Raw genomic sequence first — 51,371 nt, 5'->3', positions numbered from 1 at the left:
CGTGTTTTCGGAGCCACACTAATACTGTAGAACAACCTTGTATGCCGTACTTCTCTTGAGCCTGTTTATAAGTCAGTTCACCTCTTTCAACTTGGTCAACGACATCCAATTTAAAAGCGAGTGAATAGTCACGTTGGGTTCGTCTAGCTGCTGATTTCATAACACTCTCCAATTTTCTGATTGGGTTGTGTCAACCTTATTTAGGACGGGTCATTGAATTGTGTTAAGGCTCCTCATTGATAGGAGCCTTTTTATTTGCCCTTGAATAGAGATGAGTGCGCGTTCATACTCGCGCTATTAGCCACTTATCTAACGAAAATTGAGTGAAATATGTCGATAGAAATCCAACAAAAACTCGAACACCTGCGTGAAACACTGCATTACCACGCCGTGCGCTATTACGTTGAAGACAGCCCAGAAATCCCAGATGTTGAGTATGATCGCTTGATGCGCGAACTGTTGGCACTAGAAGAGCAACACCCTGATCTAGTGACGATCGACTCACCAAGCCAGCGAGTTGGCGGAAAGCCTCTTGACGGTTTTGCAACCGTGCAGCACGAAATTCCAATGCTTTCACTTGATAACGCGTTTGACGATAGCGAGCTAACCAGTTTTCATAAACGAATGGTTGATCGCTTGCCTGGAGCAAAGTTCGATCTGTTTTGTTGTGAACCAAAACTTGATGGCTTGGCGGTTAGCCTTCTCTACGTTGATGGCGTTTTAGTGCAAGCAGCGACTCGCGGTGATGGTACAACAGGTGAAAACATCACTGAAAACGTACGTACAATCGCGGCAATTCCGTTAAAACTGCGTGGTGAAGGTTGGCCACAGCGTATTGAGGTTCGTGGCGAAGTCTTTATGCCTAAAGCCGGTTTTGACAAACTTAACGAGCTGGCGCTGAAAAAAGGTGAGAAGACGTTTGTTAACCCGCGTAATGCCGCAGCGGGCAGTTTGCGTCAACTCGATTCACGTATTACTGCAACTCGTCCACTCAGTTTTTATGCTTACAGCGTTGGCGTGGTCGAAGGCGCTGAGCTTTCAAATAGTCATTATGAGCGATTCTTACAACTGAAAGGTTGGGGATTGCCTATGTGTCCAGAAACAAAGCGCGTTGGTTCATTGGCAGAGGTGAGAGACTACTACCAAGCTATTTTACAGCGTCGCGATGCGCTCGCTTATGAAATCGATGGTGTGGTGATTAAAGTTGATGATATTGCCCTGCAAGAACGTTTAGGTTTTGTGGCTCGAGCACCGCGTTGGGCGATAGCGTATAAGTTTCCTGCGCAAGAAGAGATCACGGTACTTAACGACGTTGAGTTCCAAGTTGGACGCACTGGAGCGATTACACCTGTTGCCAAGTTGGAACCGATTTTTGTTGGTGGTGTTACGGTAAGCAATGCTACGTTGCACAACGCTGACGAAATTGCCCGACTACAAGTTAAAATTGGCGATAGCGTGATCATCCGCCGCGCAGGCGATGTGATCCCTCAAGTTGTCTCTGTGGTTGCCGACCGTCGCCCGGAAAATGCACGAGATATTATCTTCCCTGATCAGTGTCCAGTTTGTCGTTCAGCTGTCGAAAGAGTTGAAGGTGAAGCAGTTGCGCGTTGTACTGGTGGCTTAGTCTGTCAGGCGCAACGTAAAGAAGCGTTAAAACACTTTGTTTCACGTAAAGCACTTGATGTTGATGGCTTAGGTGAAAAGGTAATTGAGCAGTTGGTTGACCGTGAAATGGTAGAGACTCCAGCTGACTTATTTAAGTTAAGTGCTGGTGTACTGACTGTTTTAGAGCGTATGGGACCGAAGTCGGCACAAAATGTTGTAAATGCACTTGAAGTATCAAAGCAAACCACACTGCCACGCTTTTTATATTCATTGGGTATTCGAGAAGTGGGCGAAGCCACTGCGGCAAACTTAGCGGCGCACTTTAAATCGCTTGAGCTTGTTATGAACGCTACTCACGAGCAGTTAGTTGAGGTTCAGGATATTGGTGGTATTGTTGCGAGTCATATCACGTCATTTTTTGCGCAAGATAAAAACAAACAAGTCATAACTGAGTTGCTCGAGCAAGGTATTAACTGGCCGGTAATTGAAGAGCGAGATGAAAATATCCCTCAGCCTCTAGCGGGTAAAGTTGTGGTTTTGACTGGTTCATTATCACAACTATCACGCTCAGATGCGAAAGCAGCGCTAGAAGCCTTAGGGGCAAAAGTAACCGGAAGTGTTTCTAAAAAAACCGATATTCTTTTTGTGGGTGAAAGCGCAGGGTCAAAATTAGCCAAAGCACAAGAGTTAGGCATTGAAGTTCAGACTGAGCAAGATTTGATTAATTTGATGTAACTGTTCTATTAAAGAAGAGCTTGCGTTGGAGCTAGGTTCTTTGGTTTTAGGTAGGTAAAAAGCTAAAACACTTATCCTTAGGGTAAGTGTTTTTTTTTGAGAAAAATAAACCTTAACTTTCTTATGCAAATTTGGCAGTTTTTGAAAAGTGATGGCGATCTAAATTCACACAGTGATCTAACTAACACTCTATTTTTGCGATGCACTTCAATTATGCGTTCAGGGGTTTTCTTCTATGTAACTGAAATTTAAAGGTTTAACTTTAGTTCCCAAAGTTCAAATTCATTTTGCGATCTAGATCATTAGTTTAGAAAAAGTATGTCTTAGCTCATATTTTTTTATAAAGAAATTAAGTTCTCATTGATGTTTTTTACTGCGAAGTTAGTCTAGTACCCATGGATACACGAGGTGTATGCAGTCACTTTAAAATCGAAAATATCATTGAAGGCTATTGAGATTTTACGAGTAATTTCTTTTCCCTTCGGCGGCCAACTTAAGGGAAGAGGCAATAAAACAGCTATATCCATTTTTAGGAGTTTTTTCCATGGACAAATTTTTCAAACGCACTCTAGTGTGTGCGGCAGTGGCATCTGCAGCGGCAGTTGGTTCAGCAAATGCAGCAGTACAAGTTGTTGGTGATGCAGTTACATTTTACGGCCAAGCGGCTGGTTCTGTAATCTATGACATCAAAGATAACCAAGATAACAGCATGATTGCTGATATTGAGTCTCGTATCGGTTTCCGTGGCGTAGTTGAATTTGAAGATCTAGCACCAAACTTTATTTGGCAGATGGAAGGTGGTAACGCAAACAACGGTACTAACTCTGGTGGCCTTGGTGTTCGTGATACTTACCTAGGTTTTGATTGGGAAGGTTTCGGTAACATCAAGTTTGGTCGTCAACTAGTTGCAGCATACAACCTAGTCGATGCTCACACTAACCCAGGTACTGGCGGCGTGTTTGATTCAGCAACTGATATTGGTGTTGCATATGAAGGTCGTGCTGACCACGTAATTCGCTACGATTCAGCAAACTGGAATGGCTTTACTCTATCCGCAACTCTAAGTGGTACTGCTGAAACGTTTGATGCAAAAACAGTAAGTTTTGCAGGTGCATACCAAAACGACAACATGCTTCTACACGCGGGTTACTATGACCGTGGTGAAACAGAAGAGAAAGATGTATTCATTAATACTACTAAACTTACAACGCTTGAGCTTGACGGCAGTGACTACTGGATTGTTGGTGCATACTTCTTCCTAGGCGATTTCACTGTAAACGCAGCTTACCGTGATGCATCTGTTGATTATGCCGCAGGTGGTAGCAACAGCCAAGAAAGCTACTCTGCAGCTATTCAATACACTATCGATGAAAACTGGTTTGTTAAAGCTGGCTACGCACATCAAGGTGAATCAAGCAAATCTGCAGACTTTAACGGTGTAGATGACTCTGATACTGCAATCACTGCTCGCGTGGCTTACACGCTGCCAAGCGCTATCTTGTACTTCGATGTACGTGATTACGATATGGACGGTGAAGCAACTTCAGGTGATAAAACTCGCCTAATGTTTGGTACTGAATACTACTGGTAATCTATCTGTTGCTAGTTAGTCTAACTGCTTATTTTACGAGCACTCCGCGAGAGTGCTCGTTTTTTTCAGGAGAAAAAAGATGAAGGTAATGAAAACCTTAACAGCTATATGTATTGCAACTGCTTCCTTTGCTCCGCAGGCCGAAGTTGGACTAAGTTTTAATGATAATTTAACCCCACTTGTGGTCGATAACGAAGCTTCCGGACTTTGGGCATTCGCTAAACCAAAATTTAAACTGCCAGATGGGACTAATCAGGTGGTATTTCGTGTATCAAAATTGGTTGATAACAATTTTGGTGAAAAAGAAAAATTTAATTCAGAAGCCTTTGTTGTTACCTTTGATGCTGCAGATGTACAGTTAACATTAGCACCCGATACGCAAATCACTCGTCTTTTGCATGTTGAGCAATTCAATAAAAATCCGAAAATGAAGCTCACGGATGAGAACGGCAATAATATTGATTTTACTATTGAAGAGTTGCCATACATTTTAGGCTTAGGGCGTGACTACGAAAAAGAACTAAGAGAGTACAACGTTGCAAAAGGAATTGTGCCCGCATCTGCGCCTTCAGAAGTTGCTATTCCATCGAATGTACAAGTTGTACAAGTAGGTCAGTTGTCTGGTGGTGATGCTAGCCAAATGGTTTCGTACTGGAGTAAGAAAGCTACGCCACAAGAGCGAGAACAGTTTACTAACTGGGTATTTGAAAATAGACAATCGCAGCAATTATCAGAGCTAGAAGGCTCTAAAGCATTGGAAATGATGAGCTACTGGTATATTGAAGCGACAGCTGTAGAGAGAAAATCTATTCTGGCGTGGTTAGTTTCACAATAAGAATTTTCGAAAAGCCCTTGTCAGTAATTTGACAAGGGCTTTTTCAATTTTTAGTGGGAGATAGTGTCACTAGTAAAAGTACCACCGTTTGAGCGACATACCCCACTTGGGATGTAGTCTTTTGAGCCATCTGGCATTACACAGTTGACCCATTCGCCGCGTGCAGTTTGGTTACTGTTAGAATTGTTTGCTGGTTGTGATGCAAATACAGAAAATGAAACAAGCGCAGTACAAGCTAGAGCAATAATCTTTTTCATAATAAATCCCCTTTGTTTTTGTGAGCTATCTCAAATATCTGAGATAGTTTTAGTATGAAACAAGACTGATAAAGATCAAAAAAAAATGATATTTTTATGTAATAAATAACCTATCTTTATGTTTCTTTAGGAAGTTATTGCGAAAAATTTATTGTTTTTTTGTTTGATGAGATTGTGAACAAAAAAAACGCCTGAAAGCGGTAGTTTTCAGGCGCTTTTTCTACGCTAATGCTTTACTTTTTTTCTTGTATGAATAATACAATACCCTTGATATCAGTGACTTCAACTAACATTCCTGATAATAGGGGGAGTTCAGAATAAGCTGACCAAGTGGTGTCAGCTATTTTTATACGCGATTTACCGGCTGGTAGGTCTTGATCTAGGCGTAACGTGTAACCAATCAATTGCTTATGTTTTTGATTGAGATCGCGCTTAGAATCGCTTTTTTGATCGCTACTTAGCTGTCTTCGCCACCATAACCATGTCGTAGTTAAAGAAAAAACGGCAAAGGAAACCCACTGTAGTTGCCAGCCAATCGGTAGCCAAGTGAGGATTACTCCCACGATTAGAGCCGATATTCCTAGCCATAGTAGGTATCCGGCTGCGCCTAATAGTTCAGCTGCCAGCAGCGCAAGCCCCAAGCCGATCCAATGCCAGTGGTTAATACTATTGAGAAACTCGATCACAATGACCTCGATTGTTTGTCATGCTTAAACATTTCGGCAATACCTGCCACTGAGCCCATTAAGCCAGATGCTTCAAGTGGCAACATAATGATTTTGCCATTTTCGGCTTGCCCTATGGTTTTTAGCGCATCGGTATAGCCTTGTGCAATAAAGTAATTAACGGCTTGCATATCACCTTTTGCTATCGCTTCAGAGACCATTTCGGTAGCGCGAGCTTCAGCTTCTGCTGCGCGTTCACGTGCTTCTGCTTGTAAAATGGCAGCTTGCTTTTCACCTTCTGCTTTGAGGATTTCTGATTGCTTTTGGCCTTCTGCGCGTAAGATCTCAGCTTGGCGAACCCCTTCGGCTTCTAAGATTTCAGCGCGCTTATTACGCTCTGCTTTCATTTGGGCATTCATCGCTGCGGTTAGATCAGAGGGCGGCTGTACATCTTTGATTTCAATACGAGTGACTTTTACTCCCCATGGATTGGTCGCTTCATCGACGATCGCTAATAACTTAACGTTGATCATATCGCGCTGGCTGAGCATTTCATCAAGCTCCATTGAGCCGAGCACGGTGCGGATATTGGTTAAGGTGAGGTTGCGAATAGCATGTTCCAGATCATTTACCTCATATGCAGCTCGCGCAGCATCAATAACCTGCACAAAACAAACCGCATCAATGGTGACATTGGCATTATCGCGAGAGATAACTTCTTGTGCTGGAATATCGAGCACTCGCTCCATCATATTGATCTTATGACCAATTCGGTCGATAAAAGGAATAATGAAGTTAAGTCCTGGTTTAAGAGTATGGGTATAGCGACCAAAACGCTCAACTGTCCAGTGGTTTCCTTGCGGTACCGTTTTGACACCGGCAAAAACAAAAGCGATGGCAGCAATGACGAAAATGGCGGTAGTGATGATTGAATCTATAGGGAGTGAAGTATCAATAGGCATGAAGATCTCCTTTTCAAGTTGTCTTCATTGTTGCCTAAACTTTGTACAAGCTCAAATGGTGTAGTGAGACTTGCTCCGCTAAATGGCAGAGTTAAAGGTCGATTATTTCGACCTTTAACTGCGTATTTTCTTGTTAATAAAGGATTGAGTAAAGTTGACGACGATATTTTGCTGCGACAGTGTTACCTTGTCCAAGCGCGCTTAAGATATCCATAAATGATTTTTTCATATCACCGTCTAAGCAATTGAGGTCTTGGCTAATAAATTGCCACATCAGTGCTAAAGCTTCGTCATCTCGGTTCACTTGGTGGTAGTTCAACGCGAGTTCTTGAGCCAGTTTGGCGTTATTTGGTTCAGAGGCACGTTGCTGTTCCAGCGATTGTATCTCAGGGCTATTTGCTGCTTGATGGTGGATCTCTAGCTTGGCAATTAAGCCTTTGTAGTAATTATCTTGATACTCAAGTGGAATTGCTTGCAGGAGGGCTTCTGCTTGCTCAAAGTTTTGCGCTTCTAAATAGCAGTCAGCCAGTGCTAGCTTAACATCGCCTCGGTTGGCTAGTTCTGCAGAAAGCGCAGTCAATAGAGGCATGGCTTGCGCATGTTGACCGGATGCAACCAACTCGAGTGCTTTACTTAGGTTAATTTCTTCTTGGCTTGGTAGATGTTTTGCTAACATTTGCTCAATCATTTCGATTGGCTGAGGGCCACCTAATCCATCAACTGGCTGACCATTAACAAAAAGAGCAATGGTTGGTAGGGCTTGAACACCAAATTGGGCGGCAATTGACTGCTCTTGCTCACAGTTGAGCAGTGCAAGAGTCATAGCACCGTTGTAGTTTTGCGCCAGCTGTTGAAGCTGCGGAATGATTTCACTGCTCTCTTGGCTGACAGGTGCCCAGAAATGAATCAGCAGCGGTGTTTGTCTTGACGTTTCCAGAACCTGCATAAAGTTCTGCTGGTTTAATTCAGTGATGAACGGTGATTGCATGCGACATATCCTTAGCCAATGTCTTTATCTATTCACTAAGTATGGTCGACAAATGGAAAATTCAAGTTCACAAACAAAAACACCACGTATTAACGTGGTGTTTTCATTGGCAAAAGTGCAAGCGAAGGTGTTTAGAGTACGATAAACAATGTTAGCACGACACTCACACATAGCCAGTTTAACTGGTTCAACGACATGTACGGGTACCGAAAGTGACGCTTGAAAGTCAGCGTGATATTTCTTTACCCTTTCATCTTGCCTATTGATTGTGACGTTAATATTACGCTATGCGGCTTTTAGCAAAATTTTATCTAGCCACGCAGTTGGAAGAATGCGTTTGAGAATGGCAAAGACTTTGGTTGGTTTGGTAATGCGATAGCGTATTTTCGGTTTCTTAGCTTCTAAAGCGTGGAGCACCGGAGCGATGCATGACTCGGCAGGTAACACGAAGGCATTGTTAGAAGATTCTTTCTCTAAGCGGGCAATCTGTTGCTGATACGCGTCTTTGTGTACGCTGGTATCAATCTCTATCCATTGATGGAAAGCTTGTAATGCATTGGCGCGAAAGCGTGTTTCAATCGGACCGGGCTCGATCAAACTGATATGAATATTGCTACCCGTCAGTTCTAGCCTTAGCGTATCAGTCCAACCTTCCAAGGCAAATTTGGAGGCATTATAAGCACCGCGATATTTCATTGCCGCAAAGCCGAGTACTGAGCTGTTTTGTACAATTCGCCCTTCATCTTGTTGGCGCATTAAAGGCAATACTTTACAGACTAGATGATGCCAGCCAAAAAAGTTTGTTTCAAATTGCGCTTTTAGCCCCTCAACGGGAAGATCTTCTAACGCGCCGGGCTGCCCGTAAGCGCCATTATTGAATAGTGCGTAGAGTTTACCATCAGTCAAGGCGATGGTTTTCTCGACCGCGGCATCAATACTTTCTACTGAACTCAGATCAAGCTGAATACTGGTTAGCCCTTCCTGTTGCAGGCGAAGTACATCTTGCTCACTGCGGCATGATGCAATGACATGATAGCCACGCTGATGCAAAGCATGCGCAGTGACATAACCAATACCAGATGAACAACCCGTAATAAGTATGGCTTTGCTCATAAAAATCCTTCTTTTAAATTGGGCTTAATCGCTATTCAAACAGAAGGTTAGAGTAATGGATTATTCGCGGTGTTGTAATAGGTTTTTTAAGGCAGGCTCGAGTCGTGAGTAGCTAAAGCGAAAACCAAGTTCAGTTAACTTCTTGGGTTTGGCTCGAATACTATCGAATAGTAAAACCGAGCTTTCGCCCATCAGAATTTTTATGGTCCATTTAGGGGTAAAGAGGAAGTGAGGTCGTTTTAGCGTGCGCGCCAAAGTGCGGCTAAAGTGGCGATTCATCACAGGGTGCGGCGCACACAGGTTAAAATCTCCATGCGCGTGCTCTGTTTCAAGCAGATAGATAATACCCCGGACCATATCAAGCTTGTGAATCCATGGCATATATTGGTTGCCATGACCTATCGGGCCGCCAACGCCCATTTTGTATGGTAGTAACATCTTCGCCAGCGCTCCGCCATCGCAACCAAGAACAACGCCTGTGCGTAGAATGCAAACGCGAGTTTGTTCAGAACGTGCGCGATTGGCAATTTCTTCCCATTTAGCACAGACATGGTGGGGAAAATTGTTGGTATGAACATGCAAACTTTCATCAAAGGGATGGGCTTGTTGATCGCCGTAGTAGCCAACAGCAGAGCCACTAATAAATACATTTGGTGGTGTAGTGCTAGCGTGAATTAGTTCGACTAACTGTTCGGTAAGTTTCCAGCGACTATCGCATATCTGCTGCTTCTGCTCGGCGCTCCAACGTTTGTCTGCGATTGGTTCACCAGCAAGGTTAATAACAGCATCAAAATCATTGAGATCATGAAAGTCATTAAGATGGGAAATGTAGGTAACGTTGCCAAGATCGGCGTGATTCAGCAGTTGTTTTGCTTTTTCCGGCGAACGAGTCAGCAGCACCACATCGTAAGTAGTCAAATGCTTGATAAGTTCTCGACCGATAAATCCAGTGCCACCTGTTAACAATACTTTCATTTTACTCTCCTTGTATGGAGTAATTATAGCGATAAGCGTCTTAAACGGATCAGTCTATTTCTATCATGATGATATCGTTGTGATTGGCATTACCAGCAAGGAAGCGGTATGCCGTGGTTGCACATCACATAACACACATTTTGTTACACTTTGCTGTTCGGATGCAGCTAGTGTCACATATTAGCAAGCAAGGCTTTGGCAAGATAGCGGTAACTCTAAAGGAATGGAGTGAACAATGTCGAGCGCCGTTTTTGCGTTGCTACAAGCAATGCTCACCAGTCTACGAGACTTATTGCCGATAATTCTCGTCATTGCGTTTTTTCAGCTTGTTGTGCTGCAAGAACCGCTACCTAATTTAATCTCTATTGCTCTAGGTTTGTTCCTAGTCGTTGCCGGGCTGACTTTTTTTATCTTCGGTTTGGAAATGGGGCTATTTCCGATTGGTGAAACCATGGCGCAAGCTTTTGCGCAAAAAGGCAGTCTTTTTTGGTTGCTGATCTTTTCATTTTGTTTGGGGTTTGGCACCACAATAGCGGAACCAGCGCTAACCGCTGTGGCGGCAGAAGCTGCTGAAGTTGCGAGTGAAGGGGGGATGATCACCAACACTGAATCAAGCCGAGATAAATATGCCAGCGGGTTACGTTTTACCGTCGCACTCTCGGTTGGATGTGCAATTGTATTAGGTGTACTGAGGATCCTTAAAGGTTGGTCAATTCAAACTATGATTATCGGTGGCAATGTTGGCGTGGTGGTTCTGACTGGATTTGCTCCCCCAAGTATTATCGGCATTGCTTATGATTCGGGAGGCGTGACGACCTCGACCATCACCGTACCTTTAGTGACCGCACTCGGTGTTGGTCTTGCATCATCGATAAAAGGGCGTAATCCAATGACGGATGGTTTTGGCTTAATAGCCTTTGCCTCTCTTCTGCCTATGATGTTCGTTATGGTTTACGGCATGGTGATGACATGATGTTGAGCGCTTTGTTTACCACTTTGTTAGCGACTATTGGCGATGTCATCCCTATCGTGACCATCATCTTTGGTTTTCAGTTTGCCGTCCTGAAACGTCCAGTGACTAACCTGCCTAAGGTATTGCTAGGCTTTGTTTATGTCGTGATTGGTCTGACTCTATTTCTATTAGGACTAGAGATGGCGCTTTTTCCTCTTGGTGATGCGATGGCGAAGCAACTCACAGCGCCAGATTTTATCGCACAATTTCGTTTAAGCGATGGCATCGTTTTGGGTTGGCTTGATTACTATTGGGTGTACCTATTTGCTTTTTGTATTGGCTTTAGTACCACCATTGCAGAGCCTTCGCTGATTGCGGTTGCGATTAAAGCCAACCAAGTTTCAGGGGGCAGTATTGGCGTCAATGGATTGCGGATTGCCGTGGCACTTGGTGTTGCATTTGGTATCGCTTTGGGAAGCTATCGTATCGTGGTTGGCGATCCTATTCACTACTACATCATTGCTGGTTACATCATAGTCGTTGTTCAGACCTTTTTTGCTCCCCAGCTTATTATTCCACTGGCTTATGATTCCGGGGGAGTGACGACTTCGACAGTGACAGTGCCGTTGGTTGCTGCGTTAGGCTTGGGACTTGCCTCCACTGTACCGGGAAGAAACCCGATGATTGACGGTTTTGGGTTGATTGCGTTTGCGAGCTTATTTCCCATCATCTCTGTGATGGGGTATGCGCAAATAACGCAATGGCTAAACAAAGAACCACCACATGAGGATGGAAAAAATGCGCTTTAAGTTGTTATTAGCCTTTGTTGAAGATAGTAAAACAGAGCAAGTGCTCGATGCTGCTCGTCAAGCTGGAGCGACGGGTGCAACGGTTATTAATAATGCCAGAGGTGAAGGTTTAAATCAGAAGCGGACGTTCTTTGGCTTAACGCTTGAGGTGCAAAAAGATGTCTTGCTGTTTGTGGTAGAAGAGCACCTTGCGCGGCACATCCTTGAAACAATCAGTGAAGTCGGCGAGTTCGATCAAGAATCAGGGCAAGGTATCGCGATTCAAATTGATATTGAAGATGCGGTGGGCGTTGCGCACCAAGTTGAGAAATTGACTAAGGTCGTTGGGGAGGAGTTATGAGTAAACAATCAATAGTTCGCGTGCGTGATGTGATGGCGGCGACGTACGTTATGATTGATGGTTTAAGTACCGTACAAGAGGCGATTCGAATAGCTCGAGAGCATCAAGTCAAAGCGCTGGTGGTTAACAAGCGCGATGCTGACGATGAGTTTGGTATTGTATTGATGAACGATATTGCCAAGAAAGTGCTGGCGAAAAATCGCTCGCCAGAGCGAACCAACATTTATGAGATCATGACTAAGCCTGCACTGGGAGTTGCGCCTGAACTGCAAGTCAAATACTGCGCACGTTTGTTTGAGCGATTTGGTATAAGTCGAGCACCGGTAATCGAAAGTGGCAAGGTAATTGGCATGGTGAGTTACAACAATATCGTGCTAAATGGCATGGCTCGGGATGACGCAATCGAGTCGTTTGAGTAGAATGACCTCAATAATATTGAGGAGTATTTGTTGTGAAGCTATTTTTTGCCTCTGATCTACATGGTAGCTTGCCGGCGACTGAGCGTGTGATTGAAGAGTTTGAGCGCTCTGGTGTTGAAACCTTAGTGCTGCTTGGCGATGTGCTTAACCACGGACCACGCAACCCGGTGCCTGAGGGGTACAACCCGCCAGCGGTTGCCGAATTACTTAACCAATATGCTGAGCGTATCATTGCGGTGCGCGGCAACTGCGACAGCGAAGTAGATCAAATGTTACTCGCTTTTCCAATGATGAGTGATTACGCTTGGGTAATGCTGCCAAACGGTCAGAGATTGTTTTTGACTCATGGTCATTTGTACAACAGCGAAAAACGTCCGGCGCTTAGAGAGGGCGACGTGATTGTTCACGGTCATACCCATATCCCACTGGCGGAAAGAAATGGCGCTCAGTTTATCTTTAATCCTGGCTCTATCACCTTTCCACGCAATGGTTTTGTCGCAAGCTACGGTTTGTACGCGGACAACATGATCAAAGTGATGAGTTTTGACGGTGCTACATTGCTTGAGAAAGCGATCGCCTAACTCGGTGCGATAATTTATTTGATAAAGGCACGTTAGGTGCCTTTTTAGCGTTTATCTGAATGACCTAAATCGCGCTCTGGATCGATAATATCGCGAACACGCTGTTTTAGCACTTTAGCTTCCGGAAAACCGCCATCGCGTTTGCGTTCCCAAATTAAGTTGCCGTTGCAGTGTATTTCAAATCGCCCTCCGGTATCTGGGTGCAGGGAAACGGTTTCAATTTCCTCACTAAAAGTATGCAGCAGCTCTTGAGTTAACCAACTGGAACGTAGCATCCAATTACATTGGCGACAGTAGTAGATATCAATCATTGCTTTTTGCATTTTTCTCTTCCTTATGCATTTATATCAGTAACTTGAACCCGACCAATAAGGTCAGAATTTCAAAGCACTGTTTAATGATTTTGTTGCTAAACCGCGTTGATAGATAGGCGCCAGCCGCGCCACCTAAAAATGAACCCGCGAGTAAAATCGGCAGCCATGGCCAATAGATAGAGGCGCCGGCGTGAACCACTGCGATGCCACCAATGCCATTCCAAAATAGCCCAACACAAATCATGGTGAGTGCGACCGCTTGTTTATAGCTATAGCCAAACCATCTGACGAGAAAGAGTGTCACCAGTAGCCCAGAGCCTGCGGTGAGTGAGCCATTGATCATGCCAATAAAGATTAAGCCAAGCGAACCCAATGTCCAACCGAGCCAGTGTCGGTTGATAGGCTGTGCCTGTTGCCCAAGTTGTTTTTTGACGTAGGAATAGATGCCAAGCGCTAAGATCATGGCACCCAATAACCTTTCCGCAATAGCCGCTGGAACGTAAAGGATCAGGTTCGCGCCAATTACAACGCCAACTGAGCCAATAAAGGTGACATAAAGCGCCTCTTGCAAGGTAAAGCTTTTCTGTTTGATATGTGTGGCTGCCGCGCCCAGCCCTAAAGCTACACTGGCAACTTTATGGGTGGCTAGTGCGACCGAAAAGGGCAAACCGAAAAATAGCAGTAGAGGAAATTGCAGTAGCCCAGCACCGCCGCCAGACAGAGATGCCAGAGTATTGGCAAATAGGGAGCCAAGCAGTAGCCCCAAAGCGTTTATCCATTCCATGGTTAAACAAGATCCATTAAAAAGGGGAGCGTTGTGCTCCCCATGACGATATTGAAACAACTAGTTAGAGAAAAGTACCGTAGAACCGTGACTTAAGCTAGTCAGAAGCAAGGTTTTTTCATTAACAATGTCAATACGGCGGCTTTGCTGGGCATCCATTTTGAATAGCTGTTTAATCAACTGCAGCTGGGTCTCCGAGAAATCGGCACTGTTTGGCGATGAGACATCTTTAAACTCGGTTGGTGAAATGAGCAGGTAGTTATCGCTGATTTCCCAATGACCACTTTCGGAGATATTAATCACGCTGTCACTTTGTTCACTGTTGGCAAATAAACGCACGGTTGCCACGCGAATGTAGGTTCCATTTGGCAAGTACTTAACGTTTGAGACCACATCCACTTTACGCAGTGGTCCAACCGATTCCTCACGCATGCCTTCCGTGATCACTGTGACCATTTTTGATTGCCACTCTTTGGAGGTAATGGCTTTCTCTACTTGAATGTCGCTACCCCAATACACCCAAGCACTGAAACTTGCTGACAGTGCCAATAGTAGCAAGGCTATTTTTTGATTCATCGTCAGGCTCCTATTGGCAAATGTGGTCAAAGTTGTCTTGGTCGGAGAAAATACGCACTGTAATGTTCTCACCCGAGTGCGTTAATTGGTGGATATAGTTCAGTACCAATTGATTGTTTTGTCCGCCTGTCGCAATCACTTCAACAGGTGATTTATCACCGGTATGACTGTTTTTGTAGCGCGTGACACATTGCTCGATAGCGGGTAACCAATGGGTTAAATCAGGGTGATTTTCTGGAGTTTTCACCAATACACCGGAAAATGCCGCTAGCTGACGAAACTGCGAAGTGGTTGGTTTATTGATCGTTAAGGCAAGTAGAGGCAGTAGAATAGCCATGCCCAAGAAGAGCTTGGTTAGCCATTGCCCTTTAGTGGCTGGACGTGAAGTTTCTGTATCAAGGCTAGGCGTTGATTCAACCTCGACTTCTCTTTCAATCTCTTGTGCAAGGTTGATTTCAGGCTCAACGGCAGTCGGCTCTTCCACGCTTTCAGTTGCTTGAAAAGAAACCAAGTTCTCACCGCTATTTAATGGCGCGGTCCGCTCAACGCTACAGATAAGTTGATAGCCGCGTTTAGGAACCGTCTTAACAAATTCAGGTGATTTTGTTGAGTCGTTGAGTAGCTTACGCAAAGTGGAAATCGCTTGGGTCAAGCTGGAATCGTCGACTTCAAACCCTTGTTCGCGCCAGACAAAGTCATACAACTCATGTCGACTGACAACTTGATTGGGTTTTTCAGACAGGAACAACAAAATACGACTCTCATTGCTGCCGAGTCGAATCACTTCATGGTTGTTGAGAATATCAACCAGAGAGTTGGTGTTGGGATCAAATGTAAATTTATTAGCAAGGTTAAATTTGGTACCTATGTTACTCATGCAATTGGCCTTCGGTTAAATAGGTCTCAGACATCACAGATGCGATGATTTAGGTCGTTTTTGCCATTTTTATAAAATGGCTCGCCTTATTGATTTATTCTGTGGGCAGGATAGACAATCTAAAATCAAAAAAACACTGTTTTTATAATTCTTGACCTTGATTTTACATTTGTCACCCTCATGTTATTTAGCAGTTATTCTACAAGCCGCTTCATTCAATATGAGAACGGTTTGATAAGTATAGATGTTATGGAGTAAACATGAGCGAAACTGCCACTCACAATAAAGAAACTCGCGGCTTTCAGTCCGAAGTCAAACAGCTGCTTCACTTAATGATCCACTCACTGTACTCGAACAAAGAGATTTTCCTACGTGAGCTGATTTCTAATGCTTCGGATGCGTCAGACAAACTGCGTTTCCAAGCTCTTTCAAATCCTGACCTGTACCAAGGTGATGCAGAGTTAGGAGTTAAACTGTCTTTCGACGAAGCGGCAAACACGCTAACTATTTCAGATAACGGCATTGGTATGAGCCGTGAAGATGTGATTGAACATCTGGGTACCATTGCTAAATCTGGCACAGCTGAATTTTTCTCAAAATTATCTGAAGACCAAAGTAAAGACTCTCAACTGATTGGTCAGTTTGGTGTTGGCTTCTACTCAGCATTTATTGTCGCGGACGCAGTTACAGTACGTACACGTGCGGCTGGCTTGAATGCAGATCAAGCGGTGCAATGGCACTCGGCGGGTGAGGGTGAATACACCATCGAAGATATCCGCAAAGAATCACGTGGTACCGATATCGTGCTGCATATGCGCGAAGAAGGTAAAGAGTTCCTCAACGAATGGCGTCTGCGTGATGTGATCAGTAAATACTCTGACCATATTGGAATCCCTGTGTCGATTCAAACCGCTGAGCGTGATGAAGAAGGCAAAGAAACGGGTAACAAGAAGTGGGAGCAAATCAACAAAGCTCAAGCACTTTGGACGCGTAATAAGTCAGACATCAGTGACGAAGAATACCAAGAGTTCTACAAACACGTATCACACGACTTTGCTGATCCACTGGTGTGGAGTCACAACCGAGTTGAAGGTAAGAACGATTACACGAGCTTGCTATACATTCCTGCAAAAGCGCCGTGGGATATGTTCAACCGTGACCATAAATCAGGTCTAAAACTTTACGTGCAGCGCGTATTTATTATGGATGACGCAGAACAGTTTATGCCGTCATACCTGCGCTTTGTACGTGGTTTAATTGACTCAAATGATTTGCCACTCAACGTATCGCGCGAAATTCTACAAGATAATAAAGTGACTCAATCGCTGCGTAATGCTTGCACTAAACGTGTGCTGACAATGCTTGAGCGCATGGCGAAAAATGATGAAGAGAAATACCAATCATTCTGGAAAGAGTTTGGCTTGGTGCTAAAAGAAGGTCCGGCGGAAGACCACGCGAACAAAGAGAAAGTAGCGGGACTACTGCGCTTTGCTTCGACAGAAGTAGACTCTTCAGAGCAGACCATCAGCCTGGCGTCTTACGTTGAACGTATGAAAGAAGGTCAAGATAAGATCTACTACTTGACGGCAGATAGCTACGCGGCAGCGAAAAACAGCCCACACTTGGAGCAGTTCAAAGCAAAAGGCATTGAAGTGGTGCTGATGTTTGATCGCATCGATGAGTGGCTGATGAACTACTTAACCGAGTTTGATGGCAAGCAATTCCAATCGATCACTAAAGCGGGTCTGGATCTAAGCAAGTTTGAAGACGAAGCTGAGAAAGAGAAGCAAAAAGAGACCGAAGAAGAGTTCAAATCTGTGGTTGAGCGCACTAAAGAGTACTTGGGTGACCGAGTGAAAGAGGTGCGCACTACCTTCAAGCTTGCAACCACTCCAGCGGTTGTGGTGACCGATGACTTTGAAATGGGCACTCAAATGGCGAAGCTTTTGGAAGCGGCCGGTCAAGCGGTACCAGAAGTGAAATACATCTTAGAAATTAACCCAGAGCACGAGCTAGTGAAACGTATGGCTGATGAAGCTGACGAAGTGGCATTTGGTCGCTGGGTTGAAGTGCTACTTGGCCAAGCAATGTTAGCTGAGCGCGGTTCACTACAAGATCCATCTCAATTCTTGGGCGCAATTAACACCCTTTTGACTAAGGGCTAATGCGTTAAAATCGGTGAAAAGCTCGCATCATGCGGGCTTTTTATTTGAAAGCTAAATAAAACATCAAGATTTAGCTAATTATGCAATACGTGACTTATGCCGGTTATGCAAATCGCATTCTTTAGTCTTATTTGAGTCGTAGATACGACAATTTATGTTAGAATCTGCAACTTGTTATTGTGAATAGCCAATCTATTTACGATCCCCAAAATCTGATGGTGATATACCGAAACTTACCGTTTGCAATGACATAGTCGTCGGATTGTGAGCTTCGGTATAAATTTCTAATCTTAAAGAGGATAAATCATGCGCATCATTCTTCTAGGTGCTCCAGGTGCAGGTAAAGGCACGCAAGCAAACTTCATCATGGAAAAATACGGTATTCCACAAATCTCTACTGGTGACATGCTACGTGCAGCTATCAAAGCGGGTACAGAACTTGGCAAACAAGCTAAAGCTGTAATCGACGCTGGTCAGCTAGTATCGGATGAAATCATCCTTGGTCTAATCAAAGAGCGTATCGCTCAAGATGACTGTGAGAAAGGTTTCCTACTAGATGGTTTCCCACGCACAATTCCTCAGGCTGATGGTCTAAAAGAGATGGGCGTAAACGTAGACTACGTTATCGAGTTTGATGTAGCGGACAGCGTAATCGTTGAGCGTATGGCTGGTCGTCGTGCTCACCTTCCTTCAGGTCGTACTTACCACGTTGTGTACAACCCACCTAAAGTTGAAGGTAAAGACGACGTAACAGGTGAAGACCTAGTAGTTCGTGATGACGACAAAGAAGAGACAGTACGTGCTCGTCTAGGCGTTTACCATGAGCAAACTGCACCACTTATCTCTTACTACGGTAAAGAAGCAGAAGCAGGCAATACTAAGTACCTTAAATTCGACGGTACTAAGCAAGTTGCTGAAGTAAGTGCAGACATCGAGAAAGCACTAGCTTAATTCTCTCGCTGAGAAAAAATTGCTATAGTAGAAGCGACCTTAGGGTCGCTTTTTCTTTTCTGCTCAAGTAAAAAAGTCATGCCAATACTGAACTAAAATTTTCGGTATTGCGTAAACAACAGCTTGGCCAACTAAATTGATGGGATGCAATGAACAAAAATAAAAAACAAGGCGTATTGCTGGTCAACCTAGGTACACCTGATGAGCCGACTGCTCCAGCAGTTAAGCGCTTTTTAAGCCAATTTCTTCATGACAAACGTGTGGTGGACACAACGCGTTGGCTTTGGTGTCCTGTCTTACATGGCATTATTTTACCTATCCGTGCGCCTAAGGTGGCAAAACTCTATCAATCGGTGTGGATGGATGAGGGTTCGCCATTGATGGTCTATTCACAAAGACAAGCCGCTAAACTTGCCGAGCAACTCGACATTCCAGTGGCACTAGGTATGACTTATGGCAATCCAAGTGTGTTATCTGGGGTAACTCGTCTGGTGGAGCAAGGTGTTGAAGAGGTGATTGTGTTGCCGCTTTATCCACAATATTCAGCCACGACCACCGCCGCAGTGTCAGATGCACTGACGCTAGCTTTTAAGCAAATGGCTGAGATCCCAGCGTATCGCTTTATTCGTGATTACCACGATCACCCTTTGTATATTAAAGCACTAGCAGATAGCGTGCGTCGCTCTTGGCAAGAGAAAGGGCAGTCTGAGTATTTGGTCTGTTCGTATCACGGCATTCCGAAGCGTTATGCTGACAATGGGGATGTTTATCCTCAGCACTGCGAGCAAACCACGAAATTATTACAGCAAGAACTTGGGCTGAGCGACGATCAAATTAGCATGACCTACCAATCGCGTTTTGGTCGAGAAGAGTGGCTACAGCCTTATACCGATAAGACGATTGAAGCGTTGCCGGGTAAAGGCATCAAATCGCTCGACATTATGACACCCGCGTTCGCCGCTGACTGTTTAGAGACGCTAGAAGAGATCTCTGGCGAAGTGCAGGAATTGTTCAAAGAACATGGAGGCGAGAGCTTTAACTTTATTCCATGCTTAAATGAGGACCAGCTCCACATCGAAATGATGGTTGAGTTAGTCAATCAGCATCGCTAGTAAGCGGCAAGATTACAGAGATAAAAAAGCCTCGCAATTGCGAGGCTTGATTTTATTAGCGGTTGCCTTGGTAGTGGCGGTATTCAAATACCTGACCGCGCTCATTGTAGGCGTAGACTGAGTATGAGTCTTTCTCGTTGCCATATTCCATACCTGGTGAGCCCATTGGCATCCCTGGTACTGCAAGACCTTTCGCATTCTTTGGCGGATTGGCTAGGAAGGCTTTGATATCGTCTGCAGGGATATGACCTTCAAATACAAAGCCACCAATTTCTGCGGTGTGGCAAGATGCTAGTTTAAGATCTAAACCTAGCTTCTGTTTTACTGCATTCATATCATCATGCAGCTTCTCTTCTACTGTGAACCCTGCATCTTGCATATGCTTAGTCCACTCAGTACAGCAACCACAGTAAGGGGATTTGTGGTTGATGACATCTGCAGCCCAAGCGCTTGCTGTTGTACCCATCAGTAGAGCAAAAGTAATAGTTTTAAGAGTCATAGATACCTCTAGGAACGATGCGTCGTTTCAAATAATCGTAGTCGGTTTGCATTGCTCACCACAGTAATTGATGAGAGCGCCATTGCTGCTCCCGCCACTACCGGGCTGAGTAAAAAGCCAAATGCTGGATATAAAACACCGGCAGCAATTGGAATGCCTAGAGAATTATAAATAAACGCTCCAAACAAATTCTGTTTCATGTTTTTCACGGTCGCTTTAGACAGCTCGATAGCTTTTACGACCGCCAGTGGTGACGAGTTCAATAGTGTCATTTGCGCACTCTCGATGGCGACGTCACTGCCGCTACCCATCGCGATACCAATATCGGCAAGCGCCAAAGCTGGCGCATCATTTACCCCGTCGCCAATCATGGCGACGGTTAATCCTTGCGCTTTGAGCTTTTGAATATGGTTCGCTTTTTCATCAGGCAGGACCTGAGCGATAACCTGCTCAATACCGAGCTGCGCAGCTATCGCGTCGGCAACAGTTTGGTTATCACCTGTTAACATCACAGGTGTGATGCCCATTGATTTGAGTGCTGAAATTGCGGCGGCGGCATCATATTTAATTGGGTCAGCAATAGCAATCACACCTTGTGCAATGTCACCTTTAGTTACAATAACGGTTGTCCAAGCATTGTTTTGGCATTGTTGCAGCTCTGTAGCAAATGGTTTGAGGTCAATACCAATGCTTTGTGCATACGGTAATGAGATGACAGAAATTTGTTGCCCCTGCCATTCGGCTTGTACGCCGCGACCGCGCATGTTGTCGAAATTATCGACGCTAACTAGCGATGCACCTTGAAGTTTGGCTTGCTCGACAATCGCTTTCGCCAGTGGGTGTTCGGAGTGTTGCTCTAAGCTGGCTGCTAGAGATAATAAGCCGAGTTGATCATCATTAACGGCAAAGACTTGCTCGACACTCGGAGAGCCTTGCGTCAGCGTGCCTGTTTTATCAAACACCACACAATCCAGTTTACTCGCCGATTGCAGCACATCTGCATCTCGGATCAAGATACCCATTTCAGCCGCTTTACCCACCCCAACAGTGACAGAGAGTGGCGTTGCTAAGCCTAAAGCACAAGGACAAGCGATGATGAGTACCGTGGTTGCTACGACCAACATGTAACTTGCTTTTGGATCAGGACCGACGGCATACCAAACTAATGCGGCGACAATCGCAATTGCCACGACGACGGGGACAAAGACCGCTGAAATTTGGTCGGCAAGTTTGGCGATAGCCGGTTTGCTGCTCTGTGCTTGGCGTACCAAACTGATAATGCGCGCCAACATTGTATCGTGCCCGACGCTGGTGGCTTGAATCACTAAGCTGCCGTCTTGGTTAAGCGTGCCGGCAGAGACTTCGCTATCGACTTGCTTATCGACGGGCATTGGCTCACCAGTGAGCATCGACTCATCAATGTACGAGTGCCCGGCGATGACGAGACCATCAACAGGTACTTTTTCACCCGGTTTAATGCGCAAATGCATCCCTTGTTCAATCAGTTCTACCGCAATCTCTTGGTCGCCACTGTCGGTGACTAATGTTGCTGATTTTGGCTGTAGGTCGATCAGCGCTTGTAATGAGCGAGTGGTGTTGGCTTTGGCTTTCGCCTCAATATAGTGACCCAGCGAGATCAAACCGATGATCATGGCGCTGGCTTCAAAATAAACATGACGTGACGCGACAGGGAACCAATTTGGTAGTAGCACGATCAGCATTGAAAACAGCCATGCCGAGCCTGTGCCTAATGCAACGAGCGTGTCCATGGTGGCGCGTCCGTGTTTTAGTGCGAGCCAAGCGTTGGTGAAAAAGCTGCGACCAGCCGTTGCCAGCAGCCATAAGCAAATCACACCAATTACCCCCCAAAGCCATTGATCGCTGCTATTGCGGATCATCATATTACCGCCGAGCACGCCCCATGCCATCAAAGGTCCGCCCACAGCGAGTCCAATCCAGGCGCTGCGTTTGTGGTGAGCTTGAATTTGTTGCTGTTGTTCTAGCTGCTTTTGCTGCTGAGTTTTCGGATCATCAATGATTTGTGCGCTATAGCCAGCTTTCGCCACTGCCTGGAGCAGCGCTTGTGAACTAAGTTCGGCGTCAGTGGTAAACACAATCGCACTTTGCTCGGCAAGGTTGACTTGTGCTTTGCTGACACCGTCAACCGCAAGTAACGTTTTTTCTACCGATGAGACGCAACTGGCACAAGTCATACCGCTGATGAGCAAATTGATGCTGCTAACGGCAGTTGCAGTGGCATCGTTGTCCGCTAAGCTATGATTGTCTTGCGCGATTTCAGGCGTCGCGGATTGTTCAAGTTCACTATCCACGAGCTCAAGTGAGGCTTGATAGCCAACTTCAGCAACCAACTCGATGATGCGCTGATCAGAGAGTAAGGTGTAAAGTGAAAGCTCGGTTTTGCTCACAGATAGATTGCTTATCGCATCGTTGTTGGCAAGGTGGTCGGTGAGTTTCTTGACGCACTTACCACAGTTGAGCCCGCTCAGCGTAAACTGTTTATGTACACCTGCGTGATAACCTAATGATTCTATTTGCTCAGCAATGGCATGAAAGGAAGCGTCTGATTCTAGACGGATTGAAGTCGGCGAAAGATCTAATATCGTCACGTCAAGGTGGTCATTGAGCTGTTTTTCCACTTTGCGTGCACAGCCCATACAGTTTAAACCCTGTAGTGGTATATCGAATGTGTTCATCGCTAATCCTCAATTTTGACTATGATTGAGGATAAACCTTCCCTCAAGGGTAAGGTCAATAGATAAAATTGGGGAATTTAGCTAGCAGACATAAGGTGAAGAGTATCGTGAGCAAAAAACACCGCGATACCCTAGCACGCAGGCGCACTTGCGTATAAAATAACGCCCAATTTTGGCACTGAAATTCTCTAGTGCAGTCATTTAGACAATCAAGGTATTTTACATGACGGTTAAAACTCGTTTTGCACCAAGCCCAACAGGCTACCTTCACGTAGGTGGTGCTCGTACAGCACTATATTCTTGGCTATATGCTAAACACAACAAAGGTGAATTCGTTCTACGTATCGAAGACACGGATCTTGAGCGTAACTCTCAAGAAGCGGTTGATGCGATCATGGAAGGTATGGAATGGCTAGGTCTTGAGTGGAACGAAGGTCCTTACTTCCAAACTCAACGTTTTGACCGTTACAACGAAATGGTTGATGTGCTACTGGCACAAGACAAAGCTTACAAATGTTACGCATCTAAAGAGCTACTAGACGAAGTCCGCGCGGAGCAAGAGGCGAACAAAGAGATGGCGCGTTACGATGCGAACCATCCAAAGATCAAAGCAGCGAACGAAGCGGCAAAAGATGGCGATCCATGCGTTATCCGTTTCCGTAACCCGAAAGAAGGCAGCGTAGTATTTGAAGACCAAATCCGTGGTCGTATCGAAATCAGCAACACGCAAATGGATGATCTTATCATCCGTCGTACTGATGGCGCGCCAACATACAACTTCTGTGTAGTAGTTGATGACTGGGATATGGGTATCACACACGTAATCCGTGGTGAAGACCATATCAACAACACGCCTCGTCAAATCAACATTTACGAAGCGCTAGGAGCACCAGTACCGACATTTGCTCACTGTGCAATGATCCTTGGCGATGACGGTGCAAAACTGTCTAAACGTCACGGCGCGGTATCTGTAATGCAATACCGTGATATGGGTTACCTACCAGAAGCACTAAATAACTACCTAGTGCGTCTAGGTTGGTCTCATGGCGACCAAGAAATCTTCTCTCAAGAAGAGATGATTGAGTTCTTCAGCCTAAATGCAATCTCTAAATCAGCGTCTGCATTTAACACTGATAAGCTACTTTGGTTGAACAACCACTACATCAAGACCTCTGAGCCTGAGTATGTAGCGAAACACCTACAATGGCACCTTGATCAACAAGGCATCAACAAAGACAACGGCCCAGCGATTACTGAAGTGATCAAGCTTGTCGGCGAGCGTTGTAACACGCTAGTAGAGCTTGCTGAGCAAATCCGTTACTTCTACGAAGACTTCTCTGAGTTTGAAGCTGGCGCAGCGAAGAAGCACCTGCGCGGTGTTGCTAAAGAGCCACTAGAAGCGGCACTGGTAAAAGTAGAAGCAATTACTGAATGGACGACTGAAAACCTTCACCAAATGATCGCTGATGTTTGTGCTGATCTAGAAATCGGTATGGGTAAAATCGGTATGCCACTACGTGTAGCAGTGACTGGCGGTGGTCAATCTCCATCAGTTGACGCTGTAATGCAGCTTGTTGGTCAAGAGCGTTGTGTTGCTCGCATCAAGATGGCACTAGAATTTATCGCAGAGCGCGAAGCAAACGCATAACGTCTATTGCTAATTATAGCTACAAAGACCGCAGCCATTGAGCTGCGGTTTTTTTTACGCTGCGTATTTTTGGCGTTTTACCGTTTCTTGTTCTACGTTTATTCGTGTCACACACAAAGCTGATTGCTGTCGAATTATTCAATTTTTTGTTTTAAATCAGTAAGGTAATGTTATTTTGCAGATATGAAACAGATAAAGTATGCAGTTTCATGGATAATAGCACTGTGATCAAGCTAACACTTTTCATCGCGTTTGGGGTGAAGGCTCAATGGCTAAAGTGGTGAACTTTAGCGATGAGATGTGTGGCAAGGTGAGATCAGTATAGGTTTCACAAATTAAAGACAGTGGATAAAGGAATGTAAAATGAAAAAATTAGCAGTGGCAATTTCAGCAACGTTTGCAATGGCGGCAGGCGCGGCAAACGCAGCCCCTTACTTAGGTGCAAAAGCTGGCTACTCTTGGCTCAATGATGAGTGTGTGGCAAGTCAGCCATGTAGTGACGACGATTCGGCATCTGGTGGTATTTTCGGTGGTTACGAGTTTAACGACTTCCTGGCACTAGAAGCTGGTTGGGATTACCTAGGTAAATTTACTGCGGCTGGTTTGAACGATGACAGCGTGGATGCATTTACTCTAGCTCCAAAACTCACATTTGGCTTGACTGATGCAGTAGATGTATACGGTAAGTTTGGTGGTGCCTACGTCAACTACGGTGATAAGAGTGATGAGTCATTCCTTGGCGCGGTAGGTGTTGAATTTGACGTGATTGAAAACGGTAAAGTACGCGTTGAATACCAAGCACTAACAGACATCAATAACGATGTTACTCGTGCGTTTGCTAACACTGCATCAATTGGTTTTGCTTACAGCTTCGGTGGCAACGATGAGGCTCAGCCAGAGCCAGTGGTTGAAGAAGAAGTGATGGTCGAAGAAGTGGTTGAGACCGTTGTGATGACCAAAACATTTGAAGCGACCCTGCTAGATACAGAAACATTTGCGCTTAACAGCACGCAACTTAAACCAGAAAGTGCGGGCAAATTGGATGAGTTAGTGCAACTGCTAAATGATTACCCTCAAGCGCAAGTGACAATTGTTGGCCATACAGATTCATCTGGCGCGGCAGAATACAACCAAATGCTGTCAGAAAAACGCGCTCAAGCAGTCGCTGATGTGCTTGCTGAGCGTGGTATCGATCCAAGCCGCATGACAGTGAGCGGTGAAGGTGAGAGCAACCCTATTGCGAGCAATGACACTCGCGAAGGTCGTGCACAGAACCGTCGCGTAGATATTTCTGTTCCTGAGTTTGAATACACAGTAGAACAGTAATCCGCATCAAGCCTTGGCATCGCCAAGGCTTTTTCCTTTCTTTTCTTCCGTTTTTGCCTTTTGCTTTCACGCGCTATTTGAGCGCGATACTACTTAACCTGCCCATAAACTCGAGTATTTCGAGGTTCTCTTTATTCGCCTCCAACAAGGCTTTTTTCGTTTTGCTATAGGCACCAAGACGCCCATGTTTATTAATGGAACATACCACGCTCTTATAAATGAGTTTGCCATGCTCATCGTAATTACGCCACGCAGCGATGTAACATTCATCTTTGGCTTTGGGATCGTCTTTGGTCGGGCGAGGTTTGTATATGATTTTGGGTTCGAGAGAGTGGGGCAGGCGAGTCATTAGGTAAGGGTCTTTTAGCAAGCGACGCCAAAATTTTCCCCACATCTCGCTACCGAGTTCATTACGCAGCTTGATTGCTTTTTGCAAACCGCGCTTCTCTCCCAGCTTGATAAAACCGACTGAGCGATGCAGAACGGTATCTTCTGGCGTGTGGATATGTATTTTGTAGGCAGTCTTCGCTTTGGAAATAAACCGGTGTCCGGTATTCGTCGTTAAGTTGCTCTTTGGCATAATTTAATTGATATATTTGTTATTTAATTAAAGAGTAAGCAATTGTTACTAACTTTTAAAGTGCGATTACTCAATAAAGATAGTGCAACCAGCGTTTCTTGCCCAAGAATTCGCATCAATCACATTTTGTAAAAATAACAAAAAGCCGCCGAGTGGCGAGTAAACTTTGAGCTTACTCGTGAAAAAACAAGCGCGTTGGCGAAAACCAAGCAACATTAACAATCGTTAATCCCACCACAAGCCCACGTTAATTTAGCCGTTATTAAAATTTCCCCGATGGCACAGGAAACTAACGTTCGATGCCAAATGTATTGGCGTCACAATAATATTGAGGATTAATAGTGAATATACTCGGATATATGCAAAAAATCGGTAAGGCACTTATGGTGCCAATTGCCGTGCTGCCTGCTGGTGGTTTAATGCTTGGGCTTGGTTATGCGCTTGACCCATCAGGGTGGGGAGCGAACAGCTCATTAGCGACCATTTTGGTCGCTGGGGGCGCGGGGATTATGGATAACCAAGCTTGGCTATTTGCGGTGGGTGTTGCTTACGGTTTAGCAAAAGATAATAACGGTGCAGCGGCGCTCTCGGGCTTATTGGGTCTGCTTATTATTGAAACCATTGTCGGCAATGTGGCAAGAGTTTCGCAGATAACGGGAATTCCGGTTGAACAGATGAGCCAAGCGCAAGTGATTGCCTCGGGAGCTGCGGTGAGCGCGTTTACTGGTATTTTAATTGGTATCGTTGCCGCAACGCTTTACAACCGTTTTCATAACATTCAATTGCCAGCGGTACTTGGCTTCTTTGGTGGTCGCAGATTTGTCCCTATTGTCACCTCTTTTGCCGCGATCGCGATTAGCTTAGTGATGGTTTATGTCTGGCCTGTGGTTTACGGCGCACTGGTTAACTTTGGTATTGCCATCTCTGAGCTAGGTGCAACAGGTGCAGGCTTATACGGCTTCTTTAACCGTCTTTTGATCCCAATCGGTCTGCACCATGCACTTAACCAAGTGTTCTTGTTTGATCTAGTGGGTATCAGTGACATCTCTAAGTTCTGGGCTGGGACTGGTGACCTCGGTGTGACCGGTATTTACCAAGGTGGTTTCTTCCCTGTGATGGGCTATGGTCTACCTGCAGCATGTTTGGCGATGTATCACTGCGCTAAGCCTGAAAACAAGAAAAAAGTCGGTGGCATTTTAGGTGCTTCAGCATTTACCGCGATTCTAACCGGGGTAACCGAACCGATTGAATTTGCCTTTATGTTTGTCGCGCCAGCCCTTTATGTGGTTCATGCTCTACTGACGGCTCTATCGCTCTATCTTGCGGCAAGCATGCAGTGGATTGCGGGCTTTACCTTTAGTGGTGGTCTGATTGACTTTGTACTGTCGTTCAACTTGCCGCTCGCCGTGAAGCCGTACATGCTCATCTTGCAAGGTTTGTGTTTCTCTGTGCTTTATTACGCTGTCTTCCGCTTCGCTATCATCAAATTTGATTTGAAAACGCCAGGTCGTGAAAGCGTCAGTGCTGAGCAACGAGCGGATGTCAGTATTGGTGAGAAAGCGGCTCAATATCTTAAAGCCTTGGGTGGACATGAGAATCTAACCAGTATCGATTCGTGCATCACACGTCTACGTTTGTCACTCAAAGATGTCTCTCTGGCTGATGAAACGACGCTAAAGGCACTTGGTGCATTAGGGGTGGTTAAAATTGGCGAAAACAATCTGCAAGTGATTGTTGGCACGGAAGCTGAGATGATCGCCTCACAAATGAAGCAGATCCCAGCCTCACAAGACTTAAGTGCAGTGCCGCTGCCAAGTCATTAATCAACTTTTAGAGTAAAACAAAAGCCGAGTCCATTCATGACTCGGCTTTTGGAACCACATACCTTGTGCCAAATTAAGTTAGCCAAAGCACATTTACCAACGATAGTTAGCAAATCAAAGTGGGTGAAAAAGGTTAGCTAAAGTAGAGGCGCGCTCTTAACCCAGGGGAATTGTCTTTAAGCACTAAGCTTGCTCCATGGCGATGGGCAATGGCGTCAACAAGAGATAACCCAAGTCCATTACCTTGTTCGCTGCGGCTTTTATCGGCGCGAAACATAGGCTGGCAAACGTGACGTTTATCTTCATCCGAGATGCCAATGCCATTATCGGCGATAACCACGCCAAGTTCATCGATCACAATTTCGATCTGACCGTGCTGCGGGGTATATTTCACCGCGTTTTCCAGCAGATTAAACACGGCACGAAACAGCAAAGAGCGATCGCCAGAAATGATACAGGTTTGGTCTTCACGAATTTGCAGTGTTTGCTGTTTTTGTTCGGCAAGAGGACTGACAAACTCTCGTGCATCGTGAGCAATTTTACCCAAGTCAACCAGATGAAAATCGATATTGGTTTGTCCGCTATTTAGCTTGGCGATTTCCAGCATGCTATTGAATAGTGAGAGTAGCAGTTCGAGTTCATCATGGCAGGCAGCGACTTGCTGACTTTGCTGCTCATTAAGCTGTTCTTCGCTGGCTAAAATCTCTTCCAAGCGCAGTTTGAGGCGAGCCATGGGTGTACGCATATCATGCGCTAAACCTGTGGTGAGTGATTTTAGCGTAGACTCATTTTTTGCCATCTGTTCAATCATGTAATTAAGATGAATCGCCAGAATATCGAACTCATCATCTTGACGAGAGACGGGTAATTTCACTTCTCGCTCACCACACAGCACGCGATTCATGGCGCGATTGACCTCTTCGAGTCGGCGAAGGATCAGGACGGTAAAGAAAAATGCCGCGACCAGCAGGGTGGCACTGGGCAAGACTATGCCGGATAACACAATCGGAATCAGTGCTTCTTTGTAAGCGGCAAGCACCTGTTCATCAACGCCAATTTCGAGTTGGTGAGAGTCACTGATGCGTACTTTCGTCGCTTTACTCGGTAGGTAGCGAATTGGATAGTAGCTAATGTGGGGCAGTGGCTCTAGATACTCAATGAGTCGATAACTAAAAGGCGCATTGGTGGCTTGCTTAGTGCGCAACAACTTTTCGACTTCAAGCGGACTTTGCTGCGCAGCGTAGGTAAATTCCTGTATTTCTTCATTCAGTTGGGCGGTTAAGCGCTGTTGATGGAAGTGGTCGGAATCGATGTAGAGCTGGCGGATCATGATGATGTTTATCGCGGTGATCAGTACGCACAATCCAACCAGAGTTTTAAAAATAGACGAGCGGGTAAGTGAGTAATCATCGGCGAAGGACATAACCTGCCCCTCTTACGGTATGCAAAAGCTCATTGCAGCCGGCATCTTCTAATTTACGTCTGAGGTTGGCGACATGAACGTCAATAACATTGGTCTTGGGATCAAAATGGTAGCTCCAAATCGCTTCAAATAATCGCATACGTGAAACCACTTGTTCGGCATGCTCAATAAAATATTGAATCAATTGGAATTCTTTTGGTTGAAGAGCAAGCTCTTGATTATGGCAGAGAACGCGATGGGCACGTAAGTCGAGTTTGAGGCAGTCATAGATAAGGACATTCTCTGCGGTTGCCGTGCGGTGAGTTCGGCGAATAATAATGTCCACTCTCGCCAGTAGCTCGGCTAAGGCAAAAGGCTTGATGAGATAGTCGTCGCTGCCAGCTTGCAAGCCATCGACGCGATCTTCGACACTGTCTAAGGCACTGAGGATCAGTACTGGCGTTTGGGTTTCCGTTGCCTTAATCGCGGAAAGAACTTTCATACCATCGAGGTAAGGGAGCATTCGATCAAGGATCACCAACTGATACTCGCAGCTCAGTGCCATCATCAATCCTTTTTTGCCATCTTCAGCCTGATCAACACTGTAACCATGTTCTTGTAGCCCCTTGGCGACAAAATCACGCGTGGTACAGTCATCTTCAATAACAAGTATTTTCACATCGATTACTCCCTTCGAATGGTTATCTTAACGGCTTGAAAAAAAATATGAATAATGAAGAAGAGGCTCGCGTGACTAATGCGAGCCTCAAGACGGTTTAGGGAAAACCTTAGGTGATCACGATAACAGTTCACTTCTGGGTTGATGTTTTAGCTGTGAGATTACACGGTTAAGGTGACGCTCATTAGCATACTAAAACCAGTTTTAGGCAGGCTTTTGGAAAGATTAAGAATCGTTAACTTTCAGGTTTAGCAAGCGGGAGTAAATTGACGGAGGAAGAAAATTGGCGCTCCCGACAGGATTCGAACCTGTGACCTATCCCTTAGGAGGGGATCGCGCTATCCAGCTGTGCCACGGGAGCAGAGGAGATAGATGATACTCAATTCAATAAGTATCATCTAGTGCATTGATTATTAGCGGATAAGTTTGTGCATCACATCGCCAATCTGAATACTATTCGCAAGTTCAGGCTGGTCGACCGTCAGCTCCGCTTCGCCTTCGTAGACGCGAGAAACAGTAAGCGTAATATCAGTCTCAGTGACTTTATTACGCGGTAGACCGCGCTGGTCGATAAACGATCCGGTATGCCATAGTTGTAGCTTATCGCCTTCTTGCACACCATGCAGGCGACCTAAGTTCATGGTGATCACATCGCCCCATTTCGCAACGATTTCCGGCAAGGTAATTTTGCAAGAAACCTCAGATTCCAAATCGAGCATCACGTTACGGCTGACGCGCAGCATCATCTCGCCATAGGTTGATGCCCAAAAACGCGCGCTGCGGGTATCGACTTGGCTGGTTTTAGGAAATGGCCAACGGGCTACCTCACGGTAGTTGCGGGTGTAAACTTCCGCACCGGTTTTGCCATCGAATACTGTAAGCTCCATGGCAAATTGACGATTGATTATATCGTCTTTGAGTAGGTTTTGCTCAATGGTTGCCGTCAAGTCGGTGATGGTGCCGCCAACAATGTATTGAGCATCGGTGTCTTCAGCGATCATTTTTAGTCGCTCAGGGTAGCGTTTACTGATCTCAAAGTCGGTGGTGCCGACCGAAACAAAGCTGGTCGATTCTTGATCTAGCTGTCGGTTGATGACTTGGGCAAAGTCATCACCTAGGTTGTAGATTTGTCCCATTACCGCTTGCTGTGGTGAGGCGAGGTCAATATTGCCGACCAAAAAGGTCTTTTTGTATTGATCGACGTGGCAACCCGTTGCCGATGGGTAAATATCGATGCGAGCTTTAACAAACATGGTGTTTTTGTACGCTTTCTGCTCTTCTATCAAGATGTAGCGCACTTCATGGTTGGTAAATTGATATTCTTTACGCCCCTGTTCCAGTAATGGGCTTAAATTGGCAATACTGCCTATATCGGCGCCAGAAAAACTCACCGCTTTATAAATTGCGTCTTCTAGCGCGTGGATACGTGCTGCATCTTCAGAGGCGACAATGGTTGCCATCCCTGTAACCTCATACCATGCCGCGTGTGATACCCAAGGGGTCATGCTGAGCAAAATGGTTGAAAAGAGGCTGAAAATCGATTTTTTCATAATGTGTTACCAACTCGGTACAGTTTTTGCTTTGATTATCTTAGCGGATTTTGGCATTGGTTTTCTAAAAGTTTGCACAGTTAGAAAAGCAAAGAGCGTTCCACTTTTGAAAGAGAGATAGAAATGGAATGCAAATGCCTAAATGTATTGGAGATTAGAGAATGAAAAAATGGTTAGCGTTAGTGCCGGCGTTGTTTCTCACTGCCTGTGCCTACTCCCCAATTTATAACGGTAAAGAACCGTATCCGGGTAGCCAATTCCTGTTAATGGATAGCCCGCGTCATACCTTAGACTTTTTTGTTGAAAGTATGACGGAAGATCTAATGGTTTCGAACACCAGTGTGTCTGCACGCACGCCAATTGCGGTTACTTCGTTTGTTGACTTGCAAAATATGGATGCGACCAACTGGCTGGGTAACTCGGTATCAGAAGGCTTTATTCATCAGTTTCAACGTCGTGGATTCAAAGTGGTGGACTATAAGACCACTGGCAGTATCCAAGTGACACAACAAGGTGACTTTGCGTTTAGCCGTGACTGGAAAGACTTGGCAAAAGAGCAAGACATTCAATATGTGCTTACTGGCACAATGCTGCGCCAAGAGGGCGGTGTACTGGTTAATGCTCGTGTGGTTGGCATGCAATCACGTATTGTCGTTGCCTCTGCACAAGGCTTTTTGCCAGCAGATCGCATCGGTCGAGATTTAGATACGCTGAATAGCATTCGCACTCAAGACGGCGTGTTAATTCGCTCTGACCCGACTATTCGTCAACCTTACACCGTTATTTTGCGTCCTTAGGAGTTGAGATGAAAAAGTTATTGTTATTGATCGTCTCTATCGCGATGGTGGGCTGTCAGCCGTTGACGCAAATGCGTCCGGACGATTGGTTAACGGCGGTTGGCTATGCCAGCATCAGCGAACAAAAAGGGCGTGATGCGGAAGAGAAACAGGTCCGTGCTATGCGTGCATCTAAAATCGATGCGTATCGAGAGTTGGCAGAGCAGATCTACGGCATGCGCGTTAGCGGCAGAGCTGACCTTAAAGATCAGCGTCTTGGCACTGAACTGACCACAGGTGCGGTGGACGGCGTGATCCGCGGTGCAGAGGTTGTCAGTAGCTATAAAGTTGGTGATACCTATGTAACAGAGCTGCGTTTGGATATTCAGAAAATGAATAAGCTGCGTGACTATGGTGAAGTACAGCAAGTACCAGAAAAGCGCCAGCAAACTCTATTCTAAAGTGTGACACTCTAATCTCATTAACGAAAAAGCGGCAGTGATTGCCGCTTTTTGTTTATTTAAATTAAGCTTTCAGGTTGGTGCCGAGAGTAGAAACATTGCGCGTATGACCTTTGGCAGTGTAAGTCATGCCCATCTTTCCTTGGCTTTGCTTCATTAAATTATTGAGCTTATTAAAGCTGAGCTGCGCGCGTTGAAGCGCTATACCATTAATGTCGTTTAATTGCTGACATTCAGCAATTAGGGTGCGAATTTGTGCAACCATCTCACTTAACTCAGGATCGGTCTTCAGGCTTTCTACTTCTGGGTGTCGACCAATTCTCTCGTCAGTGGTGTGCAGCTGGGTAACGAGCGTATTTTTTTGCAGCGCGATTGATTCGATATCTTTGGAGATGCGCTGTGCAATAGCAACTTGCTCTTTCTTTAATAACTCAGAAAGATCATTGGCGTTTTTCAGTTGGAACTCAACCAAACCTTTTAAAGCTGCCATTTAACCCTCAACTACAATCCACCAAGTTCTTTTTCGAACTTGATCATGTTGTCGGCGAGTTTCTCAGGATCAACAGTGTAAGAGCCATTAGCAATCGCTTCTTTGATTGCGGCAACTTTCGCTTGGTCAAAGCTTGGCTGGCTGACCATTTGATTGTGCATCGCTCCAACCGCTTTGCCTGCTGAACTTAGTGAGACAGCATCTTGCGGTGTGGATGTCGTTTTTACCGACGCAGTATTAGTTGACGAAGAACTGTCGCCACTTCTTGCCGCGCTTCGGGTCGTCGTCGTGAGAGTCTGACCAGATCGTATATTATCGATACCTGCCATTTAGAAAGCCTTTTTATGAATAGAAAAACCTGTACTGAACATATCGGCAGAGCGGCACAGACCTTTAGCAATATTTCTCAATTGATTTTCTGGCGAAAATCGTTTGCCTCATTTCGCTAGAAAATAACCGTCACTTCGGATATATCGGTTACTTTGCCATCAATTATACGGCTTGATTTACTATTTTTCACTTTTATCTGCTCACCGTGGGATCCATCTGAAAGTGCCACACCTTTGGTGGTGATGGTCATGCCGGATTTGACGGCTTTGATAGTCACGACATCATTACGACAAACAACGCAAATATCTCTTTGCTCAATAATTTCGCCCGCTCTGAGGTTTTTCTTAACTTTTGCACCAATAACAGCATTTATTGTGGAAAATCCTTGCCGCCTTAAGCGTTGCAAGTCTACCATACTGGTGGTGACATCTTGAGCAGTGATGATTTGACCACGATTGAGTGGACCAATGAGCGAGACTTGCGGACCGGTTCGAGTTAATCTTACTGGAAGGTAGAGGCGCCAGTTATCTGGAACACACTCAACCAGTACCGTGATATTGCTGGCAGTCGATTTGGTGGATTTGGATGAAACAGTGAGCTCACTCGGGCAATCTGTGGCAAACACTCGGCTGTCAATATTTGCCGCTTGCGCCTCAAGAGATCCCCCGATGGGTTGTTCGACATTGTCTATTATGTACTGTTCTGCCGCTGCTTGAATGTGCTGAATTTGCTCTGGCGTGGCAGACAACGATGAAAAACTAAAGAATAATAACGAACCGCCGATAAATTTTGATATTTTATCGAGATGTAAATTAAAACGGGTTGTGGAAATTGTAGAAAAGTATGATTTAAAATACATCATGCGGTTTCTCTGGTTTCATGACCTGCGACTAGATTACCACTTTTTTACTTGAAAGTTTGAAATGGAGATGAGCTTATGACGGGTATTCTTGATTCTGTGAATCAGCGTACACAACTCGTCGGTCAAAACCGATTGGAACTATTGACTTTCCGCTTAATGGGACGTCAACGTTATGGTATTAACGTGTTCAAGGTTAAAGAAGTTCTTCAATGCCCTAAGCTTACTTCAATGCCAAACCTTCACCCTCTCGTTAAGGGGGTGGCACACATCCGTGGCCATACTGTTTCGGTTATTGATTTGAGTCTAGCGATTGGCGGAAGACCAACAACAGACGTCGATAAAGCGTTTGTTGTTATTGCTGAATTTAACCGCACTATCCAAGCCTTTTTGGTGACTTCTGTAGAGCGCATTATTAACATGCACTGGGAAGCTATTTTGCCGCCGCCAGAAGGTTCAGGCAAAGCGCATTACCTCACAGCGGTAACCAATATCGACAACGAGCTAGTTGAAATCCTTGATGTTGAGAAAATCCTGGCTGAAATTGCGCCGGTAGATGAAACGATGGATAGCAATATCGGTCAAGAGATTGAACAAGCTCAAACGGATAAGCCAGTAGTGCGTCGAATTCTTATTGCGGATGACTCAACGGTGGCACGTAAGCAAGTTGAGCGCGCGATCACTTCGATTGGTTTTGAAGTGGTGTCAGTTAAAGACGGTAAAGAAGCGTATGAAAAGCTGCTAGAGATGGCGGCGCAAGGTAGCATCTATGAACAAATTTCTTTGGTGATTTCAGACATTGAAATGCCAGAGATGGATGGCTACACCCTGACGGCAGAAATACGTCGCCATGCTGATCTAAAAGATCTGTATGTGATCCTTCACTCATCGTTGAGTGGCGTCTTTAACCAAGCGATGGTTGAGCGGGTTGGTGCAAATGCATTTATCGCCAAGTTCAATCCAGATGAACTTGGTAATGCAGTGAAGACTGCACTAATAAAATAAAAGAGAACTTAATGACAGCGATTACAATAAGCGATCAAGAGTATCGTGATTTTAGCCGTTTTTTAGAATCTCAGTGCGGTATAGTGCTGGGAGATAGTAAGCAGTACTTAGTTAGAAGTCGTTTAAGCCCATTAGTCGTAAAGTTTAAGTTAGCATCTATCTCAGATCTGTTGCGTGATGTGATTTCGGGTCGTAACCGAGAATTGCGCATTGCCGCGGTTGATGCCATGACCACCAACGAAACACTTTGGTTCCGTGATGGTTATCCGTTTACCGTGCTGGCAGATAAAATTTTGCCAGAGTTGGCGGAAAACAAGCGACCAATTAAAATTTGGTCTGCGGCGAGTTCATCTGGTCAAGAGCCGTACTCAATGGCGATGACCATTTTAGAAACTCAGCAGCGCAAGCCTGGTATGTTGCCTAGTGTGTCTATCACAGCAACGGACATCTCGACCAGCATGCTCGATATGTGCCGCGCGGGTGTATACGACAACTTGGCTCTTGGTCGTGGTCTATCGCCAGAACGTCGCCGTGCCTTTTTTGAAGATGCTGGCGATGGTCGCATGAAAATCAAAGATACAGCAAAACGTTTGGTTAACTTCCGTCCGCAAAACCTGATGGACAGCTATGCGTTACTGGGTAAATTTGATGTAATTTTTTGCCGTAACGTACTGATTTATTTCTCACCAGAGATGAAATCAAAAGTACTCAACCAAATGGCGAACAGCTTAAATCCAGGTGGTTACCTACTGTTGGGCGCGTCAGAGTCATTGACGGGTTTAACTGATCGCTTTGAGATGGTTCGTTGTAATCCTGGCATTATCTACAAGCTGAAGTAGCAGCGCTCACCTGCTATTCCACTTTCTAAGCTCGGCATCTGCCGGGCTTTTTTGTTTCTGCTATTTATTCAGCATATACTCAAGAAGACATTCCAAAGTCCAATTCGAGTGGTCAATCTAATCAAAGTTGGCGCACTTATTGCTCACAACAAGCTTGATAAGGTGAAATTGTTTTGCTGTCTTTTAAATGTGGTACGCAATTTGCTTTATCTATTGGTAATAACGGTCAGTTCTTTTAGTAGAGGTACACATGGCTATTTCTTTTGACAAGGCTTTAGGCATTCACCAACACACGGTGGGTGTACGTGAGCGCAATGCTGAGGTGATTTCTACCAACATCGCGCAATCAAATACGCCGGGTTATAAAGCAAAAGGCATGGACTTTAAAAAGGCATTGCAAGCGGCAAGTTCGGAGGCAAGTATTGGTCTTAGCCGTACCGATGGTCGGCATATTCCTGCCTCTACTCAGGTGACTGGTGAAGTACTTTATCGTCTTCCCACTCAACCAGACACCGGTGATGGCAATACGGTCGATGTGGATTTAGAGCGTAACTTGTTTATGCAAAATCAAATCAGACACCAAGCATCACTCGACTTCTTAGGAAGTAAATTCAAGAACTTAACCAAAGCACTTAAAGGGGAATAATTAGATGAGCTTATTTAACGTATTCAATGTAACAGGTTCTGCAATGAGCGCTGAATCCGTTCGTCTAAATACAACCTCAAGCAACCTGGCAAACGCAGACAGTATCTCTAGTTCAGCTAAAGATACCTACAAAGCGCGCCATGCGGTGTTTGGTGCTGAGTTAAGTAAGGCAAAGTATGGTCGTGACCACACAGTGCCGGTGAAAGTGTTAGGTATTGTAGAAAGTGATAAACCGCTTAACGCGGAGTACAACCCAGACCATCCTTTGGCAAATAACGAAGGCTACATTTACAAGCCAAACGTTAATGTCATGGAAGAAATGGCTAACATGATTTCTGCTTCTCGCTCATACCAAACCAATGTGCAATTAGCAGATGCCAGTAAACAAATGCTGCTGCGTACGCTGCAGATGGGTCAATAGGGATAGGAGGTAACGTATGGCCGGTATTAATAACGTTGGTCAAAGCGGCTTGTCCTATGTTGACCAGCTTAAAGCCCTTCAAGAGCAAAAAAAGCCTGACGAGACAACAGGTAAACAGGATCTTAAACAAGAAGACTTTTTATCTCTGCTCACCAAGCAACTTGCTCAACAGGACCCTTTTAAGCCGGTTGGCAACGACCAGATGATTGCGCAAATGGCTTCATTTGCCACCGTTGATGGCATTGGCAAGATGAATAATCAGTTCGAAACACTGAACACGTCAATGACTTCAAACCAAGCACTGCAGGCGTCGACTCTGGTGGGACGTGATGTCCTTGTTCCAGGAGCTGCAGGTGTTAAGCAAGACGGCAAAACAATGGCTGCTATGGTTAAGCTGCCACAAAACGTGGACAACGTGTTTGTTCGTGTTGAGAACGAGATGGGGCAACTGGTCCGTACGTTCGAAGTGGGCGCGAAACCTGCCGGTGATAACCGTGTTGTTTGGGACGGAAAAGATGAAAACGGTAATCCATTGCCGGCTGGCAAGTACAAGATGAAAGCATCTGGCTTGCTAGAGGGGGAGAGCAAGGAGTTTGAGGTATCGACATACGCAAACGTAAACAGTGTTCTTCTTGGTAAAGGTGATGGCAACGTACTGCTCAATCTGGCTGGCTTTGAGTCGCCAGTTCGACTTGCTGAAGTACTAGAAGTAGGCAAAGCGTAACAACGCGAGCTAGATAGGAGAATTTGGAATGTCTTATATTGCATTAAGTGGGCTATCAGCCGCTCAGTTAGATCTGAATACAACCAGTAACAACATAGCCAACGCGAACACTTTTGGTTTTAAAGAGTCTCGTGCGGAGTTTGGTGATGTTTACTCAAACTCATTGTTTACCAACGCTAAGACAGCTCCAGGTCAAGGTGTTCAAGCAAACAAGGTAGCGCAACAGTTCCACGAGGGTTCAAGTGTTTACACTAATAACCCGTTGGACTTACGCGTTGCCGGCACAGGCTTTTTTGCGGTAGCTAAAGAGCGTCTTATTCCTCAGCAGAACGAGCTAACTCGTAACGGTGCGTTCCACCTGAACAAAGATAACTATATGGTAACTTCTAACGAAGAATACCTATTGGGTTATCAAGTGAATCAGGAAACGGGTGATGTATTGTCTTATGAGCCAACGCCGATAAACATTCCAGCTGAGTTTGGTAAACCAAAGCAGACAGCCAATATTGAAGTTGGGGTTAACTTACCAGCCAACGGTGATTTGAAAGACCCTGCGCTGTTTGATTATACCGATCCAGAAACATATAACCGTTCAACATCGTCGACCATTTATGACTCAATGGGTCAATCTTACAAGATGACTACGTACTACTTGAAAGATCAGACCCAACCGAATACTTGGCAGACGTACTACACAGTGACAGACAAAGCGGGTGAAAAACCAGTTAACATTACCGGTGGTGATGCAACAACGCCTACTGGTCATATCGGTCACACCATGAGATTTAATAACGATGGTACATTGGCGAGTTTAAACAACGGCAATAACATCGTGACAGATCCGATTGGTACGGGTGCGAACCCGGTAGAAATGAACGGCGCAGATGTTAACCAGACGCTTTCGTTTGGTCTTGATGCTGCTACTCAATTTGCGGCACCTTTCGAGTTAACCAAATTTGACGAAGATGGTGCAACAACAGGCTTCCTAACCAAGATCGATTTCGATGAAACCGGTAGTGTGTTAGGCACTTACTCAAATGGCGAAAACGTAACGCTTGGTCGTGTGGCTTTGGTTCGTGTTGCTAATGAGCAAGGTCTGGACAAAAAAGGTGGCACTCAGTGGGACTCAACACAGTTCTCTGGTGACAAAATCTGGGGTGAGTCGAACAAAGGTTCATTCGGTACCATCAATAACGGTACACTTGAGCAGTCAAACATTGATATGACTCAAGAGCTGGTGGACCTAATTTCAGCTCAACGTAACTTCCAAGCTAACTCTCGTTCGCTTGAAGTTCACAACCAGCTGCAACAGAACATCTTGCAGATCCGCTAATTCTCCTTACGCGGTCTCAGTAATCATCTGAATGGCAACTTGGCGGCAAAGCTAAGTTGCCATGATTGCCATTTTATCGGCACTTTTCTGTTATCACTGTGAAATCTAACAGTGCTCTTCATCTTATCTTTCTGATAAATAATAAAAAATATTATTGGCATAACAATTGCTTTATTTGCTGTGAATAGTGATTTTTGGAGCAAATAATGGATCGTTCTCTGTTTTTAGCCATGAGCGGCGCCAAGCAAAATATGCAGGCATTGCAGCTCAGAGCGAACAACTTAGCAAACGTCGGTACCACGGGTTTCCGTGCTGATTTGGCGCAAGCTCGTTCTATGCAAGCATACGGTGATGGTTTACCTACCCGTGTATTTAGCATGACAGAACGTCCAGGGCACAACTTCCAACAAGGCAGCGTGATCACCACGGGTCGAGACTTGGATGTCACTGTTCAAGGTGATGGTTGGATTTCAGTTATGGATAAAACCGGCAAAGAAGGTTTGACGCGTAACGGCAATCTTCAAATTGATGCTACCGGCCTTTTGGTCAGCGGTAACGGCAACTTGGTGATGGGTGAGGCGGGAACGCCAATCACAGTACCCATTCCAGTCAGCAAGGTTGAGATCGGCAATGATGGGACGATTTCAGTCGTTCCACAAGGTGCACCAGCCGATGCGATGGAAGTTGTTGACCGCATCAAATTGGTTCGTATCGATAACCCATCACTATTCAAAGATGCAAACGGCTTGTTTCGAGCAAAAGATCCTAATACCGCCTATCAAGCTGATGCGGCAGTAAAACTGCTCACAGGCGCAATCGAAGGAAGTAACGTCAACGCTGTCGGTGAAATGACCGCACTGATTGACTTACAACGCCAATTTGAAATGCAAGTCAAAATGATGAGTACAGCGGAAGAGATGGACAAAGCCTCTGAGTCGCTACTTCGTTCGAGCTAATAGATTTTAGGAGAGAGTTATGCATCCAGCACTATGGGTAAGTAAGACTGGCTTAGATGCCCAGCAAACCAATATTTCAACGATTTCAAATAACTTAGCTAACGCATCGACCATAGGTTATAAAAAAAGCCGCGCGGTTTTTGAAGATTTGTTTTACCAGAATATTAACCAAGCGGGTGGTCAGTCATCGCAAAATACTGAGTTGCCGAGTGGTTTAATGCTTGGTGCAGGCTCAAAGGTTGTGGCAACCCAAAAGGTACACACTAACGGTAATGCACAGACAACGACTAACGCGCTCGATATGATGGTTGAAGGCGATGGTTTCTTCCAGATCCTAATGCCTGATGGCAACATCGGTTATAGCCGCAATGGTCAATTTACGGTCAACGACGAAGGCGTGATCGTAACCTCAGGCGCTGGCTATGCGCTTGAACCTGAGATTGCCATCCCAGAAGATGCGGTCGGCATTACCATCGGCACTGATGGTGAAGTGTCAGTACGTTTACGTGGTCAGCAAGATAACCAAGTTGTCGGTCAGATCACGACGGTAGACTTTATCAACCCAGGCGGTCTTGAGCCAATTGGTCAAAACCTTTACTTACCGACAGGTGCCAGTGGTGACCCACAAGAAGGTGTACCGGGTTTAGATGGCTTTGGTCAGATCCGCCAATCGATGTTGGAAACCTCGAACGTTAACGTAACGGAAGAGTTGGTGAATATGATTGAAGCACAGCGCGTTTACGAGATGAACTCAAAAGTGATCTCGGCAGTTGATAAGATGATGAGCTTCGTCAACCAGCAACTTTAATTCATGGAGATCGGTAACATGCAGCGTTTTCTTCCTCTTGCTTTATTGGCGTTGTTATCTGGCTGTTCAATGATGCAGCCACCAGTTGATACGCCAGATGTGGTGCAAGGCACGACCACAGTAGATGCTGTGGAAGGCGACAAGTCAGATGATGATAGCTCAGGGATCATTGATACTCTGCGTGGACGTACCGATCCGGTGGCAGGTGATCCAGCTTGGGCACCAATTCACCCGAAACATCAGCCAGAGCATTACGCGGCAGAAACGGGTTCGCTGTTTAATACCGCAAGCACGACCAGTTTATACGACGATTCGAAGCCGCATGGCATCGGTGACATTATTACTGTAACCCTAGATGAAAGCACTAAAGCGGCAAAAAGCGCAGATGCGGATCTATCGAAAAATAATGCGGCAAGTATGGACCCACTGGAAGTAGGTGGGCAGCAGTTGACCGTGGGTGACTATAACTTCTCCTACAATCTTGCCAATGACAATAAGTTCAGTGGCAGCTCTGCAGCAAACCAAAGCAACAGTTTGTCCGGTTCAATCACAGTAGAAGTGATTGAAGTACTGGCGAATGGCAACTTAGTCATTCGCGGCGAGAAGTGGTTAACCTTAAACACCGGGGATGAATATATTCGCCTCAGTGGTACGATTCGTCCAGAAGACATTACCTACGATAACACCATTGCTTCTACTCGTGTTTCGAATGCTCGCATCCGCTATTCAGGCACGGGTACCCAACAAGATATGCAAGAACCAGGATTCTTGGCACGATTCTTCAATGTATCTCTGTAACAGAATCTAAAGACGATGTTTTGACATCGTCTTACCGTTACACAGGTCGCCCCATGAAAAAAGCTCTACTCCTAGTTACCAGTTTGATGTTGTTTGTCACTTCGGCTCATGCTGCGCGTATCAAAGATGTCGCACAAGTTGCTGGAGTACGTAGCAACCAATTGGTGGGTTATGGTTTGGTTACCGGTTTGCCAGGTACAGGCGAATCGACACCGTTTACCGACCAGAGCTTTAATGCCATGTTGCAAAACTTCGGCATTCAATTGCCACCGGGCACGAAACCTAAAACTAAAAACGTTGCCGCAGTTATTGTCACGGCAGAATTGCCGGCTTTTTCTAAACAAGGGCAAAGCATTGATGTTACGGTTTCATCGATAGGCTCAGCAAAAAGTTTGCGTGGTGGTACTTTGATGCAAACGATGCTCAAAGGTCTCGATGGACAGATCTACGCGGTCGCGCAAGGTAACTTGGTGGTGAGTGGTTTTAGTGCCTCTGGTGCTGACGGCTCGAAGATTGTCGGCAATAACCCGACTGCTGGTATGATCTCCAACGGTGCGATGGTTGAGCGAGAAATCCCTACCCCATTTAGTCGCGGCGACTTTATCACTTTCAACTTACTTGAATCTGATTTTACCACGGCTCAGCGCATGGCGGATGCGGTAAACAATTTCCTTGGTCCACAAATGGCGCAAGCGATCGACGCCACCTCGGTGAAGGTTCGTGCACCGCGTGATACCAGCCAGCGTGTTGCCTTCCTTTCGGCAATTGAAAACCTAGAATTTAATCCAGCCGAAGGTTCGGCAAAAATCATTGTTAACTCACGCACGGGTACTATCGTGGTGGGTAAACATGTGCGCTTGAAACCAGCGGCTGTGACGCATGGTGGCATGACCGTGGCGATCAAAGAAAACCTGAATGTCAGCCAACCAAATCCATTTGGCGGTGGTGATACGGTGGTAGTGCCAGATTCCGATATTGAAGTGACTGAAGAGCAAGGCAAGATGTTCAAGTTTGAGCCGGGGCTAACCTTGGATGATTTGGTTCGAGCGGTCAATGAAGTGGGCGCAGCGCCATCGGATTTAATGGCAATCTTGCAAGCACTGAAACAAGCGGGTGCGATTGAAGGTCAACTGATCATTATCTAAGGAAAGCGCATGATTAATAACGGCAATGACATCGGCTTTATTCACGATATCGCAGGGTTAGACAAGCTTCGTCAACAAGCGGTTAAAGGCGATGAAGCAAGCGAGAAAGAAGCATTAAGCGCAGCTGCGAAGCAGTTCGAAGCGATCTTTACCAACATGTTGTTTAAGTCGATGCGTGATGCCAATGCGACTTTTGAGTCAGGTTTGATGGACAGCCAAAACCAACAGTTTTATCGCCAAATGCTGGATGATCAAATGTCGAGTGAGCTGAGTGCCTCTGGCTCACTTGGTTTAGCGGATATGATTGTTGCTCAGTTAAGTACTGGCTCGATTGAAAACCAAAATGCCAACGCGCACAGTGACAACTTCGAGCAATTGATGGAAAAAGTCGACCGTGCGCGTCACGCCCAAGCAGAGCGTGAATTAAATGGTCAGTTGAATGCTGCACCGGTTCAGCCACAAGTGGCTGATATTTCACCTGCGCAAAGCCAGCCAAATCGTTTTGATACACCAGAATCATTTGTTAGCTCAATGAAGCCATACGCAGAGAAAGCGGCAAGAGCCCTTGGTGTGGATTCGTCACTGTTGTTGGCTCAAGCGGCACTTGAAACCGGGTGGGGGCAAAAGATGGTTGCGAATACCCGAGGTAGTAGCAACAATTTATTCAACATTAAAGCAGATAAGAGTTGGTCTGGTGACAAAGTGGCAACGCAAACCTTGGAATACCACCAAGGTGTGCCAGTACAAGAAAAGGCGGCTTTCCGTGCCTACCAAGATTATGAGCAAAGCTTTAATGATTATGTGCGTTTTCTCAATGAAAATCCGCGTTACACTTTGGCTCTTCGTCATGACGGCAATAACGAGCAATTTATTCGCGGTATCCACCAAGCGGGTTATGCGACTGACCCACAATACGCCGATAAAGTATTGCGAGTGAAGGAAAAAATTGACCAAATGTAAAAAGTCACCTTCGGGTGATTTTTTACATCTAAGAATATAGATTTAAGAACGCTCAGCAGAAGCCTCACTTTGAGAAGTGGCGCGACTTTCAAATTTACGACTTAGTTTTACTATTGGTTAAAGAACCTCCGCTCTTTGCTCTTACCTCTCAGTTCTCAGTTATCAGTTATCAGTTCTTCAATCCAGCTACGCTGGATGCCTTTCTTTCTTGGCACATTAATTGCTTTTAACCTATAAGTTACTCAGCAAATGCTGATTTTATAAGGTTTTCGGGGGCAGTATGGCGTCGGATCTTCTGGGTTTAGGTACACAGAGTGTATTAACCGCTCAGAGACAACTCAACACTACGGGTCATAACATTTCCAATGTAAATACAGAGGGCTACAGCCGCCAATCTGTCATTCAAGGAACCAATGACCCGCGCCAATTCGGTGGACAAACCTATGGTATGGGCGTGCATGTGGACAATGTTCGCCGCTCATGGGATCAGTTTGCCGTTAACGAGTTGAACATTTCGACGACTAACTTTGCCAACCGTCACGATAACGAAGAAGACTTACATATTTTAAGTGGTCTACTGTCGTCAGTCGCTTCGCAAAAAATTCCAGAAAATATGAATGGCTGGTTTGATGCGGTGAAATCGCTGGCTGATAGTCCTAATGATATGGGCTCACGTAAAGTGGTGCTGGAAAAAGCTTGGTTTATCTCCCAGAACCTAAATGATTTGCACGAATCTATTCGTCGTCAGGGTGATGTGGCAAACAAAAAGCTCGAAATGGGCGTTGAGCGCATTAACCAATTGGGTACCGAATTACGCGACATCAACCGTATGATGATGCGCAACCCAGGCCCACATAACGATTTGATGGATACGCACGAAAAACTGGTTGCTGAGCTTTCAGAATACACCAAGGTAACGGTCACTCCGCGTTCAAACCGCGAAGGTTTTAACGTGCATATCGGCAATGGTCACACACTGGTTTCAGGTTCAGAGGCGAGTACTTTGACCTTGATTGATGGTGTACCAGATGCCAAAGAGCGCCGTCTAGCAATGATTGAAGGACAGGGCATCAAAGCGATTACCAGTAATGACATCGACGGAAAAATCGGTGCCATGCTTAATATGCGCGATGAGAAAATTCCCTATCTGATGGATGAACTCGGCAAGATGGCAATTGGCTTTGCAAATGCCGTTAACTATCTGCAAACCCAAGGTCTCGACCTTAAGGGCAATGTCGGTGACAACATGTTTACCGATGTTAACTCAGCTGCTGCGGTAAAATCTCGCGTGGTTGCTGGGTCTAACTCGCAAGCCGATCTTGAAGTTTTCATCGATGATATTAAACCGCTAAAAACCGGTCAATACACATTGCAATACGATGGTAGCGATTACTTTGTGACGAAACCGGGTGGGCAGCGTGAAGCGGCAACCATGGAAAACAATGCCGTGGTGGTCGATGGTCTACGGATTAAGATCAATCAAGATCTTGCCAGCGGTGAGCGGGTCTATATTCGCCCAACTCGACATGGAGCCGGTGAAATTAAGCTAGCTCTTGATGATGCGACAAAAATTGCCGCTCAAAGCTATGAAGCATCGACAACCCTTGCCCAAGGTACGGCAGAGTTCGAAATCAAAACGGCTGGCGCACTTAAAGAGTTTGAAGTGATTGTTTCTCCAGATGGTACGCAGTTCGCGGTGACGGATACTAAAGGTAATGTGCTACTACAGCCACAACCTTATCCGCCAACAGATGAAGTAACGGTGCAAGGAACTAGCTTTACCTTAACCGAAGGGGCTAGACCGGGCGATAAATTTACGGCAAACCTTGTACCGTCAGAAGGCGGCAACGGCAACTTACGTAAGATGCTGTTTTTACAAACGGATAAACACTTAAATAATGGCGAATCGACCGTTATTGATATCTACCATGATTTGAACACCAATATGGGGTTGAAGCTTTCAACCGCATCTAAGCTGACCGATATCTCTCGCGTTGAGAAAGAAGCAGCGCAAGAGCGTGTTGCCACAGTGTCAGGAGTGAACCTTGATGAAGAAGCGGCAAACATGATGAAGTTTCAACAAGCGTACATGGCCTCATCCCGCGTTATGCAAGCGGCAAATGAGACCTTTGATACCATCTTGGCGCTAAGGTAGGGAGAGTTAAATGTTAAATCGAATTTCTAGCTTTCATAACTACCAGTCGGTACAAAATGATTTACGCCGTCAAGAGAACAAGGTGCATCACAACCAAGCGCAATTAGCGTCAGGTAAAAAGCTGATTGAGCCAAGTGATGACCCTTTGGCAACGCACTATATTCAGAACATTAGCCAACAATCTGAACAGCTTAAACAGTATGTGAATTCGATTGTTTTATCGCGTAACCGCCTTGAGCACCATGAGGTGATAGTTTCCAATGCCGAAGCGTATATCGATGAAGGGAAGCGCACGGTGATGGAAATGATTAACGGTTCCCTTTCACCGGAAGACCGTTTGGCGAAACAGCGCGAAATCGAAGAGCTGTTTGATAACCTGCTGACATTGGGCAACACCCAAGATGAGTCTGGTAACTATGTCTTTGCGGGTACGAAGCCGAAAGTACAACCGTTCTTTCGCGATAAAGTCGGCAATGTGACTTATGCAGGCGATGATTATCAACGCAAGATGCGTATTTCGAACGGCTTAGAAATCCCGGTTAATGATCCTGGCAACAAGATGTTTATGGAGATCAGTAATCCGCTTGGTGATTATGATCCGAAATATCAATTGAAAGACGGTTCTGAGCTGCTTTTAGAGCGTGCGATGAATTTGGATTCAACAGATGACGCGACATACAGAGTTACGTTCGTCGACATGCCTGATGGTAAGTATGGCTATCAGCTTGAGAAGAACGGCAGTGTGGTTAAAGCGGATGAGTTTGATCCCAATAAAGGCATCCAGTTCGATGAACTTTCGATTCAAGTGAAAGGGCAAATTACTAAAGGTGACAGCATTGAGCTTGAACCTGGTAAAACCTTTAGCATGTTCGATACCTTTAAGCGTGCACGTGATTTGTCTGAGGGTTCAGTATCCGATGCCTCAAACACCGCAGAGTTACATCAGGTGACGCAAGAGTTTCACGCAGCATTTATCCACTTGAACAAAGCGCGCTCAGATCTTGGTGCTCGTCTAAGTACATTGGATACCCAAGAGCAGCAACATGAAGATTTTCGCCTAACGTTGGCAAAATCGAAAAGTACCTTTGAAGATCTTGATTACGCCTCGGCAGTGATTGAGTTCAACGAGAATACCCGCGCGCTACAGGCTTCTCAGCAAGCTTTTGGCAAGGCGAAAGACTTAACCTTGTTCAATTACATTTAAGCCTTATGAGCTAAGCCATAAGCGCAGTAATGAGCAAAATATGATGTCACTTTGAGCCAAATTTAAGTTGGTGGCAAGCAAGTGGCAATCAGGCGGCAAAATAGCCAGCGCAGTAGAAATAAGCGGCAACAGCAAACAGTATAGATAAAGTTCACTTGCTTAACTTGCTGTAATTTAAAGGAATAAAAAATATTTCCCTATAAATTAAAGTTGGCACGCTAATTGAATTGTTTTCTGCATAGGTTTAAAACAGGTTTTTAAGTTGGGTTTTACCCGCTTAGCAATAGTTTACGGTCAGTACTTCCAAATGAGATTAAGCTGGCCGCTTCGCAAGTAATTGCGAACTCACTAGGAGTGCAAGTTATGACCATTAACGTAAATACTAACGTGTCGGCGATGACCGCTCAACGTTACCTAACCAAGTCGACTGATGAACTGAACACCTCGATGGAACGTCTATCGTCGGGTAAAAAGATCAACAGTGCTAAAGATGATGCTGCTGGTCTACAGATTTCTAACCGTCTAACAGCGCAATCTCGTGGTTTAGATGTAGCGATGCGCAATGCCAACGATGGTATTTCGATTGCACAGACCGCTGAAGGTGCGATGGAAGAGTCGACTAGTATTCTGCAACGTATCCGCGATCTATCACTACAATCTGCCAACGGTACCAACTCTGAATCTGAGCGCGAAGCGATCAATGAGGAAGTTGCGGCTCTGCAAGATGAGCTTAACCGTATTGCTGAGACAACCTCTTTTGGTGGTCGTAAGCTACTAAATGGTCAGTTTGGTGAAGCTTCTTTCCAAATCGGTGCCAGCTCGGGTGAAGCGATGATTATGGGCTTAACCAGTATTCGCGCTGACGACTTCCGCATGGGCGGTAACAGCTTTGTTGGTACCCAAGGTAAAGGTGCGGATTGGGGCGTAGAAGCAGGTAAGTCAGATCTAACGATTAAATTCACCACTCAAGAAGGTGAAGTGGTTGATTTAGCTATCAACGCTAAAGTTGGTGACGATATTGAAGAACTTGCGACTTACCTAAACGGTCAATCACCAAAGATTAAGACATCGGTTGATGAAAACGGTCAATTGCAAGTATTTGTCGCAGAGCGTCACTTACAAGGCAATATGGAATTCGGTGGTAACTTGGCAAGCGAACTAGGCTTGGCAAGTGGTCCTGGCACTCCGACGACTGTACAAAACATTGATGTAACTACCGTTGGTGGCGCACAAAACGCGGTTGGTATTGTGGATGCAGCACTGAAATACGTTGACTCACAGCGCGCTGACCTTGGTGCGAAACAAAACCGTCTAAGTCATAGCATTAATAACTTGGCAAACATCCAAGAAAACGTAGCGGCATCAAATAGCCGTATCCGTGATACAGATTTTGCTAAAGAAACAACGGCGATGACCAAAGCACAAATTCTGCAACAAGCTGGTACTTCTATTCTGGCTCAAGCGAAACAGTTGCCTAACTCTGCAATGACATTATTGCAGTAACAGCAAATTTTCCTACTTACAGTTAGCCCAGACGTGGGGTAGGTAGGAAGTTTGCGGCAAACATAAGTAAATCGAGTGGTGAGGTTCTCTCTCAAACCTGCCTCAACATGAAGTTTGCTTGTGTCATGGAAGCCAAGCTGTGATCATTTCTCTCGATCTCCACATTGGCAACCTCCATAGCCCCGGTTCTCTCAAAGGATGGGGCTTTTCTTTTGTCTAAAATTTGCCTCAGGTGTTGTTGCACACCAAATCCCGCTTTACATTTCAGTAACTTAAAAAACTTTAATTTTTTTTCTAGCCTTTTAGATATCGCTCACCAATTTGCGAATAAATAGCAAAAATCGCCTAATTTTTACCGTTTGCTCTAAAGTTAATCAATTCAACGTCGCTATTAAGGGTACTTTGAGAGAACTTTTGGTTTGCCGAGACGTCGGAAACCGTTCGGAACTTCCGCAGTAACGGAAATCAATAGGAGATACACCATGGCGGTGAATGTAAATACAAACGTGTCAGCAATGACAGCACAACGTTACTTAAATAGTGCAACTGGCGCTCAGCAAACCTCAATGGAGCGTTTGGCTTCAGGTTCTAAGATCAACAGCGCCAAAGATGACGCAGCAGGTCTGCAAATTTCGAACCGTTTAAATGTTCAGAGCCGTGGTCTTGATGTAGCGGTACGCAACGCTAATGATGGTATCTCAATTGCTCAAACTGCTGAAGGCGCAATGAATGAGACCACCAACATTCTACAACGTATGCGTGATCTGTCATTGCAATCAGCTAACGGTTCAAACTCGAAATCTGAGCGAGTAGCGATTCAAGAAGAAGTTACAGCACTTAATGATGAGTTAAACCGAATTGCAGAAACGACCTCTTTTGGTGGCAACAAACTGCTTAATGGCACATTCACGACTAAATCAATGCAAATTGGCGCTGATAACGGTGAAGCGGTGATGCTAACTCTAGAGAATATGCGTAGTGATAACACGCGTATGGGTGGCAACACTTATGTAGCTGGTACGGCGAAAGATCCGGGTTGGGAAGTGAAATCAGACGCAAATGATCTCGCGATTACTGTGACTGATAAGCTGAGCGGTGAAGCGCAAACTATCAATATTACTGCTAAAGCGGGCGATGATATTGAAGAGCTAGCGACTTACATCAATGGTCAAACAGATATGCTTACTGCGTCTGTGAGCGATGATGGCAAGCTGCAAGTCTTCACCGACAACAATACTGTTGAAGGTGCTGCGACTTTCGCTGGCGGTCTAGCGAGTGAACTAAACTTTGGTGAAGCCAAAGCGAAGACAGTTGATACGATTGACGTAACATCAGTAGCGGGTGCTCAAGAGTCTGTTGCTATTGTCGATGCAGCGCTGAAATTTGTTGATAGTCATCGTGCGGAGCTGGGTGCATTCCAAAACCGTTTTGAGCACGCAATTAGCAACCTAGACAACATCAATGAGAATGTGAATGCGTCGAAGAGCCGCATTAAAGATACAGATTTTGCTAAAGAGACAACAGAACTGACCAAGGCGCAGATCTTGAGTCAGGCATCAAGCTCTGTACTTGCTCAGGCAAAACAAGCTCCAAACTCAGCTCTTGGTCTACTAGGCTAAGTTAGTGATAGATTATCAAACCAGCCTGCGGGCTGGTTTTTTTATGCCTCTAGATCGAGCTATAACTAAGCCAAATTGCAGAGAGTTGTATTAGGGATAACAACAGTAGGGAAAGGGCAGAGCAATGATTCAGCGGGTTGCTGGGGGATAAAAACACAAAACCCAGCATTAAGCTGGGTTTGATGTTTATGGTGCGGAAAGAGAGACTTGAACTCTCACACCTTGCGGCGCCAGAACCTAAATCTGGTGCGTCTACCAATTCCGCCATTTCCGCATRTTATGTATTCAYAYCGCTAAYTGGTAAAAGCCATATGAAGTTGTAGTGGCAGGTTACTTAGAACCGAGCCAGGGACAATAGATGAGGCATCAAAAGATGTTATCCACTGAACCTATAAATAATGGCAGGTCTACCTGGATTCGAACCAGGGAATGGCGGCATCAAAAGCCGCTGCCTTACCGCTTGGCGATAGACCTACAGGTGCTCAATAAAGAGGCTTATATTCTTATTTTAG

50 protein-coding genes, 3 tRNA genes and 1 pseudogene are annotated in these 51,371 nt (G+C 45.3%); 31 read left to right on the top strand and 23 right to left on the bottom strand.

All coding sequences use genetic code 11. The features are described from left to right. Nucleotides 1–160 (bottom strand): annotated as a pseudogene (locus DPF93_RS19505) (IS3 family transposase); the annotation flags it as partial. A gap of 170 nt (nt 161–330) precedes the next feature. Here DPF93_RS19505 and ligA point away from each other — a divergent pair. The 3 genes from ligA to DPF93_RS19490 all read left to right on the top strand — a co-directional run bounded on the left by ligA (nt 331) and on the right by DPF93_RS19490 (nt 4,766). Then, the gene (gene ligA, locus DPF93_RS19500) at nt 331–2,340 is read left to right on the top strand and encodes an NAD-dependent DNA ligase LigA (RefSeq protein WP_114767709.1); all 2,010 of its coding nucleotides are present in this window, start codon (nt 331–333) and stop codon (nt 2,338–2,340) included. 544 nt (nt 2,341–2,884) lie between these two features. Next, a complete protein-coding gene (locus tag DPF93_RS19495; protein WP_114767708.1) occupies nt 2,885–3,931 on the top strand; it encodes a porin in 1,047 nt (348 codons plus the stop codon). Nucleotides 3,932–4,010: 79 nt separating this feature from the next. Continuing rightward, nucleotides 4,011–4,766 carry a YccT family protein gene (locus DPF93_RS19490; RefSeq protein WP_114767707.1) on the top strand — a complete coding sequence of 252 codons (756 nt, stop codon included), beginning with the start codon at nt 4,011–4,013 and terminating at the stop codon, nt 4,764–4,766. Between the two features lie 50 nt (nt 4,767–4,816). On the opposite strand, the gene DPF93_RS19485 is transcribed toward DPF93_RS19490, so the two are convergent. The 6 genes from DPF93_RS19485 to DPF93_RS19455 form a co-directional block, all read right to left on the bottom strand. Then, entirely contained in the window at nt 4,817–5,023 is a 207-nt protein-coding gene (locus DPF93_RS19485; RefSeq protein ID WP_114767706.1) for a hypothetical protein, read from the bottom strand. A gap of 233 nt (nt 5,024–5,256) precedes the next feature. Beyond that, entirely contained in the window at nt 5,257–5,709 is a 453-nt protein-coding gene (locus tag DPF93_RS19480) for an NfeD family protein (RefSeq protein ID WP_114767705.1), read from the bottom strand. Next, complete coding sequence (locus DPF93_RS19475) at nt 5,706–6,650, bottom strand: SPFH domain-containing protein (RefSeq protein WP_114767704.1); 945 nt, start codon at nt 6,648–6,650, stop codon at nt 5,706–5,708. The genes DPF93_RS19480 and DPF93_RS19475 overlap by 4 nt, the downstream gene beginning before the upstream one ends. Before the next feature lie 133 nt (nt 6,651–6,783). Further along, nucleotides 6,784–7,638 carry a co-chaperone YbbN gene (locus DPF93_RS19470; protein ID WP_114767703.1) on the bottom strand — a complete coding sequence of 285 codons (855 nt, stop codon included), beginning with the start codon at nt 7,636–7,638 and terminating at the stop codon, nt 6,784–6,786. 285 nt (nt 7,639–7,923) lie between these two features. Continuing rightward, nucleotides 7,924–8,751, bottom strand: coding sequence for an SDR family oxidoreductase (locus DPF93_RS19460; protein ID WP_114767702.1), 828 nt, complete (start codon nt 8,749–8,751; stop codon nt 7,924–7,926). Between the two features lie 60 nt (nt 8,752–8,811). Further along, nucleotides 8,812–9,726 (bottom strand): TIGR01777 family oxidoreductase, encoded by a 915-nt coding sequence (locus DPF93_RS19455; RefSeq protein ID WP_114767701.1) that lies wholly within the window; start codon nt 9,724–9,726, stop codon nt 8,812–8,814. A gap of 235 nt (nt 9,727–9,961) precedes the next feature. Here DPF93_RS19455 and DPF93_RS19450 point away from each other — a divergent pair, with 235 nt between their 5' ends. Genes DPF93_RS19450 through yfcE form a run of 5 tightly spaced genes read left to right on the top strand, consistent with a single transcriptional unit; the run spans nt 9,962 to nt 12,827 of the window. Continuing rightward, nucleotides 9,962–10,699 carry a DUF1538 domain-containing protein gene (locus DPF93_RS19450; protein ID WP_114767700.1) on the top strand — a complete coding sequence of 246 codons (738 nt, stop codon included), beginning with the start codon at nt 9,962–9,964 and terminating at the stop codon, nt 10,697–10,699. Continuing rightward, a complete protein-coding gene (locus DPF93_RS19445; protein ID WP_114767710.1) occupies nt 10,699–11,487 on the top strand; it encodes a DUF1538 domain-containing protein in 789 nt (262 codons plus the stop codon). The genes DPF93_RS19450 and DPF93_RS19445 overlap by 1 nt, the downstream gene beginning before the upstream one ends. Beyond that, nucleotides 11,477–11,827 carry a P-II family nitrogen regulator gene (locus DPF93_RS19440; protein ID WP_114767711.1) on the top strand — a complete coding sequence of 117 codons (351 nt, stop codon included), beginning with the start codon at nt 11,477–11,479 and terminating at the stop codon, nt 11,825–11,827. Before DPF93_RS19445 ends, DPF93_RS19440 begins: the two co-directional genes overlap by 11 nt. Further along, the gene (locus DPF93_RS19435) at nt 11,824–12,246 is read left to right on the top strand and encodes a CBS domain-containing protein (protein ID WP_114767699.1); all 423 of its coding nucleotides are present in this window, start codon (nt 11,824–11,826) and stop codon (nt 12,244–12,246) included. The genes DPF93_RS19440 and DPF93_RS19435 overlap by 4 nt, the downstream gene beginning before the upstream one ends. A 32-nt stretch (nt 12,247–12,278) precedes the next feature. Further along, nucleotides 12,279–12,827, top strand: a complete 549-nt coding sequence (gene yfcE, locus DPF93_RS19430; RefSeq protein ID WP_114767698.1) for a phosphodiesterase — start codon at nt 12,279–12,281, stop codon at nt 12,825–12,827. A 44-nt stretch (nt 12,828–12,871) separates the two neighbouring features. Here the strand turns inward: yfcE and DPF93_RS19425 are convergent, their stop codons facing one another. The 4 genes from DPF93_RS19425 to DPF93_RS19410 are packed head-to-tail and all read right to left on the bottom strand — an operon-like array spanning nt 12,872 to nt 15,378. Then, on the bottom strand, nt 12,872–13,150 hold the full coding sequence (locus DPF93_RS19425) for an Rdx family protein (RefSeq protein ID WP_114767697.1): 279 nt from the start codon (nt 13,148–13,150) through the stop codon (nt 12,872–12,874). A gap of 19 nt (nt 13,151–13,169) precedes the next feature. Beyond that, nucleotides 13,170–13,925, bottom strand: coding sequence for a sulfite exporter TauE/SafE family protein (locus tag DPF93_RS19420; protein WP_114767696.1), 756 nt, complete (start codon nt 13,923–13,925; stop codon nt 13,170–13,172). A 60-nt stretch (nt 13,926–13,985) separates the two neighbouring features. Continuing rightward, nucleotides 13,986–14,501, bottom strand: coding sequence for a regulatory protein ToxS (locus tag DPF93_RS19415; RefSeq protein WP_114767695.1), 516 nt, complete (start codon nt 14,499–14,501; stop codon nt 13,986–13,988). Nucleotides 14,502–14,511: 10 nt separating this feature from the next. Next, a complete protein-coding gene (locus tag DPF93_RS19410) occupies nt 14,512–15,378 on the bottom strand; it encodes a transcriptional regulator (protein WP_114767694.1) in 867 nt (288 codons plus the stop codon). A 260-nt stretch (nt 15,379–15,638) separates the two neighbouring features. Here DPF93_RS19410 and htpG point away from each other — a divergent pair, with 260 nt between their 5' ends. From htpG to hemH, 3 genes are all read left to right on the top strand, one after another. Then, nucleotides 15,639–17,543, top strand: coding sequence for a molecular chaperone HtpG (htpG, locus tag DPF93_RS19405; protein ID WP_114767693.1), 1,905 nt, complete (start codon nt 15,639–15,641; stop codon nt 17,541–17,543). Between the two features lie 306 nt (nt 17,544–17,849). Beyond that, nucleotides 17,850–18,494: an adenylate kinase gene (adk, locus tag DPF93_RS19400; protein ID WP_075651570.1), complete on the top strand. Its 645-nt coding sequence runs from the start codon at nt 17,850–17,852 to the stop codon at nt 18,492–18,494. A gap of 149 nt (nt 18,495–18,643) precedes the next feature. Then, the gene (gene hemH / locus DPF93_RS19395) at nt 18,644–19,606 is read left to right on the top strand and encodes a ferrochelatase (RefSeq protein WP_114767692.1); all 963 of its coding nucleotides are present in this window, start codon (nt 18,644–18,646) and stop codon (nt 19,604–19,606) included. A gap of 55 nt (nt 19,607–19,661) precedes the next feature. Here the strand turns inward: hemH and DPF93_RS19390 are convergent, their stop codons facing one another. Continuing rightward, on the bottom strand, nt 19,662–20,105 hold the full coding sequence (locus DPF93_RS19390; RefSeq protein ID WP_075651566.1) for a DUF411 domain-containing protein: 444 nt from the start codon (nt 20,103–20,105) through the stop codon (nt 19,662–19,664). A gap of 8 nt (nt 20,106–20,113) precedes the next feature. Continuing rightward, nucleotides 20,114–22,819 carry a heavy metal translocating P-type ATPase gene (locus DPF93_RS19385; protein WP_114767691.1) on the bottom strand — a complete coding sequence of 902 codons (2,706 nt, stop codon included), beginning with the start codon at nt 22,817–22,819 and terminating at the stop codon, nt 20,114–20,116. A 223-nt stretch (nt 22,820–23,042) separates the two neighbouring features. Here DPF93_RS19385 and gltX point away from each other — a divergent pair, with 223 nt between their 5' ends. Together gltX and DPF93_RS19375 are read left to right on the top strand one after the other, a co-directional pair. After that, nucleotides 23,043–24,467 (top strand): glutamate--tRNA ligase, encoded by a 1,425-nt coding sequence (gltX, locus tag DPF93_RS19380; protein WP_114767690.1) that lies wholly within the window; start codon nt 23,043–23,045, stop codon nt 24,465–24,467. 363 nt (nt 24,468–24,830) lie between these two features. Continuing rightward, on the top strand, nt 24,831–25,793 hold the full coding sequence (locus DPF93_RS19375) for an OmpA family protein (RefSeq protein WP_114767689.1): 963 nt from the start codon (nt 24,831–24,833) through the stop codon (nt 25,791–25,793). A gap of 73 nt (nt 25,794–25,866) precedes the next feature. Here the strand turns inward: DPF93_RS19375 and DPF93_RS19370 are convergent, their stop codons facing one another. Continuing rightward, complete coding sequence (locus DPF93_RS19370; protein ID WP_114767688.1) at nt 25,867–26,373, bottom strand: Fe3+-citrate ABC transporter substrate-binding protein; 507 nt, start codon at nt 26,371–26,373, stop codon at nt 25,867–25,869. Nucleotides 26,374–26,714: 341 nt separating this feature from the next. On the opposite strand from DPF93_RS19370, the gene nagE reads away from it, so the two are divergent. Beyond that, entirely contained in the window at nt 26,715–28,196 is a 1,482-nt protein-coding gene (gene nagE / locus DPF93_RS19365) for an N-acetylglucosamine-specific PTS transporter subunit IIBC (protein WP_114767687.1), read from the top strand. 133 nt (nt 28,197–28,329) lie between these two features. On the opposite strand, the gene DPF93_RS19360 is transcribed toward nagE, so the two are convergent. The 4 genes from DPF93_RS19360 to DPF93_RS19345 form a co-directional block, all read right to left on the bottom strand. After that, complete coding sequence (locus DPF93_RS19360) at nt 28,330–29,619, bottom strand: sensor histidine kinase (RefSeq protein WP_114767686.1); 1,290 nt, start codon at nt 29,617–29,619, stop codon at nt 28,330–28,332. After that, nucleotides 29,603–30,277, bottom strand: coding sequence for a response regulator transcription factor (locus tag DPF93_RS19355; RefSeq protein ID WP_114767685.1), 675 nt, complete (start codon nt 30,275–30,277; stop codon nt 29,603–29,605). The genes DPF93_RS19360 and DPF93_RS19355 overlap by 17 nt, the downstream gene beginning before the upstream one ends. Before the next feature lie 284 nt (nt 30,278–30,561). Continuing rightward, nucleotides 30,562–30,638, bottom strand: a tRNA-Arg gene (locus DPF93_RS19350). Nucleotides 30,639–30,690: 52 nt separating this feature from the next. After that, the gene (locus tag DPF93_RS19345) at nt 30,691–31,827 is read right to left on the bottom strand and encodes a flagellar assembly protein FlgT (protein WP_114767684.1); all 1,137 of its coding nucleotides are present in this window, start codon (nt 31,825–31,827) and stop codon (nt 30,691–30,693) included. Nucleotides 31,828–31,988: 161 nt separating this feature from the next. Here DPF93_RS19345 and DPF93_RS19340 point away from each other — a divergent pair, with 161 nt between their 5' ends. Both DPF93_RS19340 and flgP read left to right on the top strand, forming a co-directional pair. Further along, nucleotides 31,989–32,624, top strand: coding sequence for a FlgO family outer membrane protein (locus DPF93_RS19340; protein WP_114767683.1), 636 nt, complete (start codon nt 31,989–31,991; stop codon nt 32,622–32,624). Nucleotides 32,625–32,632: 8 nt separating this feature from the next. Next, nucleotides 32,633–33,064 carry a flagellar assembly lipoprotein FlgP gene (gene flgP / locus DPF93_RS19335; protein WP_114767682.1) on the top strand — a complete coding sequence of 144 codons (432 nt, stop codon included), beginning with the start codon at nt 32,633–32,635 and terminating at the stop codon, nt 33,062–33,064. 64 nt (nt 33,065–33,128) lie between these two features. Here flgP and DPF93_RS19330 read toward each other — a convergent pair whose 3' ends face one another. From DPF93_RS19330 to flgA, 3 genes are all read right to left on the bottom strand, one after another. Further along, nucleotides 33,129–33,554, bottom strand: coding sequence for a flagella synthesis protein FlgN (locus tag DPF93_RS19330; RefSeq protein ID WP_114767681.1), 426 nt, complete (start codon nt 33,552–33,554; stop codon nt 33,129–33,131). A gap of 11 nt (nt 33,555–33,565) precedes the next feature. Beyond that, nucleotides 33,566–33,883, bottom strand: a complete 318-nt coding sequence (gene flgM, locus DPF93_RS19325) for a flagellar biosynthesis anti-sigma factor FlgM (RefSeq protein WP_114767680.1) — start codon at nt 33,881–33,883, stop codon at nt 33,566–33,568. Between the two features lie 116 nt (nt 33,884–33,999). Next, the gene (flgA, locus tag DPF93_RS19320) at nt 34,000–34,746 is read right to left on the bottom strand and encodes a flagellar basal body P-ring formation chaperone FlgA (protein ID WP_114767679.1); all 747 of its coding nucleotides are present in this window, start codon (nt 34,744–34,746) and stop codon (nt 34,000–34,002) included. 75 nt (nt 34,747–34,821) lie between these two features. On the opposite strand from flgA, the gene DPF93_RS19315 reads away from it, so the two are divergent. The 15 genes from DPF93_RS19315 (at nt 34,822) to DPF93_RS19245 (ending at nt 50,859) form a co-directional block, all read left to right on the top strand. Continuing rightward, a complete protein-coding gene (locus DPF93_RS19315; RefSeq protein WP_114767678.1) occupies nt 34,822–35,748 on the top strand; it encodes a chemotaxis protein CheV in 927 nt (308 codons plus the stop codon). Nucleotides 35,749–35,759: 11 nt separating this feature from the next. Then, entirely contained in the window at nt 35,760–36,587 is an 828-nt protein-coding gene (locus DPF93_RS19310) for a protein-glutamate O-methyltransferase (RefSeq protein ID WP_114767677.1), read from the top strand. Nucleotides 36,588–36,837: 250 nt separating this feature from the next. Next, nucleotides 36,838–37,233, top strand: a complete 396-nt coding sequence (gene flgB / locus DPF93_RS19305) for a flagellar basal body rod protein FlgB (RefSeq protein ID WP_114767676.1) — start codon at nt 36,838–36,840, stop codon at nt 37,231–37,233. A 4-nt stretch (nt 37,234–37,237) separates the two neighbouring features. Beyond that, on the top strand, nt 37,238–37,654 hold the full coding sequence (gene flgC, locus DPF93_RS19300; protein ID WP_114767675.1) for a flagellar basal body rod protein FlgC: 417 nt from the start codon (nt 37,238–37,240) through the stop codon (nt 37,652–37,654). Nucleotides 37,655–37,670: 16 nt separating this feature from the next. Beyond that, entirely contained in the window at nt 37,671–38,378 is a 708-nt protein-coding gene (flgD, locus tag DPF93_RS19295; protein WP_114767674.1) for a flagellar hook assembly protein FlgD, read from the top strand. 28 nt (nt 38,379–38,406) lie between these two features. Next, nucleotides 38,407–39,711 carry a flagellar hook protein FlgE gene (flgE, locus tag DPF93_RS19290; RefSeq protein WP_114767673.1) on the top strand — a complete coding sequence of 435 codons (1,305 nt, stop codon included), beginning with the start codon at nt 38,407–38,409 and terminating at the stop codon, nt 39,709–39,711. 206 nt (nt 39,712–39,917) lie between these two features. Further along, nucleotides 39,918–40,667, top strand: coding sequence for a flagellar basal-body rod protein FlgF (flgF, locus tag DPF93_RS19285; RefSeq protein ID WP_114767672.1), 750 nt, complete (start codon nt 39,918–39,920; stop codon nt 40,665–40,667). A gap of 19 nt (nt 40,668–40,686) precedes the next feature. Beyond that, nucleotides 40,687–41,475, top strand: a complete 789-nt coding sequence (gene flgG, locus DPF93_RS19280; RefSeq protein WP_114767671.1) for a flagellar basal-body rod protein FlgG — start codon at nt 40,687–40,689, stop codon at nt 41,473–41,475. Nucleotides 41,476–41,493: 18 nt separating this feature from the next. Continuing rightward, nucleotides 41,494–42,273: a flagellar basal body L-ring protein FlgH gene (flgH, locus tag DPF93_RS19275; protein ID WP_114767670.1), complete on the top strand. Its 780-nt coding sequence runs from the start codon at nt 41,494–41,496 to the stop codon at nt 42,271–42,273. Nucleotides 42,274–42,326: 53 nt separating this feature from the next. Continuing rightward, entirely contained in the window at nt 42,327–43,418 is a 1,092-nt protein-coding gene (locus DPF93_RS19270; RefSeq protein WP_114767669.1) for a flagellar basal body P-ring protein FlgI, read from the top strand. Nucleotides 43,419–43,427: 9 nt separating this feature from the next. Then, nucleotides 43,428–44,378 carry a flagellar assembly peptidoglycan hydrolase FlgJ gene (flgJ, locus tag DPF93_RS19265; RefSeq protein WP_114767668.1) on the top strand — a complete coding sequence of 317 codons (951 nt, stop codon included), beginning with the start codon at nt 43,428–43,430 and terminating at the stop codon, nt 44,376–44,378. Between the two features lie 280 nt (nt 44,379–44,658). Next, nucleotides 44,659–46,533, top strand: a complete 1,875-nt coding sequence (gene flgK, locus DPF93_RS19260; protein WP_114767667.1) for a flagellar hook-associated protein FlgK — start codon at nt 44,659–44,661, stop codon at nt 46,531–46,533. 10 nt (nt 46,534–46,543) lie between these two features. Then, nucleotides 46,544–47,737, top strand: coding sequence for a flagellar hook-associated protein FlgL (gene flgL / locus DPF93_RS19255; protein ID WP_114767666.1), 1,194 nt, complete (start codon nt 46,544–46,546; stop codon nt 47,735–47,737). A 363-nt stretch (nt 47,738–48,100) separates the two neighbouring features. After that, the gene (locus DPF93_RS19250) at nt 48,101–49,240 is read left to right on the top strand and encodes a flagellin (RefSeq protein ID WP_114767665.1); all 1,140 of its coding nucleotides are present in this window, start codon (nt 48,101–48,103) and stop codon (nt 49,238–49,240) included. Between the two features lie 482 nt (nt 49,241–49,722). Continuing rightward, a complete protein-coding gene (locus DPF93_RS19245) occupies nt 49,723–50,859 on the top strand; it encodes a flagellin (protein ID WP_114767664.1) in 1,137 nt (378 codons plus the stop codon). 189 nt (nt 50,860–51,048) lie between these two features. Here the strand turns inward: DPF93_RS19245 and DPF93_RS19240 are convergent. Both DPF93_RS19240 and DPF93_RS19235 read right to left on the bottom strand, forming a co-directional pair. Further along, nucleotides 51,049–51,133, bottom strand: a tRNA-Leu gene (locus tag DPF93_RS19240). Between the two features lie 125 nt (nt 51,134–51,258). After that, nucleotides 51,259–51,333 (bottom strand) — tRNA-Gln (locus DPF93_RS19235). Nucleotides 51,334–51,371 lie beyond the last annotated feature (38 nt).

The organism is Vibrio rhodolitus (assembly GCF_003350325.1).
Classification (GTDB): domain Bacteria; phylum Pseudomonadota; class Gammaproteobacteria; order Enterobacterales; family Vibrionaceae; genus Vibrio; species Vibrio rhodolitus.
The sequence above is the reverse complement of the archived record's forward strand: the minus strand, read 5'-3'. Positions and strand labels throughout refer to the sequence as shown.

Coding starts and splice junctions, on each gene's coding strand:
- ligA (WP_114767709.1), top strand. CDS start 331: ATGTCGATAGAAATCCAACAAAAACTCGAACACCTGCGTGAAACACTG.
- DPF93_RS19495 (WP_114767708.1), top strand. CDS start 2,885: ATGGACAAATTTTTCAAACGCACTCTAGTGTGTGCGGCAGTGGCATCT.
- DPF93_RS19490 (WP_114767707.1), top strand. CDS start 4,011: ATGAAGGTAATGAAAACCTTAACAGCTATATGTATTGCAACTGCTTCC.
- DPF93_RS19485 (WP_114767706.1), bottom strand. CDS start 5,023: ATGAAAAAGATTATTGCTCTAGCTTGTACTGCGCTTGTTTCATTTTCT.
- DPF93_RS19475 (WP_114767704.1), bottom strand. CDS start 6,650: ATGCCTATTGATACTTCACTCCCTATAGATTCAATCATCACTACCGCC.
- DPF93_RS19470 (WP_114767703.1), bottom strand. CDS start 7,638: ATGCAATCACCGTTCATCACTGAATTAAACCAGCAGAACTTTATGCAG.
- DPF93_RS19460 (WP_114767702.1), bottom strand. CDS start 8,751: ATGAGCAAAGCCATACTTATTACGGGTTGTTCATCTGGTATTGGTTAT.
- DPF93_RS19455 (WP_114767701.1), bottom strand. CDS start 9,726: ATGAAAGTATTGTTAACAGGTGGCACTGGATTTATCGGTCGAGAACTT.
- DPF93_RS19450 (WP_114767700.1), top strand. CDS start 9,962: ATGTCGAGCGCCGTTTTTGCGTTGCTACAAGCAATGCTCACCAGTCTA.
- DPF93_RS19445 (WP_114767710.1), top strand. CDS start 10,699: ATGTTGAGCGCTTTGTTTACCACTTTGTTAGCGACTATTGGCGATGTC.
- DPF93_RS19440 (WP_114767711.1), top strand. CDS start 11,477: ATGCGCTTTAAGTTGTTATTAGCCTTTGTTGAAGATAGTAAAACAGAG.
- DPF93_RS19435 (WP_114767699.1), top strand. CDS start 11,824: ATGAGTAAACAATCAATAGTTCGCGTGCGTGATGTGATGGCGGCGACG.
- DPF93_RS19425 (WP_114767697.1), bottom strand. CDS start 13,150: ATGCAAAAAGCAATGATTGATATCTACTACTGTCGCCAATGTAATTGG.
- DPF93_RS19420 (WP_114767696.1), bottom strand. CDS start 13,925: ATGGAATGGATAAACGCTTTGGGGCTACTGCTTGGCTCCCTATTTGCC.
- DPF93_RS19415 (WP_114767695.1), bottom strand. CDS start 14,501: ATGAATCAAAAAATAGCCTTGCTACTATTGGCACTGTCAGCAAGTTTC.
- DPF93_RS19410 (WP_114767694.1), bottom strand. CDS start 15,378: ATGAGTAACATAGGTACCAAATTTAACCTTGCTAATAAATTTACATTT.
- htpG (WP_114767693.1), top strand. CDS start 15,639: ATGAGCGAAACTGCCACTCACAATAAAGAAACTCGCGGCTTTCAGTCC.
- adk (WP_075651570.1), top strand. CDS start 17,850: ATGCGCATCATTCTTCTAGGTGCTCCAGGTGCAGGTAAAGGCACGCAA.
- hemH (WP_114767692.1), top strand. CDS start 18,644: ATGAACAAAAATAAAAAACAAGGCGTATTGCTGGTCAACCTAGGTACA.
- DPF93_RS19390 (WP_075651566.1), bottom strand. CDS start 20,105: ATGACTCTTAAAACTATTACTTTTGCTCTACTGATGGGTACAACAGCA.
- DPF93_RS19385 (WP_114767691.1), bottom strand. CDS start 22,819: ATGAACACATTCGATATACCACTACAGGGTTTAAACTGTATGGGCTGT.
- gltX (WP_114767690.1), top strand. CDS start 23,043: ATGACGGTTAAAACTCGTTTTGCACCAAGCCCAACAGGCTACCTTCAC.
- DPF93_RS19375 (WP_114767689.1), top strand. CDS start 24,831: ATGAAAAAATTAGCAGTGGCAATTTCAGCAACGTTTGCAATGGCGGCA.
- DPF93_RS19370 (WP_114767688.1), bottom strand. CDS start 26,373: ATGCCAAAGAGCAACTTAACGACGAATACCGGACACCGGTTTATTTCC.
- DPF93_RS19360 (WP_114767686.1), bottom strand. CDS start 29,619: ATGTCCTTCGCCGATGATTACTCACTTACCCGCTCGTCTATTTTTAAA.
- DPF93_RS19345 (WP_114767684.1), bottom strand. CDS start 31,827: ATGAAAAAATCGATTTTCAGCCTCTTTTCAACCATTTTGCTCAGCATG.
- DPF93_RS19340 (WP_114767683.1), top strand. CDS start 31,989: ATGAAAAAATGGTTAGCGTTAGTGCCGGCGTTGTTTCTCACTGCCTGT.
- flgP (WP_114767682.1), top strand. CDS start 32,633: ATGAAAAAGTTATTGTTATTGATCGTCTCTATCGCGATGGTGGGCTGT.
- DPF93_RS19330 (WP_114767681.1), bottom strand. CDS start 33,554: ATGGCAGCTTTAAAAGGTTTGGTTGAGTTCCAACTGAAAAACGCCAAT.
- flgM (WP_114767680.1), bottom strand. CDS start 33,883: ATGGCAGGTATCGATAATATACGATCTGGTCAGACTCTCACGACGACG.
- flgA (WP_114767679.1), bottom strand. CDS start 34,746: ATGATGTATTTTAAATCATACTTTTCTACAATTTCCACAACCCGTTTT.
- DPF93_RS19315 (WP_114767678.1), top strand. CDS start 34,822: ATGACGGGTATTCTTGATTCTGTGAATCAGCGTACACAACTCGTCGGT.
- DPF93_RS19310 (WP_114767677.1), top strand. CDS start 35,760: ATGACAGCGATTACAATAAGCGATCAAGAGTATCGTGATTTTAGCCGT.
- flgB (WP_114767676.1), top strand. CDS start 36,838: ATGGCTATTTCTTTTGACAAGGCTTTAGGCATTCACCAACACACGGTG.
- flgC (WP_114767675.1), top strand. CDS start 37,238: ATGAGCTTATTTAACGTATTCAATGTAACAGGTTCTGCAATGAGCGCT.
- flgD (WP_114767674.1), top strand. CDS start 37,671: ATGGCCGGTATTAATAACGTTGGTCAAAGCGGCTTGTCCTATGTTGAC.
- flgE (WP_114767673.1), top strand. CDS start 38,407: ATGTCTTATATTGCATTAAGTGGGCTATCAGCCGCTCAGTTAGATCTG.
- flgF (WP_114767672.1), top strand. CDS start 39,918: ATGGATCGTTCTCTGTTTTTAGCCATGAGCGGCGCCAAGCAAAATATG.
- flgG (WP_114767671.1), top strand. CDS start 40,687: ATGCATCCAGCACTATGGGTAAGTAAGACTGGCTTAGATGCCCAGCAA.
- flgH (WP_114767670.1), top strand. CDS start 41,494: ATGCAGCGTTTTCTTCCTCTTGCTTTATTGGCGTTGTTATCTGGCTGT.
- DPF93_RS19270 (WP_114767669.1), top strand. CDS start 42,327: ATGAAAAAAGCTCTACTCCTAGTTACCAGTTTGATGTTGTTTGTCACT.
- flgJ (WP_114767668.1), top strand. CDS start 43,428: ATGATTAATAACGGCAATGACATCGGCTTTATTCACGATATCGCAGGG.
- flgK (WP_114767667.1), top strand. CDS start 44,659: ATGGCGTCGGATCTTCTGGGTTTAGGTACACAGAGTGTATTAACCGCT.
- flgL (WP_114767666.1), top strand. CDS start 46,544: ATGTTAAATCGAATTTCTAGCTTTCATAACTACCAGTCGGTACAAAAT.
- DPF93_RS19250 (WP_114767665.1), top strand. CDS start 48,101: ATGACCATTAACGTAAATACTAACGTGTCGGCGATGACCGCTCAACGT.
- DPF93_RS19245 (WP_114767664.1), top strand. CDS start 49,723: ATGGCGGTGAATGTAAATACAAACGTGTCAGCAATGACAGCACAACGT.